Source organism: Ignavibacteriota bacterium (assembly GCA_016707525.1).
Taxonomy (GTDB): domain Bacteria; phylum Bacteroidota; class Ignavibacteria; order UBA10030; family UBA6906; genus JAGDMK01.
The window spans coordinates 1-57,671 of sequence record JADJHP010000002.1 but is presented as its reverse complement, the minus strand read 5'-3'; the positions used below and the strand labels follow the sequence as shown (position 1 = coordinate 57,671).

General features: G+C 60.4%; 41 protein-coding genes and 2 pseudogenes (1 of these 43 running past the window's edge). 20 read left to right on the top strand and 23 right to left on the bottom strand.

Features of this window, described 5'->3' with window-relative positions:
- From IPI01_03830 to IPI01_03810, 5 genes and pseudogenes are all read left to right on the top strand, one after another.
- Positions 1-340, top strand: the 3' portion of a protein-coding gene (locus tag IPI01_03830; protein MBK7256941.1) for an enoyl-CoA hydratase/isomerase family protein. The gene continues 293 nt to the left of window position 1, outside the view; the window shows 340 of its 633 coding nt (coding positions 294-633); its start codon lies off the left edge, out of view; its stop codon occupies positions 338-340.
- Positions 341-364: 24 nt separating this feature from the next.
- The gene (locus tag IPI01_03825; protein MBK7256940.1) at positions 365-1,495 is read left to right on the top strand and encodes an acyl-CoA dehydrogenase family protein; all 1,131 of its coding nucleotides are present in this window, start codon (positions 365-367) and stop codon (positions 1,493-1,495) included.
- A 233-nt stretch (positions 1,496-1,728) separates the two neighbouring features.
- Positions 1,729-3,145, top strand: a pseudogene (locus IPI01_03820) (acyl-CoA carboxylase subunit beta).
- 7 nt (positions 3,146-3,152) lie between these two features.
- Positions 3,153-4,514, top strand: a complete 1,362-nt coding sequence (locus IPI01_03815; GenBank protein MBK7256939.1) for a DUF1446 domain-containing protein — start codon at positions 3,153-3,155, stop codon at positions 4,512-4,514.
- Between the two features lie 13 nt (positions 4,515-4,527).
- Entirely contained in the window at positions 4,528-4,854 is a 327-nt protein-coding gene (locus IPI01_03810) for a hypothetical protein (protein MBK7256938.1), read from the top strand.
- A 59-nt stretch (positions 4,855-4,913) separates the two neighbouring features.
- Here the strand turns inward: IPI01_03810 and IPI01_03805 are convergent, their stop codons facing one another.
- The 4 genes from IPI01_03805 to IPI01_03790 all read right to left on the bottom strand — a co-directional run bounded on the left by IPI01_03805 (position 4,914) and on the right by IPI01_03790 (position 10,836).
- Complete coding sequence (locus IPI01_03805; GenBank protein ID MBK7256937.1) at positions 4,914-6,674, bottom strand: M6 family metalloprotease domain-containing protein; 1,761 nt, start codon at positions 6,672-6,674, stop codon at positions 4,914-4,916.
- A 7-nt stretch (positions 6,675-6,681) separates the two neighbouring features.
- Positions 6,682-7,083: a hypothetical protein gene (locus tag IPI01_03800; GenBank protein MBK7256936.1), complete on the bottom strand. Its 402-nt coding sequence runs from the start codon at positions 7,081-7,083 to the stop codon at positions 6,682-6,684.
- A 46-nt stretch (positions 7,084-7,129) separates the two neighbouring features.
- Positions 7,130-7,798 (bottom strand): hypothetical protein, encoded by a 669-nt coding sequence (locus IPI01_03795; GenBank protein MBK7256935.1) that lies wholly within the window; start codon positions 7,796-7,798, stop codon positions 7,130-7,132.
- 104 nt (positions 7,799-7,902) lie between these two features.
- Positions 7,903-10,836 (bottom strand): TonB-dependent receptor, encoded by a 2,934-nt coding sequence (locus IPI01_03790; protein MBK7256934.1) that lies wholly within the window; start codon positions 10,834-10,836, stop codon positions 7,903-7,905.
- Between the two features lie 273 nt (positions 10,837-11,109).
- Between IPI01_03790 and IPI01_03785 the strand changes: the two genes are divergently transcribed.
- Together IPI01_03785 and IPI01_03780 are read left to right on the top strand one after the other, a co-directional pair.
- On the top strand, positions 11,110-12,516 hold the full coding sequence (locus IPI01_03785; GenBank protein ID MBK7256933.1) for a hypothetical protein: 1,407 nt from the start codon (positions 11,110-11,112) through the stop codon (positions 12,514-12,516).
- Positions 12,517-12,627: 111 nt separating this feature from the next.
- Positions 12,628-15,624 (top strand): DUF4982 domain-containing protein, encoded by a 2,997-nt coding sequence (locus tag IPI01_03780; GenBank protein MBK7256932.1) that lies wholly within the window; start codon positions 12,628-12,630, stop codon positions 15,622-15,624.
- 96 nt (positions 15,625-15,720) lie between these two features.
- On the opposite strand, the gene IPI01_03775 is transcribed toward IPI01_03780, so the two are convergent.
- From IPI01_03775 to IPI01_03760, 4 genes are all read right to left on the bottom strand, one after another.
- Positions 15,721-15,939, bottom strand: coding sequence for a hypothetical protein (locus IPI01_03775; GenBank protein ID MBK7256931.1), 219 nt, complete (start codon positions 15,937-15,939; stop codon positions 15,721-15,723).
- The gene (locus IPI01_03770) at positions 15,881-16,171 is read right to left on the bottom strand and encodes a hypothetical protein (GenBank protein ID MBK7256930.1); all 291 of its coding nucleotides are present in this window, start codon (positions 16,169-16,171) and stop codon (positions 15,881-15,883) included. Before IPI01_03770 ends, IPI01_03775 begins: the two co-directional genes overlap by 59 nt.
- Positions 16,172-16,428: 257 nt before the next feature.
- Positions 16,429-17,859, bottom strand: coding sequence for a sigma-54-dependent Fis family transcriptional regulator (locus IPI01_03765; protein ID MBK7256929.1), 1,431 nt, complete (start codon positions 17,857-17,859; stop codon positions 16,429-16,431).
- On the bottom strand, positions 17,856-19,058 hold the full coding sequence (locus IPI01_03760; protein ID MBK7256928.1) for a PAS domain-containing protein: 1,203 nt from the start codon (positions 19,056-19,058) through the stop codon (positions 17,856-17,858). Before IPI01_03760 ends, IPI01_03765 begins: the two co-directional genes overlap by 4 nt.
- Positions 19,059-19,263: 205 nt before the next feature.
- Between IPI01_03760 and IPI01_03755 the strand changes: the two genes are divergently transcribed.
- Genes IPI01_03755 through IPI01_03740 form a run of 4 tightly spaced genes read left to right on the top strand, consistent with a single transcriptional unit; the run spans position 19,264 to position 22,572 of the window.
- Positions 19,264-19,584, top strand: coding sequence for a winged helix-turn-helix transcriptional regulator (locus IPI01_03755; protein MBK7256927.1), 321 nt, complete (start codon positions 19,264-19,266; stop codon positions 19,582-19,584).
- A gap of 57 nt (positions 19,585-19,641) precedes the next feature.
- Positions 19,642-20,460 carry an arsenite methyltransferase gene (locus tag IPI01_03750; GenBank protein ID MBK7256926.1) on the top strand — a complete coding sequence of 273 codons (819 nt, stop codon included), beginning with the start codon at positions 19,642-19,644 and terminating at the stop codon, positions 20,458-20,460.
- A 16-nt stretch (positions 20,461-20,476) separates the two neighbouring features.
- The gene (locus IPI01_03745; GenBank protein MBK7256925.1) at positions 20,477-20,917 is read left to right on the top strand and encodes an arsenate reductase ArsC; all 441 of its coding nucleotides are present in this window, start codon (positions 20,477-20,479) and stop codon (positions 20,915-20,917) included.
- A 26-nt stretch (positions 20,918-20,943) separates the two neighbouring features.
- The gene (locus IPI01_03740; GenBank protein MBK7256924.1) at positions 20,944-22,572 is read left to right on the top strand and encodes an alpha-L-fucosidase; all 1,629 of its coding nucleotides are present in this window, start codon (positions 20,944-20,946) and stop codon (positions 22,570-22,572) included.
- A gap of 20 nt (positions 22,573-22,592) precedes the next feature.
- On the opposite strand, the gene IPI01_03735 is transcribed toward IPI01_03740, so the two are convergent.
- Positions 22,593-23,459: a hypothetical protein gene (locus IPI01_03735; protein MBK7256923.1), complete on the bottom strand. Its 867-nt coding sequence runs from the start codon at positions 23,457-23,459 to the stop codon at positions 22,593-22,595.
- Between the two features lie 129 nt (positions 23,460-23,588).
- Here IPI01_03735 and IPI01_03730 point away from each other — a divergent pair, with 129 nt between their 5' ends.
- Positions 23,589-24,692, top strand: a complete 1,104-nt coding sequence (locus tag IPI01_03730; protein ID MBK7256922.1) for a D-alanine--D-alanine ligase — start codon at positions 23,589-23,591, stop codon at positions 24,690-24,692.
- Positions 24,693-24,776: 84 nt separating this feature from the next.
- On the opposite strand, the gene IPI01_03725 is transcribed toward IPI01_03730, so the two are convergent.
- From IPI01_03725 to IPI01_03705, 5 genes are all read right to left on the bottom strand, one after another.
- Positions 24,777-27,125, bottom strand: a complete 2,349-nt coding sequence (locus IPI01_03725) for a PocR ligand-binding domain-containing protein (protein ID MBK7256921.1) — start codon at positions 27,123-27,125, stop codon at positions 24,777-24,779.
- A 38-nt stretch (positions 27,126-27,163) separates the two neighbouring features.
- Positions 27,164-29,866 carry a TonB-dependent receptor gene (locus IPI01_03720; protein MBK7256920.1) on the bottom strand — a complete coding sequence of 901 codons (2,703 nt, stop codon included), beginning with the start codon at positions 29,864-29,866 and terminating at the stop codon, positions 27,164-27,166.
- Positions 29,796-30,140, bottom strand: coding sequence for a carboxypeptidase-like regulatory domain-containing protein (locus IPI01_03715; protein ID MBK7256919.1), 345 nt, complete (start codon positions 30,138-30,140; stop codon positions 29,796-29,798). Before IPI01_03715 ends, IPI01_03720 begins: the two co-directional genes overlap by 71 nt.
- Positions 30,141-30,195: 55 nt before the next feature.
- Positions 30,196-31,440 carry an SGNH/GDSL hydrolase family protein gene (locus IPI01_03710; GenBank protein ID MBK7256918.1) on the bottom strand — a complete coding sequence of 415 codons (1,245 nt, stop codon included), beginning with the start codon at positions 31,438-31,440 and terminating at the stop codon, positions 30,196-30,198.
- A 218-nt stretch (positions 31,441-31,658) separates the two neighbouring features.
- Positions 31,659-32,231, bottom strand: a complete 573-nt coding sequence (locus IPI01_03705) for a hypothetical protein (protein MBK7256917.1) — start codon at positions 32,229-32,231, stop codon at positions 31,659-31,661.
- Positions 32,232-32,604: 373 nt separating this feature from the next.
- Between IPI01_03705 and IPI01_03700 the strand changes: the two genes are divergently transcribed.
- Together IPI01_03700 and IPI01_03695 are read left to right on the top strand one after the other, a co-directional pair.
- Entirely contained in the window at positions 32,605-33,165 is a 561-nt protein-coding gene (locus IPI01_03700) for a sigma-70 family RNA polymerase sigma factor (protein ID MBK7256916.1), read from the top strand.
- Between the two features lie 2 nt (positions 33,166-33,167).
- Positions 33,168-35,687: a serine/threonine protein kinase gene (locus IPI01_03695; GenBank protein MBK7256915.1), complete on the top strand. Its 2,520-nt coding sequence runs from the start codon at positions 33,168-33,170 to the stop codon at positions 35,685-35,687.
- A 10-nt stretch (positions 35,688-35,697) separates the two neighbouring features.
- On the opposite strand, the gene IPI01_03690 is transcribed toward IPI01_03695, so the two are convergent.
- Positions 35,698-36,864, bottom strand: a complete 1,167-nt coding sequence (locus IPI01_03690; protein ID MBK7256914.1) for a DUF2961 domain-containing protein — start codon at positions 36,862-36,864, stop codon at positions 35,698-35,700.
- 278 nt (positions 36,865-37,142) lie between these two features.
- Here IPI01_03690 and IPI01_03685 point away from each other — a divergent pair, with 278 nt between their 5' ends.
- The 3 genes from IPI01_03685 to IPI01_03675 all read left to right on the top strand — a co-directional run bounded on the left by IPI01_03685 (position 37,143) and on the right by IPI01_03675 (position 45,562).
- Positions 37,143-41,618 (top strand): hypothetical protein, encoded by a 4,476-nt coding sequence (locus tag IPI01_03685; GenBank protein ID MBK7256913.1) that lies wholly within the window; start codon positions 37,143-37,145, stop codon positions 41,616-41,618.
- Positions 41,615-43,789, top strand: coding sequence for a hypothetical protein (locus IPI01_03680; protein MBK7256912.1), 2,175 nt, complete (start codon positions 41,615-41,617; stop codon positions 43,787-43,789). The genes IPI01_03685 and IPI01_03680 overlap by 4 nt, the downstream gene beginning before the upstream one ends.
- Positions 43,790-43,861: 72 nt before the next feature.
- Complete coding sequence (locus IPI01_03675) at positions 43,862-45,562, top strand: hypothetical protein (GenBank protein MBK7256911.1); 1,701 nt, start codon at positions 43,862-43,864, stop codon at positions 45,560-45,562.
- Between the two features lie 11 nt (positions 45,563-45,573).
- Here IPI01_03675 and IPI01_03670 read toward each other — a convergent pair whose 3' ends face one another.
- The 5 genes from IPI01_03670 to IPI01_03650 all read right to left on the bottom strand — a co-directional run bounded on the left by IPI01_03670 (position 45,574) and on the right by IPI01_03650 (position 52,598).
- Positions 45,574-47,127 (bottom strand): glycosyltransferase family 39 protein, encoded by a 1,554-nt coding sequence (locus IPI01_03670; GenBank protein MBK7256910.1) that lies wholly within the window; start codon positions 47,125-47,127, stop codon positions 45,574-45,576.
- Positions 47,128-47,247: 120 nt separating this feature from the next.
- A complete protein-coding gene (locus IPI01_03665) occupies positions 47,248-48,702 on the bottom strand; it encodes a T9SS type A sorting domain-containing protein (GenBank protein MBK7256909.1) in 1,455 nt (484 codons plus the stop codon).
- A gap of 24 nt (positions 48,703-48,726) precedes the next feature.
- Complete coding sequence (locus tag IPI01_03660) at positions 48,727-50,127, bottom strand: DUF3863 domain-containing protein (GenBank protein ID MBK7256908.1); 1,401 nt, start codon at positions 50,125-50,127, stop codon at positions 48,727-48,729.
- 41 nt (positions 50,128-50,168) lie between these two features.
- Positions 50,169-51,932, bottom strand: coding sequence for an alpha-L-fucosidase (locus tag IPI01_03655; protein ID MBK7256907.1), 1,764 nt, complete (start codon positions 51,930-51,932; stop codon positions 50,169-50,171).
- Positions 51,933-52,151: 219 nt separating this feature from the next.
- On the bottom strand, positions 52,152-52,598 hold the full coding sequence (locus tag IPI01_03650) for a hypothetical protein (protein ID MBK7256906.1): 447 nt from the start codon (positions 52,596-52,598) through the stop codon (positions 52,152-52,154).
- Between the two features lie 92 nt (positions 52,599-52,690).
- Here IPI01_03650 and IPI01_03645 point away from each other — a divergent pair, with 92 nt between their 5' ends.
- Positions 52,691-52,969, top strand: coding sequence for a hypothetical protein (locus IPI01_03645; protein MBK7256905.1), 279 nt, complete (start codon positions 52,691-52,693; stop codon positions 52,967-52,969).
- Positions 52,970-53,343: 374 nt separating this feature from the next.
- Here IPI01_03645 and IPI01_03640 read toward each other — a convergent pair whose 3' ends face one another.
- From IPI01_03640 to IPI01_03630, 3 genes and pseudogenes are all read right to left on the bottom strand, one after another.
- The gene (locus tag IPI01_03640) at positions 53,344-54,162 is read right to left on the bottom strand and encodes a hypothetical protein (protein ID MBK7256904.1); all 819 of its coding nucleotides are present in this window, start codon (positions 54,160-54,162) and stop codon (positions 53,344-53,346) included.
- A gap of 73 nt (positions 54,163-54,235) precedes the next feature.
- The gene (locus tag IPI01_03635; GenBank protein MBK7256903.1) at positions 54,236-55,342 is read right to left on the bottom strand and encodes a hypothetical protein; all 1,107 of its coding nucleotides are present in this window, start codon (positions 55,340-55,342) and stop codon (positions 54,236-54,238) included.
- Positions 55,343-55,685: 343 nt separating this feature from the next.
- Positions 55,686-56,380: pseudogene (locus IPI01_03630) on the bottom strand (VIT1/CCC1 transporter family protein).
- Between the two features lie 294 nt (positions 56,381-56,674).
- Here IPI01_03630 and IPI01_03625 point away from each other — a divergent pair.
- Positions 56,675-57,190, top strand: a complete 516-nt coding sequence (locus IPI01_03625; GenBank protein ID MBK7256902.1) for an MFS transporter — start codon at positions 56,675-56,677, stop codon at positions 57,188-57,190.
- Positions 57,165-57,671, top strand: a 507-nt coding sequence (locus IPI01_03620; protein ID MBK7256901.1) for an MFS transporter, incomplete at its 3' end; no start/stop codon positions are given. The genes IPI01_03625 and IPI01_03620, both read left to right, overlap by 26 nt.

Here is a 57,671-nt window from a genome sequence, read left to right as displayed (position 1 = left end):
TCTTTCCCTTCGCACTTCGAGGGCGGTCGCGTCACGGTGGCTCCTCACCGGGCGCCGATTCAACGGCCGCGAAGCCCTCGCAGACCACGCCGTAGACTTTGCGTGGGCGGACCATGCCTTCCCGTCCGCGTATGAAGATCTGCTGGCCTCCCTTCTGAGTAATGCCCCGCTCGCGCTCAGGCAGGCAAAGAAAGCGCTCCGCGGCTCCAGCACCACCGAACTGGATCGACGGTTCAAACACGAACGTTCCTGCTATAGGCCCCTGATACGGACCGAGGACCGCACGGAAGCGTTGCATGCGTTCCTCGAGAAGCGCTCCCCCCAATGGAGAGGGAGATAGACCGAAAAAGCAACGGAGGATGCGATGGAGGAAGGGAACCTGGAATTGCTCCGGGAGACTGCAAGGGAATTCGCACGTGGGACGATCGGTCCGTTGGTCATGAGATACGATGAGGCACATGAGTTCCATCATGAACTCATCCCACCGCTCGCGGAACTCGGCTTCCTCGGAGCAATGACCCCCGGCTCTTACGGGGGCGCCGGCCTTACACCACTGGAGTTCACGGTTCTTGTCGAAGAGATCTCCGCGGTCGACCCATCGGTAGGACTGACCCTCTGCGCCCACAACGGACTGTGCCTCGGCCACATCAACCGCTTTGCATCGGAAGAACAGAAACGGCGATTTCTCCCTGACCTCTGTTCAGGGAAGAAGCTTGGCGGATGGGGACTCACCGAGCCGGGTTCCGGCAGCGACTCGGCCGGCATGCGGACAACCGCAACGAGCGACGGATCGTCGTGGGTGCTGAACGGTTCCAAAGCCTTTATCACACATGCCTCCGTCGGCTCGACGTTCGTTGTCCTCGCCGTAACGGGACGGAGCAGCGGCAGAAGCCGGATATCCGCGTTCATCGTGGAAAGCACCATGCCGGGGTTCTCGCGCGGGAAGAGCGAGAACAAACTCGGCATGCGTTCCAGCGATACCGCGACGCTGAACTTCGAAAACGTCCGCGTCCCGGCGGAGAACCTCATCGGTGCCGAGGGCGAAGGGTTCGCCCAGGCGATGGAGGTTCTCGACGGGGGCAGGATCGGTATCGCTGCACTGGCGGTTGGACTCGCGCAGGGGGCGTTCGAGGCAAGCACCCGGTACGCCCGGGAACGGCAACAGTTCGGGAAACCGCTTGCAGCACATCAGGCGATCCAGTGGAAGCTCGCCGACATGGCGACGGGGATCGCCGCTGCGCGCCTCCTCACGCGTCATGCAGCAGACCTCCGCACCCGGGAAGAACCTGTGACGCTTGCCGCATCACAGGCAAAGCTCTTCTCCAGCGAAATGGCCAGCCGGACCGCTGACGAGGCCGTCCAGATCCATGGCGGGTACGGGTTCATCAAGGACTTCCCGGTGGAGAAGTTCTACCGGGACGTGAAACTCCTTACCATCGGCGAAGGGACATCGGAGGTCCAACGCATGATCATCGCCAAACACATCCTTCGCTAGGGAGGCAACGTGTCCCTCATCGGTTCTCCGGTCGGTAAAGATGCCGCCTTCCAGCGGAACGAGGCCGCGATGCGCGCACTCCTGAACGAACTCCCAGGAAAGGGCGGTGTGCGCAAAGGGGAGGAGATGGGGCCGCACGCCACGCAGAGAAGCTCACGGCCCGCGAACGCATCGAACACCTTGTCGATCCGGGAAGTCCGGTCGTCGAGATCGGACTCTTCGCTGCCTATGGCATGTATGAGGAATACGGGGGCGCGCCGTCGGCAGGAACGGTCGTGGTCGTCGGACAGATCGCGGGAAGGGAGGGTGATCGTGGCGAACGATGCCACGGTGAAGGCGGGAGCATGGTTCCCGATGACCTGCAAGAAGAACCTCCGGGCTCAGGAGATCGCCATGGAGAACCGGCTCCCGCTCGTTTATCTCGTGGATTCTGCAGGTGTCTTTCTCCCCCTGCAGGCAGAACTCTTCCCCGACAAGGAGCACTTCGGCCGGATCTTCCGGAACAATGCCATCATCTCTTCCATGGGCATCCCGCAGATCGCGGCCATCATGGGACCGTGTGTAGCAGGTGGCGCCTACCTTCCGATCATGAGCGATGAGGCGATCATCGTCGAAGGAACGGGGAGTGTCTTCCTCGCCGGATCGCATCTGGTGAAAGCGGCGATCGGGGAAGAGATCGACAACGAGTCCCTCGGTGGCGCGGCCGTACAGACGGACGTCAGCGGCGTGGCGGATTACCGGGTGAAGAACGACGATGAATGCCTCATGCTCATACGGAGCATGATCGCGAAGACGGGCCCACGTCCCCGGCTCCCGTTCGACAGGACGGAGGCGGTAGCACCGAACTATGATGCCGAAGAACTCTACGGGATCATCCCCGCCGACCGGGCGAAACCCTTCGATACCTACCAGATGCTTGCACGGATCATCGACGGGAGCGAACTGGATGAATACAAGGCGGGATATGGGAAGACGCTCATCACCGGGTATGCACGGATCGCCGGCTGGGCCGTCGGGATAGTCGCGAATCAACGTTCAGTCGTGCGGACCGCGAAGGGTGAGATGCAGGTTGGCGGGGTCATCTACAGCGACAGCGCCGACAAAGCGGCCCGGTTCATCATGAATTGCAATCAGAAACACATCCCGCTCGTCTTCTTCCAGGATGTGACGGGATTCATGGTCGGCAGCAGGGCCGAGCACGGCGGGATCATCAAGGACGGGGCAAAGATGGTGAACGCCGTTGCGAACTCGGTGGTGCCGAAATTCACTTTCATCACCGGGAACAGCTACGGCGCCGGCAACTATGCCATGTGCGGTAAGGCATATGACCCGCGCCTGATCATGGCGTGGCCCTCAGCGCAGATCGCGGTGATGGGCGGACGACAGGCCAGCGAGACCCTCCTTGCGATCAAACTCGGCGCCGCGCACCGCTCGGGAGGACAGATCTCCGCCGGAGAGCGTGAGGCCATGCTGGCTGAGGTCCGCCAGCGTTACGAAACAGAACTCGATCCGCTCTTCGCTGCTTCACGCCTCTGGATCGACGACATCATCGACCCCGTCGCCACACGAACGATCATCGACCGTGGGATCACTCTTGCTGCGCACAATCCGGACATACCGCAGTTCAATCCGGGTGTCATTCAGGTATGATCACCGTATGAAATCATCCATTCGCATCGCCAGCGGACAGGGATTCTGGGGGGACCTCCCGCGTGCACCGATCGACCAGGTCAGGAAGGGGCCGATCGACTATCTCGTGATGGACTACCTTGCCGAAGTGACCATGTCCATCCTTCAGAAACAGAAGCTGAAGGACCCGGCCCTCGGCTATGCCCGGGATCTCGTGCCGCTCATGGGCGAGATCCTTCCCGATATCATGACGCGCGGGATCCGTGTCATCACGAACGGCGGGGGTGTCAATCCGATAGCATGCCGTGACGCGATCTTCGCGTTGGCGCGACGGAAAGGCATCCACGGACTGCGCATCGCCGTCGTGCGGGGCGACGACATTCTTGCGGACATCGACGCACTGACAGCCTCCTCTGCTCCCCTGTCGAACATGGAAACCGGTGCATCGCTTGCCTTGATCCGGGAGAAACTTGTCAGCGCGAACGTCTACTTCGGTGCAGCCCCCATCGTCGAAGCACTCCGCCAGGGAGCACAGGTCGTGATCACCGGAAGGACCACCGATACCGGACTGACCCTTGCCCCGATGATCCACGAATTCGGGTGGGCGCTGGACGACTACAACCATCTCGCGGCGGGCACGGTTGCAGGGCACATCCTTGAATGCGGAGCCCAGGCAAGCGGAGGGAACTTCCTCGGCGACTGGAGATCCGTACCGGATCTGGCTCACGTGGGCTTCCCGATCGCCGAGGCATCGCCGGACGGCTCCTTTGTCATCACGAAGCATGCAGGAACCGGTGGCCTTGTCTCGGAAGCGACGGTGAAAGAACAACTCGTCTATGAGTTGGGGAATCCGGCATCATACATCACGCCGGATTGCGTCGCGGACTTCACGACGATCCGTCTTGAGAGTGCGGGTCCGGATCGTGTGCGCGTGTGGGGGATCGCGGGGTCACCTGCGACAGATTTCTACAAGGTTTCCATGGCGTACCATGATGGCTACACAGCCTTCGGGATGCTCACCTATGCCTGGCCCGATGCGATCGACAAGGCACGCGCGGCAGACCGGATCCTCCGGACCCGCCTTGCAGATCTCGGCCTCTCGTTCGAGGAGATCCGGAGCGAGCTGCTTGGATACGACTCGTCGTTCGGGCCCCGATCCACGGAGATCGTTGATCCGAATGAAGTCGTGCTCAGGATCGGCGTGCGGGGCAAAGACAGAGATGCGGTCGAACGGTTCGGCCGCGAGATCGCACCACTCGTCCTGACGGGCCCCCCGTCGGTCACCGGTTTCGCCGGTGGACGGCCCCGGCCGAGCGAGGTGATCGCCTACTGGCCCGCGCTGATCCGAAAAACACTCGTCACACCGATCGTCGAGACCGAGACCCTGTAAAAGGAAGAGAATGATGAAGATCCAACTGATACGCTATGCCCATGCCCGCTCGGGGGACAAGGGAGATACCGCGAACGTCGGTGTGATCGCCAGGAAGCCCGAGTACTATCCACTCCTCGTACAGGTCCTGACCGCGGAGAGGGTCGCAGAGCACTTCGCCGGGATCTGCCATGGGAAAGTAGAACGGTTCGAACTACCGAACATCGGGGCGCTGAACTTCCTCTTGCACCAAGCTCTGGGTGGCGGCGGGACAACGTCGCTGAAGAATGATGCTCAGGGTAAGGTGCTCAGTAGCGTGATGCTGCGGATGGAGCTGGACATCGAGACCATGCCAGAATGAAGAACAGAGAGCCGCTGATATCCTCACCGTGGACGTACCCGGCACGGGAACAGTTGTCCCTATTGAAGGAGCAACAACTTCTTCGTCGCCACGAATGATCCCGCTTGCATACGGCAGAAGTAGGCTCCCGTCGACAATCCGCGCGCATCGAACTGCACCGTATGATACCCCGCTTCCTGATGGCCATTGTACAACACCGCAACCTGTTGCCCCAGGGCGTTGAACACGACCAGCGTCACGAGGCCGCGCACGGGGATACCGTACGTGATCGTGGTGGAAGGGTTGAAGGGGTTGGGGGAATTCTGACCGAGCGAGTATGCTGCCGGGATACCGGCCCGTACCGCTGCGACCGAAACGACCTTCTCGAAATCCAATATCACCGTGAAGACCTTCGGGTCGATCCCGAATCGCGATGCGACCCGAACGCCGGGAGAATAGTATCCCGGGGTGATCAGCCGGGGGCGCACGGTGATCGTGACCTTCTGTGAATCTCCGGGCGCGAGAGCGAATGCGGAGGGACGCACGACGATGGCAGAATCGGCTTGCACTCCTCCCGGACTGACGGATGTGGCAATGGAGTCCATCCCGTAACCGGTGTTCCGCACCACAACCGATGTGTCGATGCTCTCGCGTTCGTCACCGATCGGATCGAAATAGATCGCCCGGGCGCTCAACGAAATGATCGGTACCCGGGGGAATTCCACCTTGAAGGTGATCGAGTCTCCGATGTATCCGACGTCCCTGAGGATCAACCCGCCCGGAGAACCGTCGGTAAGAAAGCTCGACGGCGTCGTGCTGTCCGAAAGCGCTGTCCGCCCCGCGTCCGCACTCATCCCCGCCATCGAGGGCGACCCCGTCGATCCCGGGGTTCCTCCCGGCCGGTACAGGTACAGCTCGTCCGGAGGTCCATCTGCATTCCCGGTCCTCTCCGTATTGACCCTGTACACGAGGAGCCCGGATCCCGGCAATGTCCGCTCAAACGCCCCTTCTGCTTTCCGGTACTCCACAACAAAGTATTCCTTCTTCGAATACAGCGAAGGGATCTTGTAGCAATTGCGGGTCGACAGGACGAGAGGCGACAGGCTGTACGTCCCGGGGACCGTGATCGTGGGAATGGAGCTGATCCACCCACCATACTTCCATTTCATATAGGCGCTCATGTGCGCGGGCGGGTTGCTGCCGTAGTTCATGATATCCCACGGGCCGACGGGGTCGGGTCCTGCCCCGCTATAGTGATACAGGTCCGGCGCTCCCAGCGAATGGAACAGCTCATGCGCGAGCACGTACACCAGATTCCCTGTCCCCAGCAGAGAACTTCTGAGCTGGAAATTGTAGTTGCCGACCACCTTCCCGTTGATCGCGATCTGCTCGATCGTGAGGGAGGTCATGTGCGGCCACAGAAGGTCCGCCCACCCTTCGGCCCCGCCGGACGCAATGAAGCAGACGTTGTCGACATAGCCATCGTTGTTGGCGTCAATGTCGAGGTCCGCCGGGATCTGCGCGCTGACCGCACGGAGCGCCTTCGCCAGCATGGTCTGTTCCCGCGACCAGGATCCTTCGCCCGCGGTGTATCCCGTCGGATTCGTCACCGCATTGTACTTCTTGTAATAGTTGCGCGGATGGTCGTCCACGAAGGAAATGATGCTTCCACTCGTGGCCGGGTAAAACGTGGATTGGACTAGCAACTGACCGTAGGTTGCTTCTCTATAGTATCGGAACAGCGAGTTCATCCCGGGAAGGCCGGAATTGAACAGGTCCTCGTATGTGCTCAACGCCTCGGGAAAGACCCCTGCCGGCTCGTCGGCGAAGCGGATGAACACAACAATGTTATTGAGCGTCCCGCTGATCCCCGAGGCCGTCGCACCAGATGCTGCCCTGGCAAGAACCCCTTTGCCTCCGCGACTCCATGACGGACGCAGGAACGGTAGCCCCGGGCACCAATCCCGCCGCCTCAGGGTCTGCCTTCCCCACGACAAAGACCGTCGGCAGCAGGACGCCCTTGCGCACGACGGCATACACAAAATCGCCGGTCGCGGGATCCTGCACGATGGTGTAGTTCCGGACGTCATGGAGCCAGTGGGTATACTCATCGCCACTCGCGTAGCAATGGACCACCGATCCATCAGGCTGCACCAGCGTCTGGGGGACATTCCGGAGAAACGCACTCCGGGCACTGAAGGAGGTGAGCAGAACGACAACGACGAGAGAGACCGAGCGCAGGCGCATCATGATCAGTATGCAGTGAGACAGGACATGGTAGGGATGGCTCTCCAGATCAGCTTCCCGGGACCGGGACAGGACCAGTGGCGCTGTGCGGTTCTTTCAGGATCCAATAGACGACAACGCTGATGATCGCCGCAAAGAAACACCACACCGACGTGAGGTACTGGAAGAACAGCACCGCCGTGACCAGGCACGACAGGAACATCAACACGCCAAGGAGGCGCGTCCTTCTGTTCTTCGCGATGAAGAGGGGCGTGATCACCGCGATGAAATAGACGATGAAGACCGGCACGGCCAACGATTCCGGGAAGTCGCTGATGTATTGAATATGATGCCCCGCAATATTCGGAACGACGTTGAGGAACGCAAGGCAGTAGGTATAGTACACGGACACCGAGAGGCCCATGCCGAGCAGTATGAACTGCAGTCGCCTGTTGCCTCCCCCCTCCTCCATGAGCACTACCGAGAGGGGGAGCATCGTTGGCCAGACGATCCGCGCCATGAGGAGGAACCCATAGGTGCCGGCCCGCTCAACGTGCGCATAGGCTGGATCCGTCAACGCCAGCCAGAGGAAACCCTCGGTGATCTGTTGCAGTCCGAAAAACAAGGGGATGCTTGCGAACGCGATCTGCGATGGCTTTCTGACCTCCTTCACCGTCGCCACGCCGATCGCCGAGATCACTGCTCCACCGATAAAGCTCGCCCCTGCCGAATAGCACATAGCAATTCACTTTCTGATGGATAGACACTGCCACAAACGTGTTCATGAGCACTCGCCCACCATGCTGTCCCGCACTGCCTGCCACAGGCCAACGCGGGCAGCCGTTACAGCCGGACGCGTACGCCGGCCATCGCGGACAGGCCATACTGGTCGATCGCCACCGGGAACGACCTGCTCGTGTTGTTCGTCACGTCGTGCTCGGCATTGAGATTGTTGACGTTCGCATAGACCTGCAACCCCACCCACGGCAGTTCCTGCTTCACCGAGACATCCCACCGTCCGTACCGGGCCGACATCGTCCGGAGCTGGGGCCAGAAATCAGGATTGCGGAAGATATTGTCCTGGAACAGGAACGACACGCGTGCCGAGAACCCCTCGTGGTCATACCCCAACATCAGATTCACGATGTCGTTGGGCTGATTGAGAAGTCGCGCCGTGTAGAATGTGTCCGCGATCATTCGTGTGGCATTGCCATCGTCATCGTATTGCCACTGCATGATCGCCTTCGGATACTTCGCTTCCGAGAAGATGTGCGTGTAGTTCACGTTCAGCGAAAGGCCCGAGAGGATCCCCGGAAGATACCAGAAGTTGGTCTGCCATTCGGTCTCGACTCCGTAGAGGTCCACGGGGATCGTGCTGTTGATGTATGTGTTGAGCTGATAGAGCGGACCCGTGTACTGCGGGAGGTCCGGGAACTCCTTCAGATTGCTGAGAAAACGGGACGAGAAGAACACGAGTCCGCTGATCGTCTTGCGGAACCCGTTCACCGACAACAGCCCGATCTCGTTATTGTGCAGCGCAACGACGACATCAATATTCTCGGAGGTCATCGGCTTGATGGCGTAGTTGTTGTAGGTGATCACCCCGGCGAGGGAGATCATATACCTGGGCGACAGGGTGCTGTAGTCCGAATACACGAGCGTGTTCGTGTATGCCACACGCATCTGCAGCCATTCGGTGGGCTGGTAGCGCACATGGACCATTGGCAGCCAGAGTCCATGCGGTACGGATACCGTGGTATCTTTCCCCTGGACTCCGCGGAACACTTCCATCCCCCGATACCCGGAGTAATTCGTGGTGAGGTTCTGATACCGCACCCCGGGAACGACCGAGATGTCATCTCCGAGCGAGAGGTTCGCCATGGCGTATCCGGCGCTCTTCGTTTCGAAGCCGTCGTAGTTGTTCAGCGTCGAAGACAATGCATCACGCGTGATCCCGCTCCCCCCCTCGGGTGCCAGCGTTCTGAGCAGATCGACGTTCACCGCATAGGGTGCGGGGAATGCACCATCCAGGAATTTTCCTACGGCATAGGAAGGATCGGTCAGGACCCTCGCGGAGAGGCTCCGGGGCACGGTGCCGTTGGCCGCCAGCGCTCTGAACAGAGCCTGAACATCGCCTGCACCCGTCCCCGTCATATACTCATAGCTGTGCTCGCGCCGCTGGATCATGCCGCCGATCTTGATCGATCCGCTTATGCCCTCGGTGATCGTGAACTCGCGCTGAAGATCGATGTACCCCGCCAGGAGCCGCTCCCGCGTTGCGGTCGACTTCATGGAGAGCCCGGAATATCCCGCCCGGGAAGGGTCCAGCGTGAGCGCACGCATGGTGACCTGCGGGTCGAGGTACAGATAGTCGGCCGGACGCACGAGCGCCTGGCGCTGCTGAAACGTGAAACTCAGGGCCCGCGGATCCAGATTCTCCGACCGTCCATAGGACAGTTTCAGGTCGGCGTGGAACCACGGAAGATCCTGCTTCACCGTGAGTACGTTGCTCAGCACATTGATGGTGTTCTCGCTGTAGCCGGCACCAGGATACGCCGTCGTGCTCGATCCGGGAAGTGAGATATTCCTGTTCACCGTGCGGGTCAATCCGGCGTTGTAGAAGCTGATAAGACCGAGCGCACCGGTCTCGTGCTGGTAATCCAGCACGGCCGTCACCCCTTTCCGCTCGCGCGTGCGGAAGTTATCGTTGACCACGATGCCGCTCACCACCGGAAGCCCGCTGTAGTCCGCGGCCTTGTTGTACAGGGCAAGCGAGGCGGTCATGGTATTGTCGCTCAGGTTGCGCCGTTCGATCGAACCCAGCAGAAAGATGCCAAGCGATTCGTCCAGGAACCTGTTCTCGAGCGATGCTGAGACCCGGTAATCGTTCCGCGTGTTCTTCAGGCCGTTGTACCCGCCTTCGGTCCGAAGCTCCAGCGAAGGGATCCACGATGTGTTGCGGGGCGTCATCGCAGTGGACCGTGCGGCCCGGCGCAGGGTGAAGTTGATCGTCCCACCGATCAGCGCTGCATCCATATCGGGTGTGATCGCCTTGACCACCTCGATCCCGCCGATCATGGTCGAGGAGATCATGCTCAGGTCCTCCGCCCGGTCGCCGAGGCGCGTGAGGGTGCCCGATGCCGCATCAACGCTGGTGATGTTGTTGCTCGATGGGATGTCGCTCGGAAGCTCAACCCCTTCGATCGTCACCTGGTTGTACTGCGGCGCCATCCCGCGGATGATCACCTGGCTCCCCTCGCCACCAACCCTGATCAGGGCAACACCCGGAAGCCGGCCCACGACATCGGCAACGGTCATGTCCGGCAATTCCAGGATCTTCGCCGCCGACACCACATTCATGACGGGAAGGGCCACCAACTGTTGAGCGATGGCGGCGTTCTGCCCGACGGCCTGTCCCGTCACGACAATGGTCTCGCCCTCAATAGTGATAGGAAGGAGCCGGAAGTCCCGGGTCAAGGAACCGGTCGCCCCGGCAGCCACGATGATCTTCGATTCGAGGGTCTGGTAGCCGACGAAACTGATCTTGACCGGATATTCTCCCGGAGCGATCCCACGGATGGTGTAGCGCCCGTTCGCATCGGTCGACGCTCCCATGCCGGTGCCGACAAGAAGGATGTTCGCCCCGGGGAGCGACTCACCCGAGTTCGCATCCTTGACGTTGCCGCTCAACGTCACCGAGGGTTCCGCGTGGGCGGTAAGGAAAGCACACCAAAGGAGGACAATGGGAACCACACGCAGAAACCGGAAAGCACTCATCGCAGACGATCCTTGTAACGTGATACTCCTCCTCACCTATGTCACGCTGCCACGGAGTCAGGAGGAACAACCGGGGACCCCCCACCATGAATACCACCACATGTGGGCTTTTCAAGAGGCAACAGAGTAATGTCCGGCATAATCATCACAAATACAACTGCTCGCTCGTTCCCTGTCTGCGGCCACCCCTTGCATCCGACCCGCCCTTTCGCTATCAATATCACAGGCTTGCTCCTCGCTGTCATCCGCTGTGCTTTCTGATCGGGGGTTCTCGTGCGGCACCATACCGGGCACTGGTTCACCAACCCCGCTCTCCTGCTGTTCCTCGGCATCGTCGGCACCATCGGCACTCTCTCTATCTTACGGTCCGACGGATTCTATCCTATCGATGAATGCGCGCACTATCTCTACAGCCGGTTCATCCTCGATGTGCTTCCCGTAACGGTGCAGACGTGGCACCGGCCCGGACTCCTCTGGCTTTTTGCACTCCCGGCGCAACTCGGCCATACAGCGACGATGTTCTTCGGGTTGGCGCTCTTTCTTGTACTTCTGCTGGTCACGTACAGGATCGCGGTGCTGAAGGGCATCCGGCATCCGGAGTGGGTCGTCCTTCTCACCGGACTCCAGCCCGTCCTCTTCGACATTTCGTATGCCTGTCTGGCGGAGGCCCCCGCCGCACTCCTGCTCGGCCTCTCGTATTGGTTCCACCTCAAACAGAGACCCGGATGGTGCCTGGCGATCGCGTCCACCGTGTTCCTGTTCCGGTTCGAGATGTATGCCTTTGCCGTCCTGATGTCCTCCATCTACCTGATGAGGCGACAGTGGAGGATCCTCCCCCTCCTTCTGCTGGGGCCGGTGATCTGGATCGGATCATCCACGATCATCTCCGGCGACGTGATGACGTTCTTCAGAGAATGGTCGCACTTCTCGGGACTGGGGAAATACGTCGACGGGATATCCCTGACCTTCTATCTCGAGAATCTGCATACGATCTTCGGCGTTGCCCAGGTGACGTTCTTTGCGATCGGCGTCGTCTTCCTTGCCCTGGGAAAAAAGATGGCGGAGTACGGACTGATCCTGTCCGTACCGGTGATCGGCATCATCGTGAACACTCTCGCCGGGGCGGAGATGTTCCATTGGTCGGGGAGCATTGGCGACCTGCGCTATGTCGCCGTGGCCGGGCCCTTCCTGGGGATCGTGTCTGCCTACGGACTCTCGGAGGCGCTCGAGAGACTTCCCCATTCCCGCCTCCGCATGGCACTGGCGCCACTGCTCGCGGGCGCGCTCGTCCTCAATTGTGTCATCGCCACCCATCCCCGGCAATGGTCCGGGGAAGAACGGATCGTGATCGCGTTGACCGGAGAACTCAGATCTGAATACCCGGACCAGGTGCTGCTCTGCAACAACTACATCGCCGCCTATGTCCTGGATGTTCCACCGTGGGGCGGCTCTCATTTTGCGAGGCTGGATTCCAGGTCGCTGGAAGAGCACCAGGAATGTGTCATGCTATGGGATCCGTTCCTGTCAAATCCTCGATTCTCCAGGACCGAACTCACCCGTGAACAGTTGTTGGAAGATCCGGCGAACGTCGTCCTGAAGAGGCAGATCTATCAGCATCAAGAGTTCCTTCTCCTGTCCAGGAACGTCCGGCCTTCATCGCCCCCCCACCCCCTGCCATGACCGGGATTGTCCTTTCGCAAAGTTTGTGATACATTACACCTGTCCAATGCTGTCCAACGTTGGTCATCCCACCACACCGCCACCGTTTCCTGTATTGAGAAAGGTTTGACCATGACGAGATCTATCGCAGCTCTCACCGCGATCCTCACGTTGCTGTTCCCTGGCCTGAATGCGGCCCACGCAGAAGGAGCCCGCCCCGGCGCCCGGATCGAGGCACAGGGAACACCCACATCACCGGTCCGGGAATGCCTCCTCTTTGACAGGGAATGGAAGTTCGCCCTCGGCAGCGCGGCATCAAAGGAGGATGACTTCGGCTACGGCTCCGGGGCGCCGTTCGCCAAGGCAGGCGATTCCTTCGGGCCGGCAGATCCCGGATTCGATGACACCGCGTGGCGCGTCCTCGACCTCCCGCACGACTGGGCAGTGGAACTGGAACCAGTGAACGTGAAGGACGAGAACCTCATGAGCCACGGCTACAAGCCGATCGGCCGCCAGTTCCCGCGCACATCGATCGGATGGTACCGTCGCACGTTCTCCGTGCCGGCATCCGATGAAGGGCGACGGATCGTCCTGAAGTTCGACGGCGTGTTCCGCGATTCCCGGGTGTGGGTGAATGGACATTACATTGGCTCGAACCTCAGTGGCTATGAAGAATTCAGTTTCGACATCACGGACTACCTGCGCTACGGACAGCGCAATGTGGTCACGGTCCGCGCGGATGCCACCGAAGGCGAAGGATGGTTCTATGAAGGCGCCGGCATCTACCGCCATGTCTGGATGCTCAAGTATGGCGCGGTCCATGTTCCGCAGTATGGCGTCTTCGTCACGACGGAGGTCGGGAAAGGCTCCGCGGACGTCGCAGTGGAAACAGCGCTCTACAACACCTCGGACGCAACAGCGGCGTGCGATCTCCTTACCACGGTCTTCGATGAGAATGGTAGGGCCGTTGCCACCACGGTCACAAAGAACGTGTCATTGTCCCCACTGCTGGAACAAAAGGTTGCCCAGGCGGTCCGGGTTGCGAACCCGCGACTCTGGTCACTCGAATCCCCTACCCTCTACACCGTGCGGTCCATCCTCAGCAGCGGGGGGAAGACGCTGGACAGCGTCGTGACGACGTTCGGCATTCGCACCATCTTGTTCGACAAGGACAAGGGGTTCTTCCTGAACGGCGTCCACGTCAAACTGAAGGGCGTGTGTTGCCACCAGGACCACGCCGGTGTCGGGTCGGCGCTCCCTGACCGGCTGCAGTATTACCGCATCGAACGCCTGAAGGAAATGGGATGCAACGCGTACCGCTCCAGCCACAACCCGCCCACACCCGAATTGCTCGAAGCATGCGACCGGCTCGGGATGCTGGTGATGGATGAGAACCGGTTGATGGGCAGTTCTCCCGAACTGATGGAGCAGTTCGAGAAGCTCGTGCTGCGCGACCGGAACCATCCCTCGATCATCATCTGGTCGATCGGGAATGAGGAGTATCGTATCCACAACACGGACGTCGGCAGGCGCATTGCACAGGCGCTGGCCGCACGCCTGAAGCAACTCGACCCTTCCCGGCTCTGGACGTACGCCGCAAACAACGGAAACAAGTTCGAGGGGATCAACAGCGTGGCCCCGGTGCGGGGCTTCAATTATATGAACATCAGCGACATCGACCTGTATCGCAAGGACCACCCGGATCAGATCCTCCTCGGCAGCGAGGAGGCAAGCACCGTGAGCACGCGGGGGATCTATGCGAACGATACTGTCCGTGGCTATGTGAGCGATTACGACAAGAACCGCGTCCCGTGGGGAGCGCTGGCGGAGTCCTGGTGGAAGTTCTTCGATGAACGCGAGTGGCTTGCCGGTGCGTTCGTATGGACCGGATTCGACTACCGTGGCGAGCCCACACCGTACACCTGGCCGAACATCAACTCGCACTTCGGCATCATGGATGTGTGCGGCTTCCCCAAGAACAATTTCTATTATTACCAGGCATGGTGGTCGGACAAGGACGTCCTGCATCTCTATCCCCATTGGAACTGGCGGGGACAGGAAGGGAAGGTCATTGATGTGTGGTGCCAGAGCAACTGCGACACCGTGGAGTTGTTCCTGAACGGGAAGAGCCTGGGCGTGAAGAAGATGGAGAAGAACTCCCATCTCGAATGGCAGGTGCCGTACTCCGCGGGCACGTTGGAGGCACGGGGTGTCCGGAATGGAAGAGCGATCACCACGAAGGTGGAAACGACCGGAGTACCCGCCCGCATCGTTCTGACGCCCGATCGTTCATCCCTTCACGCGGATGGTGAGGATGTGTGCATCGTGAACGTCACGGCAGTGGATGCACAGGGCCGCGAAGTGGCAGATGCGGGCGATCTCATCCGGTTCGATGTCTCCGGATCAGGCCGGATCATCGGTGTGGGGAACGGCGACCCGAGCAGCCACGAACCGGACAAGATGGTGACGGGAGCATATCAGCGCCGCTTGTTCAGCGGCAAATGCCAGGTGATCGTGCAAACCGGAACAACGGAAGGAACCCTGACGGTCCACGCCACGGCGGATGGCCTTCAACCCGCCGATGCAAGGGTCCGGCTTGAATCGGCGCCTCTCCGTCCATCGGTCCCCCCGTACACACCGGACGTCATCCAACACCACGGCGTCGGGAAGAAGATCGACTATGGCACACCGATCGACAGCCGGTTTCCCGGTCAGGGGCCTGAGGGATTGATCGATGGAAGGCTCGGGTCCAACGAATACAAAGATGGGATGTGGCAGGGGCGCGAGAGCACGGATCTCATCGCGACGATCGCTCTGGGGGAGAGGACGAAGATCACCAGCATCGGGTCACACTATCTGCAGGACATCGATCCGTGGATCTTCTTCCCGACGAAGGTCACGTATGAGCTCTCTATGGATGGCACGACGTTCACCACCGTTGCGACCGTTCTGCACGACGTGCCCGCGGGGAAAGAGGGTGCCATGACCCGGACGTTCTCGGCAAAGATCACCCCCAGGAATGCCCGCTACGTGCGCATTACCGCGACGAACATCGGCACATGTCCGCCAGGGCACAAAGCCGCGGGAGGGAAAGCATGGCTGTTCATTGACGAGATCATTGTGGAGTGACAAACCCATCACGCATGGCAAGGGCCCGGACGATAGCGTCCGGGCCCTGCACCTTCTGCTTCCCGTGGCACCCTCATCCCCTCAACGGCTGGCCATTCACTCGACGTTCGTCGCCAGAAGCTTCGCGGCCAGCTGCTCCGCGATGGTCTTGAACGCCTTCTCATGATCATTCGGATCGAAGGCCGACGGATCGTTGATCGGCGAACCATACCGGAGATAGATGCTTGCCAGCGTCGCCTTGTACGCTATTGCCGCATCAGGACTTGCCCGCTGCGGTCTTATCCAGCCAGCGAACGAAACGGGTGTACTCCGCATCCGGAAACACGCTCTTGCACTGGACAAGATTGTAGATCGTCGATTCCACGATCCCGGGGATATCCATGTGCGAATCGATATCCATGCTCTTCATCAGCCGGTTGAACTGTCCGGCGTAGCGCACTTCCGGTGACTGCGATCCGGCCGCGCCCTCCTGTGCCAGAGCGGCACTGCCGGCGAACACCACCATGATCACAAGAACACATCCACGAAGCATGCGCGTACTCATCATTCCCTCCCGATCTGAGCGATTGTTGAACTGTGCTTCTTCTTCATGTTCAACAATGATGCCAGAACGTGAAATGCTTCACAATGCGCGTGTTCGGCGTTCAGAGGCCGGACCGTGTGCGATCACCGGTCCCGGAGGGGTGCCACAGAACGTCACACCTGCACGTGCCCGGAAGCGTAACCGCCTCTCTTCGCTACGGTTGACGCCGGCGCACGCCCGTGGCATCGCGTAGAAATGTGGCAGGGAGAGTCCGGGTACCTTCAGTCCGGAGGCGCAGCCTTTCTTCGCAACCGATTATTCAATGCACGCCTGCTCATCCCCAGGAGCGTTGCGGCAATGGATTGATTGTTGTCCGCCCGTTTCAATGCCTCCTGTATGACGCGCTCCTCCGCCTCCCGTAGCGTCGGCAACCGCCCGGGGAATGCAACAAGGTGCTCGTCGCCCTCCGCATGCACGAACGCATCAACCGGTCCGGGGTCATGCACCGCCGGGTCGATCTGCTTGCGGATCGATTCGAGCGAAAGGATCCCGGACCCGTGGAGGCTTACCGCTTCCACGATCAAGCCCTGCAACTCTCTCACGTTGCCCGGGAAGTGGTAGGTGCCCAGCAACGTGTAGAGTTCTTTCGGAACGGTGGGCGGCTTTTTCTTGAGCTCACGCGACGCCGTGGCGACAAAGTGGTTCACCAGATACGGGATATCTCCCGCGCGCTCCCGCAGTGGCGGAATGGCGATGTGATGGGATTTCAGCCGGTAGTACAGGTCCCGCCGGAATCGCTCGCTTGCCTGCATCGTATGGATGTCGCGGTGCGTTGCGACCACGATCCGTGCATTGGAGAGCCGGGCCACATCGGAACCGAGCGGATAGTACTGGCCATCCTGGAGCAGCCGCAACAACTTCACCTGCGATTCGAGACTCAGGTCCCCGATCTCATCGAGGAAGAGTGTGCCATTCTCCGCCTGCTCGATCAATCCCTTCCGTTCGGTGTCGGCACCGGTGAATGCCCCTTTGCGGTGTCCGAAGAGCGTGTCCGAGAACATCGTGTCATCCACACCCGCGGCGTTCACCGTGACCAGCGCCCCCTGCCGGCCGCTCAGTGCATGCACGGCCTCCGCAAAGAGTTCCTTGCCTGTACCGGTCTCCCCGGTGATCAGGATGGGGAGGTTCGTCGCGGCGACCGCTTCGATATACTTGAAGAGATGCTGCACGCTGTGCGCATGGGTGATGATGCGGCGGAAGACCTCCGGACGCTGGATGTCGTCGCGGAGGAGCGACTGCTTCAGCATCTCGTTCTCGCTCCGGACCTGACCCACTTCGAGTCCATGACGGATCGCGGCCACCAACCTCGTATCGTCCGCCGGCTTGAGCACATAATCGTACGCACCCATCTTCATGCACCCGACCGCATTCTCCACATCATTGACCGCGGTGATGATGATGACCTGCGTCCCGGGATGTGTCTCCATGATCCGCGCCAGGAGTTCCCTCCCGGACACATGGGGCATATTGATATCGAGGACGACGAGAGAATATACCCGTGCGGCCAGGAGACCCAACACGTTCCGGCTATCGTTACATGTTTCGATGTTGGTGAGCCCGTTCGATGACATCGTCAGTTCAAGACTCAGGAGGAACTGCTCCTCGTCATCGACAAAGAGGATGGGGTCGGGGGGATACAGGGTGGTCTTCATCGGGCCACCTGCTCGCGTGCAGGCGCGGGTGGCGGCACGACCGGCAACGCGACCTTGGCCTTGGTCCCACGGTTGGGTTCGCTCGTGAGCACGAGCGATCCGCCATGACTTTTCACGATGTTGTACGAGACCGAGAGTCCCAACCCCGTCCCCCCTTTGTCACGCTTGGTGGTGAAGAATGGGTCCATGATATGCTTCAGGTCGGACTCCTTGATGCCGCTGCCGGAGTCTTTCACCACGACCCCCACTTCGCCCGTCTCCCGGGAGCTGTAGGTTTTGATCCTGATCTCGCCCGACGTATCGGCGAGCGACTGGCACGCGTTGGTGATCAGATTGATGACGACCTGTTCCAATTGCTGCGCGTTCCCGGTGGTCAAGGGAAGCGACGGCGCATAATCGATGCGAACGTTCGTTGTGGACCGTTGGATGAGCGGATCGGTCATGGTAACAGCCATCGCCACGATCTTGTTCATATCCACGGACTCGGTCCGCGAGCCTCCGTCGCGCCGGGCATACTCCGTCAGATTCCTCGTGATATTCTGGATACGCTCCGATCCCTGAACGATGTTGTGCAGCGATTGCACCAGCTTGTCGCGTGCGCCGCTGTAGGGCATACCAGCCACACTGAAGTCGCCGTTGTTCGCCTGGTATTCGTCGAGGATCGGCAACACGTCCGCCCAGACACGTGCGAAGAGCCGGGCGTTGAGCAGAATGAAGTTATTGGGATTGTTGATCTCGTGCGCGATGCCGGAGACCAGGATACCGAGCGAGACCATCTTGTCCGCCTGCACGAGTTGCTGCTGGCGGATGGCTTCTTCGGCTTCAGCCTTCTTCTTGCTTGTGATGTCATTGATGAGTCCGTCATAGGCCACCGGCATACCGGAGCCGTCCGTGGTCACGACGATCGTGTTGCGGATCCAGCGCGTGGATCCGTCCCGGTGAACAATGCGGTGCTCGAGCGGGTTGACACGCTCTCCTGCCAGAGCACACCGCGCCTGCTCGAGGACCTTCTCGCGGTCGGCGCGCGGCACCATCCGATACCAGAGGTTCGGATCGGCCTTGTAGTCTTCCGAGGTGTACCCTGTGATCGATACGCATCCCGGCCCGTGATAGGTGTCCACCACCACGCCGTCGCGTATCTTGACGGTATAGATATAATCTGTAAGAAAATCGATGAGCTTCGCGTAGCGTTCTTCCACGAACAGCGTTCTTTCTGCTGAATGAGCGATAAAAATGGCGTATCCCACCTATAGAACACGGAGGGAAGGGACAGGGTTCGGCACGGGGCTGCATGCCATGTCCATCCTTCAAGCGCGGACGCGGCGTAGTGGGAGGAACCATGCATGAGGAAAGATACTGCTTGCGTGCGTGCAACCTTTATCGTATCATTACGATATAAGAACTATGGGACTCTCCAAGACATCATCCTTCGGCGCCCGTGAGAACCGGATCGCCGATCTCGCCAAGGCACTGGCGCATCCCGCGAGGATCGCGATCCTGGAATTCCTTGCCCGGCAGGACGCATGTATCTGCGGCGACATCGTGGATCAGCTTCCCCTCTCCCAGTCGACCGTCTCCCAGCACCTCGCGGAGTTGAAACGTGTTGGCCTCGTGAAGGGCGAGACCGAGGGACCACGCGTCTGCTACTGCATCGACAAGGCTGCGTGGGATGAAGCCCGTCATCTGCTTGCAGAGTTCCTGACCAACATCCGGAAATGCTGCTGACTTTTTTTTGCCCTGACTCATCGCAATATACCGATAACATGCAGAAGGAGAAGCGTGATGGAATCGAACCAGGAGATCAAAGACATGGTGCGCCAGAAGTACGGCGCCATCGCCGGACAATCGAAGGAACAGAACCAGTCGTCGTGTTGCGGCAGCACGTGTGGCTGTTCCGCGCCGGTGGAATTCACCGTGATGGCCGAGGACTATTCGAAACTGGCCGGATATGCACCGGAGGCCGATCTGGCGCTGGGCTGTGGGCTGCCGACGGAATTCGCGCAGATCAAGAAAGGCGATACGGTCGTCGACCTGGGCTCCGGAGCAGGCAATGACTGCTTCATCGCCCGTTCCGTGACGGGGGCAGAGGGCCGTGTCATCGGGATCGACATGACCGATGAAATGATCGCCCGCGCCCGCGCGAACGCAACGAAACTGGGATACACCAACGTCGAGTTCCGACTCGGCGACATCGAGCAGATGCCGGTCGAGAACGATACCGCCGATGTCGTTGTCAGCAATTGCGTCATGAACCTCGTTCCCGACAAGGTCAAGGCATTCTCCGAGACCTACCGGATCCTCAAACCCGGCGGACATTTCAGCATCTCCGATATCGTCCTCAAGGGCGAACTCCCCGAGTCGGCACGCCATGATGCGGCGCTGTATGCAGGCTGCATCGCAGGAGCCGTGCAAAAGGAGGAGTATCTGCGGGTGATCGCAGATGCAGGGTTCGCACAGGTGACCATTCAGAAGGAACGCAAAATTGATGTTCCGGAAGAGATACTGAATAAGTATCTTACACCAGGACAACTGCAGGAACTCAGGGACAACACGATAGGCATCTTCAGCGTCACGGTGTTCGCAGAGAAGCCGGCACGATAAGCGAAGGAACCGACCCATGTACCGAGCGAGCGTACTCTTCGTGTGCATTCACAACAGCGCCCGGAGTCAGATGGCGGAGGCATATCTGAACCACTTCGGCGAGGAGAAGTTCCGCGGCGAGAGCGCAGGCCTCGAACCGGGTGTCCTCAACCCCCTCGTCGTTGAGGTGATGCGGGAGGATGGCATCGACATCTCCCGGAACATCCCCAAGGGTGTCTCGCAATTCCTGAGCAGCGGCAGACAGTTCACGTACGTCATCACGGTCTGCGACGAGACCGCGGCGGAGAAGTGCCCGGTATTTCCCGGCAAGGGAGAGCGCATCCACTGGGACTTTCCCGACCCCTCGTCCTTCACCGGCAGTCGCGAAGAACGCCTGGACCGCTCCCGCCAGGTCCGCGATCTGATCAAGGCTGCCGTGAAGCGATTCGTGGAAACAACCGTTGTCGAAAAGGAATAGGGTCTGCCCGGCCATGAAACGCAGAGATGTTCTCAGAACGCTTGCCGCCGGCGTCCCGGCTGCGCTCCTCAGCAGCCGCACATCAGCCGGGAGTCTGCCGGGGTTCACCCGCTTGCTCGATCCCACCGCGGGTCTGCACTTCGACCCGACATGGGCGGGAGTCGCTCAGGCAATTCGCGACCCCGGCATGGTATCAGGACGCAAAGTTCGGGATCTGGGCGCACTGGGGAGCCCAGTGCCAGCCCGGAGCTGGCGATTGGTACGCGCGCGGCATGTATGAAGAAGGGAGCCGTGTGTACAAGTATCACTGCGCACACTATGGACATCCGTCGAAGGTGGGGTTCAAGGACGTCATCCACCAATGGAAAGCGGAGCGCTGGGACCCGGACCACCTCGTCGGGATGTACAAGAACGCCGGTGCACGCTTCTTTGTGGCCATGGCGAACCATCACGACAATTTCGACAACTACAACAGTGCGCACCAACCCTGGAATTCCGTCAACCTCGGCCCGCGCAAGGACCTCATCGGCGGTTGGGCGAAGGCTGCACGGGCTCATGGCCTCCGGTTCGGCGTCAGCGTTCATGCCGCGCACGCCCATCTCTTCTACGAGCCTGCGCAGGGTTCCGACAACGAGGGGCCTCTCAAGGGGGTCCGGTACGATGGGACCCTGCGCAAGGAAGATGGCAAGGGAACGTGGTGGGAAGGATATGATCCGCAGGAACTCTACGCGCAAGACCATCCCCGGAGCACAGGGAATGATACCGGGAAAATGTGGGAGTGGGGCAATGGCGCGGCGGTCCCCGGGAAGGCCTACTGCGACAAGTTCTACAACCGGACCATCGATCTTATCGATCAGTACGAACCGGACCTCGTCTACTTCGACGACACGGCGCTGCCCCTGTGGCCGATAAGCGATGTGGGTCTGAGGATCGCGGCGCACCACTACAACCGCAGCATCGAGCGGCACGGACGCCTTGAAGCAGTGCTCAACGGAAAGGTCCTGAACGAGGAACAGCGGAAGTGCATGGTGTGGGATATCGAGCGCGGCCGCAGCAATCAGATCGAGCCGTTCGTGTGGCAGACTGATACCTGCATTGGCAGCTGGCACTACGACCAACGGCGCGTGGACGAGAACACGTACAAGTCGCCCGCAGAGGTCATCCATGGGCTGGCAGACATCGTCAGCAAGAACGGCGTTCTGCTTCTCAACATCCCGGTGCGCGGCGACGGAACGATCGACAGCAAGGAATCGGCGATCGTGGAAGCGGTCGGCGCGTGGATGAAGGTGAACGGTGAGGCGATCTACGGTACACGCCCATGGAACGTGTTCGGCGAGGGGCCAGCGATGGAGAAGGCGAAGCCCATCAAGGATCAGGGATTCAATGAAGGGGGAGAAGCGTTCGGCGCTCAGGACTTCCGCTTCACGACGAAGGGCGACGCGCTCTACGCTATTTGCCTGGCGAGACCGGACCGTGGCACCGTGTCCGTGAAGAGCCTGGGATCAGAATGTGCTCTCCGTCCTCAACAGATCCGTCGGGTAGAGGTGCTCGGGGGTGGCACACTGCATTTCGAACGGAGCACCGACGGACTGACGATCTCCCTCCCGGAGCGCGATGCGACCCGGCCGGAAGCGCTGGCATTCAAGATCGTGTAGTCCCAGCCCTGTGCCCGGCATCAGGCGCCGGGGTCCTCGTACACCGCCGAACTGCCGAACCGCCCGGCAGCCCAGAGGGTCAGAAGAGAAGTGATACCCGCTATGGCGCGCTTCTCGTCCTCCTCGTGGATCACAAGTCCGTATGTGTCGGCCACGAAGTGGAGGTCCTGCAGGACCTTCGCCGCCATGGGGCGATCGATCTCTCCGTGCCAGTAGTCAACCTGGTCCAGGATCATCTTGTCATGCCGACGGAAGAACTCGCCCAGAGAAATGACGTGCACACTCAGTGATGTGCGGGGCTTGGCGATCGCCATGAGATCAACGAGATATTGGTCCCACAGATGCGCGAGCGACCGGTGTTCCGGCCTGCGCAGGTAGCGTGCACGCGCGATCGAGAACCGTGCTTTGGTCTGTACCCGTTTGCGGGGGATCACCGGATGCAGGTCAAAGACCGGCTCACGGTGATCGCGGTCGTATTCATCCTTCAGGTGATACACCCACCTGTTTCTCAATTCGCCCCAGGACAGGATCATCAACACCGCTTTGACCTCACTGTCGAGCACGATGAACTGCCCGCGCTCCGCCTTCACGATCGCCACCCAGTGACTCCACTTGTACAGACAGAGGAGCGCCGGAATGCCGCGCCGGAGGTAGCCAAGGAGTTCGGTGCGCGCTTTCTCGGGCCGATGCCGCCGGATCATGGGCAACTCGCAGTGGTAGTGTCGCGCCGCCAGGGCGAGCTGCTTTTCGTCCGTGCCGTTGTCCACGCTGGTACCGGCGATCCGGGTGATCGTTGCCTCATCAGCGAAGATGCCGAGAGTGATGAGTGCGTGCTTCAGGGCGAATGGCCCGCACTGCCAGACGTTCGGCTGGGGAGTGATACCCATGAACAGAGTCACCGTATGTGATCGATGTTTATTCGGTGCAAGGTAGGTAATCTTCACACAGGACGCAACGGAAGGTGTTGTCTTTGCCCCCCGAACTCCCTTTATTATCTGGAGAAGGAGAACCCCGGCATGCCCTCCCGAAGACCACGACCCGATGTCCTGCTCCTGTTCAACCAGGTAGGAAGCGATGAATATGAAGCCCTGAAGAACGTTGATCCGGCCAGCCTGGGATTCACCCCCTCCTACCCCATCGCGGTGGCCACGGTTCAGGATGAGATCAGCGACATCGCCAAAGCCCTGGAGAACGAGGGGTTTCAGGTGCGCGTCGTCAATGTGAAGGACGATCTCCGTATCCTGCAGAACGCCCTTCGTCGGAACCCGGACGTGGTCTTCAACCTTGTCGAGTCCTTCCACGACAGGCAGGGCCTGGAAGGCTCTGTTGCGGGCCTGTACGACCTGTTTCAGATACCGTATACCGGTGCCGGCCCGTTCGCCCTGGCGCTCTGCAACCGCAAGGCCCTCGCCAAACAGGTCCTCCTGGCGCACGGTATCCCCACACCCAGATTCAGGCTCCTGCACAAGCCCGCCATCCCCCGCAGGCATGGCCTGCACTACCCCCTCATGATCAAGCCTGCGCGCGAGGACGCCAGCGCCGGGGTCAGCAAGGACTCGGTGGTCCATGATTACGGGTCATTGGTGGGACAGCTGGAGAGGATCTTCGCGGAGTTCTCCCCGCCGATCCTGGTCGAGGAGTACATCGAAGGCAAGGAACTGCATGTCGCCGTCATCGGCAACTCTCCCCCGCGCGTCCTTCCGATCATCGAATTCGATTTCTCGGAGTTGCCACCGGACAGTCCGCGCATCATCAGTTATGACGCAAAATGGAATCCCCTGCACGAGGAGTACCACCGCATCCACACCGTGTGTCCTGCGCGCCTCAGCCAGCGTGTCCTCCGGAGGGTCGAGGACATCGCCGTTCGTGCATTCCAGGTGACCGGCTGCCGCGATTATGCGCGGTTGGATATCCGTCTCGACAGGAAGAACCGGGTATCGGTCCTCGAGATCAACCCCAATCCGGACCTCACCGAAGGGGTCTCGTTCATGGAATCCGCGGAGAAGGCAGGCATGACCTTCGGTACGACGCTCCGGACCATCGTGGAGTATGCCCTGGCGCGCAAGATCCCACCGTCGCCCCCCACCGGACCCGCACCATGGAAAGCGGTGGGCACCTGAGTTCAGGCGATGGCCACCCGGAGAATGATCAACACGGCAATTCAGGGCGGAACAACCGGAAGAGGCCGGTGATCCGTTCGCGATTCATCCGGCGTCGCACTCCAGGATGAACGCCGTCCCGCCCTCCCGTTCGATGCGGAGCGTTCCCTCGATCTGCTGGGTGAGCATATCGACAAGTTTCAGGCCGAACCCGGGAGACGATTGCAGTTCGAACCCCGGGGGGATCCCGACACCATCGTCACGGACCTCGACCCGGGCCCGTTTCCCCTGCACGGTCGCCGCTATGCGGATCATCCCCCCCTCCCGCCCGGCGAACGCGTACTTCATCGCATTCGTCAGCAGTTCATTGACAATGAGCCCGACCGCCGAGAGCTGCCTCGTCTCCATCGGGAAGTCCTGAATGTCCACCTCCAGTTGCACCACATCCTTGTTCGGGAAACCCGCCAGGATATCCCTGATGAGGGCCTGAAGATACGCAGCGACAGGGAGATCCCGGAATCCTTCGGAACGGTACAGCTTCTCATACAGCAGCATCATACTCTGGATGCGACGCCGGGCATCACCGAGTGCCCCGGCGAGCGCAGGGTCATTCATGCTCCGCGCCTGCAGCGACAGCAGGCTCATGACCGTGTTCATATTGTTCTTGATGCGGTGATGTACTTCTTTGAGCAGCAACTCCTTTTCCTGAAGGAGATGGGTGATCCTGTCCTGCGCCCGTTCCTGCTCCGTGATCAACCTGGCCTGCTGGATATTCTGGTAGGCAGCACGGGACAACTGCCCTGCCATCGAAAAGAGCATCGTCGCGATCCGTTCGAACTGCGCGCGCGTCATGGCAGGGACCTGGCGAAACGCCTCGATGAACAGATCCTCGTCCGCGCCGATCTCGCGCGCATACGCGCACATCACTTCGTCCGATTGGGTCTCATCGCGCACCTGACCGATCAACCAATTCGCGATATGCCGGTTGCCGACCGTGATGCTCGCGCCCGCATCCCATAACCCACCGCTCAGGCATTGCTGCACCACGGGCCCCGCCGGATGATACCGGCCGATGGCCGCATCCGACCGGAAGCAGTTCACGCAGCCCCGCTCCGTCTTCCGGATGATATCACTGCACAGAGAGGTGAAATTGCTGGGCGCAGTCAGTGGCGTCCCATCGACATGCGTAATGATGGATGCGACCCCCGTGGCATCGGAGAACTCGTCCTGAATGCGCTGGATCTCCTCGCGGTCGAACAGGTCTTCGAACGTGACGTCGCCTTGCTCGCCGGGCTGGGTCAAAGCATGGATACGTCGTTCGATCACTTCCCTGCTCCGTTTGTTCTCCGTGATATCCCGTCCGTACACGCTGACCCACGAACAGTCCTTCACCGGGATCACCAGCAGAGAATACTGCCGCACATCGCTCAGCATCTCTCTCCGTGTGGAGGCGCGGCGCTGGACCGCAGCGGTGACAACCTCCTGCCATTCCAGCGGGATCCGCTGCACCCGCGTGCACTTCCAGGCAGCCAGGACCGGATCGCTGGCCCTGTTCGCATAGAAGATGGTTCCATCCTCCCAGATCCGCATGACCGGATCGGGGTGGTCGTCGGTCAGGTGCGAGAGCATCTGGACCTCTTCCTCGGCTCTCTTACGGGCGGTGATATCAAGATAGATCCCGAGGATCCCGATCACCTCTCCATCGCCCCGCCGCAAAGGGATCTTGCTGGTGAGCAGGGTCATGGTCGCCCCCTCAGGGGTGGTCTGGGGCTCTTCGATCAGAAGTTTCGGTTGACCGCTTTCGATCACATGGCGGTCGTCGGCCCGATAGAGCTCCGCCTGGTCGCGCCACCCCATGGCAAAATCATCCTTCCCGATGATCTCCCCGGGGGAAGTGAACCCGGCATCACGGGCAAAGACCGTATTGCAGCCCAGGTAGACAAGGTCCCTGCTCTTCCAGAACACCCGCGCCGGGATCGCGTTGATGATGTCCTCGGTGATCTGCTGCGAGGTGGAGAGCTCCGTCTGAACGCGCGTCCGTTCGGCGAGCTCGGTCGTGAGGCACTGATGGGCATGGAACAACTCGATCGCCATCTCGATCGATGACCGCAACACGAAATCCCCCGAATCCTTGATCACGTAGCCATACCGGGTGATCCCCCGGACCTTCGCCACCATATCCTCCTCCTGGTGGGAGGTCAGGAACACAATAGGCACATTCCTCTCCGCGAGGATCCGGGCCGCCGCATCCGGGCCGCTGATCCCCCTCCCCAGATCGATATCCATAAGGATCAGGTCGACCCGCGCATTCCCGAGCGCGACGCGGACCGCCTCTTCACCCGAGTGCACGACACGAACGGAGTACCCGAAACCCCGGAGTGCCGTTGCTTCCGTCAGTGCGATGATCGCCTCGTCCTCGACCAGCAGGATGGAACGTTCCTGGTTCACGCTCATGATACCTCGCGTCTGCAGATCAACATTCTGTACCCCCGTTACAGCCTGATCCTGATCCCGAGATCCCCCATCATGCCGTAGTACTGCACATTGCTGGGGAGTGCGGTCTTCTGATTGATGTCGGTGTCCATGATGCCGGTGAGATTGCTCAGCGACAGGAACATCTGGATCCCGTACCACGGAAGTTCCTGCTTCACGGCCAGGTCCCAGCGCGTGGCGCTCGCGGAATTCACCCTGTTCTGCATCCAGAAATCCGGCCGTTTGAAGATGTTATCCTGATACAGCATGGAGAGCCGCGCCGAGAACCCCATGTAATCGTACCCGAGAGAGAGATTCAGGATGTCGTTGGGCTGATTCAGGAGCCGTGTTGTGTAGGACGTGTCGCGCACCGTGACGGTCGAGTTGCCGTCATCATCATAGCTCACATTCACCTCACTCCGCGGATAACTCGCGTCCGAGAAGATATGCGTATAATTGATGAGGAACACCAGGCCGGAGAACGGCGGTGGCAGGTACCAGAAATTCGTCTGCCACTCCGCCTCGATCCCCTTCACATCGATCGGCAGCGGATTGTTGATGTAGGTGTTGAACTCGTAGAGATGATTGTTCGCCTGCGGCAGATCGGGATAGGCGCTGAGATCGCTGATGTACGTCCGGGAGAAGAAGATGAGCCCCGTGATGCGCTTCAGAAACCCGTTCACCGTAAGCAATCCCAGCTCATTCGAATGGAACGACAACACGAGGTCCAGATTCTCCGACCGTGCCGGCTCGATCCGGAAGTTGTTGTATTGAATGGCCGCATCACCGATATAATACCGTGGCGTGATGCTGCTGTAGTCCGGATAGTTCAAAGTATTGGTGTACGCGGCATGGATCGTGAACCATTCGAGGGGAGTATACCGGAGATGCACCATCGGCAGGAAATATCCGTGCGATTGTGTCACGGTCGTATCGCCACCCTGGATCCCCCCCGGCACCGCCGTGCCCCTCATGGCATGATAGGTCGTCGAGAGGTTCTGATACCGGACACCCGGGAGGATCTTGATATCCTCACCTATCCTGAGGGTGAACATGGCGAACGCCGCACTCTTGGTCTCATTCCCCCCATAGTCATTGAAGACCGATTCGAGCTTGTTCCCCTGATAGACATCAGGGTTCATATCCTCTTTGAAGAACGGCATGATGGTCCACATGGGACCGGTCTTGAGCGAATAGGGAAGCGGATACTCTCCCTTGAGGAATCTCCCCGCTGTGTAGCTCTCATCGAGGAACGGCAGCATGCTGATGCGGCCGTTGCTCCCGTAGGACGGATACTTCATGAGGGCATGGTCGATCGCTGCTCCGCCAAGCCAGTAGTTCCCTCCGTCGATGGCATTCAGATCGAACTCCCGCTTCCTATAGAGCACGGATCCTCCGAACTTCAGCGTCCCGGAAAGCATGTCCGTGATCCCCATACTCGTCTCCAGATCGATGGAGCCGTTCAGCGTCCGCTCGCTGGAAAGCACATCGGAGAGGCGGAACCGGGCAAGGATCGTCGCAGCGGGATCGGGGGTCGCCATCATGGCAAGGGCCCGGGGGTCGAGCTTCGAGAGATCACCCTTATTGGAGAATCCTGCATTGGCCATCTGCCAGAAGCTGAACAGAAGATCCTCGGGATTCAGGCTCTCTGAATATGTGTGCGATGCCTTGATCTTGACCCGGAACAGGGGGATCTCCTGCTTGATGCTCAGGATGTTGGTCACACTCGTGAGCTCGTTCCTGGTCTCCTCCGCGGAATAGTAGATCATGTTCCGTTGCCACGGGAGTTCCTCCCCCGTGCGCAGGCCATACGTCCTGCTCCGGTTCACGGAGTTCAGGAACCCGATCTCGCCCGTCTCATGCTGATAGTCCACGACGAAGACGCCGCCGATACGCTCACGCCTGCGCTGGATATCGTCAAGATTCATCTGCGAAAGATCCGGAACCCCCGCATCGCCATGGGTCTTGTCGGTCAGATTGAAACTTGCCGACAACGAGTGTGCGCTCAGGTTGCGGCGCTCCGCGGTGGCCTGCAGGAAGAACCCGAGACTCTCATCAAGGAACCGTTTCTCCATCGACCCGGTCAACCTGTAGTCGTTGTACGTCCGACGCAGGTCGTTGTACCCGCCCTGCACACTGATCTCCGCGCGCGGGAGCCACCACGGCCGGTCATCGGCCGCGGCCCCCTTCATGGCCTTGCGCATGTCGAAGTTCACCACACCACCGAGCACCGTTGCATCCATATCAGGTGTGATCGCCTTGATCACCTCGATCCCGCCCAGCATGCTGGAAGAGATCATGCTGAGATCCATGCCCCGGTCTCCCAGAAGTCCGATCGAGGATTCGCCCTGATTGGCATCAGCGGAAACGATATTATTACGCGACGTGACGTTGCTCGAGAGCTCGACGCCATCGATGGTGATCTGATTGTACTGCGGTGAAAGCCCGCGGATGACGACCTGAGCACCTTCTCCACCAGTCCTGATCAATGAAACCCCGGGAAGCCGGCCGACGGATTCCGCCGCGTTGACATCCGGCAATTCCTGAATACGGGCAGCGGAAACGACATTCATGATCGGCATGGCCGAGAGCTGCTGGTTGATGGCCTCTTTCTGGCCTGCCGCCTGTGCCGTAACGACCACCTCCTGCCCTTCAACGCCGACCGCGGACAACTTGAACTCCTGCCTGAGGGTCACATCTTCTTTCACCAGGATCGTCACCACTTTCTGAAGATATCCCACGTACGCCGCCCGGAGACTGTGGGAGCCCGGAGGGAACATTCCGGATGATGAACTTCCCATCCATGTCGGTCGACGCACCGAGACTGGTCTTCAGTATCATGACGTTCGCGCCAGGCAACGGGTCGCCGGTCTGTGCATCGCGGACGGTACCTTCGACCGTCCCGCTGGAGGCGGCAAGCGCCACCGGCTCGGCCAGCAGGACAATGAGTGTGAGACAGACGAAGGCGATGATCGGGCGGGCGTATACCTTGAACATGACGTCAGTCCTTCCGAAAAAGAATAAAGAGCAATGCACGACTGGTAACGATGATTCAATTCACAAGAATATGGACGATCCTGCATGCATGCCCCGTGCTCCGCGGATCCCGGTCGGCAGAGATCCTCAGACGGAGAACATGGCTGCCCTGAGGTAGGGCACGCTCAAGAACGTAGTACCACGGCAGGTGCAGCCCGGCACTCCACGGCGTGAAGAGGTTCTGTTTCCTGAATGCCCCGCCGTCAACCGCAAACTCGATGACGCCCGCATCTTTTCCCGCTGCCACACAGATCCCCACGGCGTTCCCGGCAAAAGGCACGGTCAGCTCCGCCCCGGGCTTCAGAGCCTCGAGCACCGGAACATCAACAAACCCCTTGCGCGTTTCCGTACCGTCCTGCGGCCTCCAACACTCCACGATGGACCACCCCTCTCCCCGGGAAGCGATGCGGATATCCGCATAGTCCCCATGGAAGTAACTGTCACGGTCCAACGGCTCCGGAAGCGGATACCCGGCAGGGGGAACGTGGAGATCGATACCGTGCCAGCACGCTTCGAGCAACCGCCGTATGGACCGATAGTACAGCTCCTGACCGAAGGGCGAAGGGTGGAGATCCTTGAAGTCCCCTTCCCATGTGAACTCGCCCCGATCGATCCGCGCCGTGACCTCCCTGGCAAGATCCAGCATCGGCACATCATAGTGCGCAGCGACAGAATCATGCATACGTATCTCGGCAGGCACGATCCCCTTCCGGTACGACGCCATTTTCTCTGGATCCACAAAGCACATCACCACGATGTCCATCGCGGGATTCGCAAGGCGGGCGTGACGAACGATGCCTTCCATACCCCGGATCTGTTCCTCGGGAGGGAAGCCATTCGTTGCATCGTTGACCGCCGCTTCTTCGAACAGCAGATCGACCTTCCCCTTACCGAGCACATCACGCTGCAAACGGAATGCGCCCGGTGTACTGCCGGTCGAAGCGATACCGGCAGCGATGAACTCGAAGGATGTTCCCGGAAACCGCTGGCGCAGGTAGGCCGAGACCGAATCCCGCCACCCCGGATTCTCGGTGATGGACCCTCCGAGGAAAGCGACTCTCCCCGCTTTCGTCCGGGTGAAGACACGCGCGCAGTTCGCAAGGCCTCCGCGGATCACATGATACGATATGTCGGTCGAGACTCCACGCCCGGGTTGCGCTGATGCAGGAATGCAAATCGTGGCCCAGGCAACGATGGCGATGCAGAAAAGCGGGATCCCGGATAGTTTCCATGCCCGAACACCCCGAGCTTGATGCATCATGGGAGACATCTGATCTTCCTGGGATTTCGAGAGGTGTCTACGGGTGTCGGTGACGCCCCGACGTGAGGACACAACAAGATAGGATTTTGAAAGAAGGAACACAAAGCCGGCGTGATCCTCGCCGGGCTCCGGCCCGCCATCGGCCGCCCGGGCATGACCTCTGCCCGGCGGCCGACGACCCGGATGGCCGAATCCCTTCTCAGGGACAGGAGGCCACCTTAGATCATCATCTTATATCCGGTTCGGAATCCGATGCTGTTCTTGCGGGAAATGTCGAAAAATCGCACCGATACATCAATGGCCCCACGAGTACCTGCCGGTATCTCCACGCCGATGGAAGGGGCGATCGTGAAATTCGCCTCCGACCCGGAGATCGAGCCAGCATATCCATGCGAGGTACCGCTGACCGAGACCGTACCGAACATCAAACCGAGTTCGAGATGACCATAGGCACGGATCCCATTGCCGGATTGTGATACGAACAGGTGAGGGTAGTATTTCGCGCCGACGAGAAACGGTACCCCGCTGTACGTCGCCGAGACGCCGGAGGGCAGGTCCTTTGCGCTCCAGGTAAGAAAGCCGATCTTCCCCGTGAGAGTTGTGTGCGGTCCCACAACGAGATCGAACTGAGCAGTCCCGCCGAACCCTGTCCCCCAATTGTCGCCGAACGAACCCACGGGCAGCATGAGATCCACACCGGCGCCGACCGCCATTGGAGCCTGTGCGAAGGCTCCGACAGAGATGAACAACAGGAGGGCTGCAGCGCTAAGCACGGATATGATCATCTTCATGACACGACTCCGGAAATGATGATTGAGAAGTGGATTGTAGGGTCCTGAACGCCTGCTAATTCAATATGACCACGAATACGATATCGGGTGGCGGAGAGCCTGCGAGCCCACCGGAGCCCCCCAGGGCTGGCAAAAACCTCACCCCACAGACCCTTGCCGGGATCCTCACATACATCATACAACCGATCTTCATGGACATGCCGGGATCCTGGAGACGACGGGGATGCTGTTTCTCAAGTCAATGAGCGTTTCAGTCCTTCACCTGTATCACGGATTCCCCGATAGAAAAGTGACATTGCAGGAGTTCATCCAATATCCTATCTTCTGAATGTGAGGGTCTCTCCGCGTTCTCACTTCTCTCAAAGCCGGTCTCATGGACCTGACGATACTCCTTGAAGAGGCACGATCGGGCAGCGATGATGCCCTGCAAACGCTTGTGCCTCTGGTGTACGACGAACTCCGCCGTGTCGCTTCGAACCACCTGCACACCGCCGGGCCCGGGCAGACGATGGTTACCACGGAACTCGTCCACGAGACATTCCTGAAGCTTGTCGGAAGCCGTCATCTCACCTGGGAGAACCGGGGCCATTTCTTCTGCATCGCCGCAACATCGATGCGCCAGATCGTGATCGACCATGCCCGGGCACGTCACGCCGACAAACGGGGTGGACAGAGCATCAGAGTCCCGTTTGACGATGCGTTCGCACTCGAAGGATCGACGTCCGGATCTCTTGAAGAACTTGACGACGCACTCAGTGCGCTCGGGAAGACCGATGCGCGATCGGCCCGCATTGTTGAATTCCGGTTCTTCGCAGGATTGACCAACGAGGAGATAGCCGAACTCCTGCACATTTCCGTCAGGACGGTGATCCGCGACTGGGAATTCGCCCGCGCCTGGCTCTTCCGCTTCATCAACGAAGCACACACCGACTGACCGTGGAAACCGAACGGCTCAAGGATCTTTTGGTGCAGGCGATCGCTCTTCCCCGCGAAGAGCACGATGCCATGGTCGACACACTGCACGCGATCGAACCGCACCTTGCCACCGAACTCGCGTCACTCATCACGGCACACCGTGAGGCAGGCACATTCCTCGAGCAACCAGCTCGCATCTCGATCATCGAACCGCTCCCTCCGGCGCCCTCCAGCATTGGACCATATCGCATCCTCCGGCTGCTTTCCACGGGCGGCATGGGGGAGGTCTACGAAGCAGAGGTGAGCGGAACGGTCCCTCCCCGTCGTGTGGCGATCAAAGTGATCCGCCGGGAGTTGACATCGCCGGAGGTGATCCGGCGATTCGGCGTTGAGCGGCACAGTCTGAGTCGACTGGATCACCCCAACATCGCGCACTTGCTCGACGGTGGAACCACCGAAGACGGAGCGCCGTATCTGGCCATGGAATTCGTCGAAGGAGAGCGGATCGACGAGTTCTGTGAACACCAACGCTGCTCGATCGATCAACGACTGAGGGTCTTCCTGCGCGTGTGCGAAGCGGTCCAATATGCGCACGGCCAGCTGATCGTCCACCGGGACCTCAAACCCGACAATATCCTGGTGACCCCGGATGGAACTCCCACGCTGTTGGATTTTGGTATCGCCAAACTCCTGGATCCGCTGCACTCTGCATCGTTGCCAGGCCAGACGCGACCGGGAGTGAACCTGTTCACTCCCGAGTACGCGAGCCCGGAGCAGACGGAAGGGCGCGAGGTAACGACGGCCAGCGACGTCTTTTCTCTGGGCGTACTTTTGTACGTCCTTCTCACAGGGCATCGCCCCTTCACCGGCGAAAGCACCTCCTCACCGGTCGGATCTCCCCGCGTCGCCTGGGAGCCCCCGGAACCCAGCAGGAGGGAGATACACATCGCAACCCCGGAAGGAGTGAGGCGAGCGAGGAGACGCCTGAGAGGAGACATCGATACCATCATTCTCAAGGCTCTCGAGCGGGATCCCCGGAGGAGGTACTTCTCCGTCGAGCAGTTTGCAGAGGACCTCCGCCGCCATCTCAACCACCTCCCCATTCAGGCACGGCCAGCTCCGGCCATGCGCCGCGTGTCCAAGTTCCTCCGCAGACATCGTGTTCTCGTCGGTACCGTGACCGTTGTCACGCTGGGACTCGTCGTGGGACTCATCGTCGCGGTGCACCAAATGCGTGAAGCGCAAAAGGAAAAGGCGCGCAACGAGAACGTCAATACCTTCCTTACCGATATGCTCGGCTATTCGAATCCCTTGCGCCCACTGAGCGGGTCTCCACGCACGGCCACGATCATGGAGGACGCTCTTGATGATGCAGCAAGGAGACTGGAGAGCGAAGAATTCTCCGATCAGCCAGAACTCCGCATACAACTTGAACGGATCCTCGGGGATGCTTTTGGCCACCAGGGACGATACGATCTGATGTACCAACACTATAGAAAGTACATCCAGCTCTCTTCAGAGCACCCAGGGATCACGGGAGTGGAGATGCTCGACACCCAGGCCCTCTGGGCAATGGAGCTCTTCGCGCAAGGAAGACTCCCGGAGTCAGAGGATCTGTTCCGCCGGACACTTCCGGCCATGCGCCTCGCTGCTGCCCGGGGAGATATCAAGCGCGATCTGTTCGCGGGGGCACTCAACAATTTCGGATGTCTTCGCAGGACGCAGGGTGACTCGAAGGAGGCGGAGGCCTCGTTTCGCGAGGTGCTTTCGATGGGGCCGGTGTTCAACCCGGATACGTACGTCATCGCCAGCGTGACCCGCGCAACCCTGGCATCGGTCCTTGCGGATCAGGGGAGATTTCAGGAAGCGCTCGCAACCGCACGGGAAGCAGTGGAAGAGAGCCACCGCGAAGGGATCGATTCCACTGCGGAGGCGGGTTTTGTGATGACGATCTATGGAGGGTTCCTGACCGAAGCCGGGAGGACAGCGGAAGCAGACACACTGCTCGGCGATGCCCGGAAGATCTTGTTCCGGCTCCTTGCCCCGTCAAATCTCTGGACGGCAGACAACACGCGCAATGAGGCAGCACTCTTCTACAGGCAACGCGACTACGCAAAGGCATTGGCCTTTGCCGACGAGGCTCTCCGCGTGTACCGGAAGAACTTTGGCACGCACTACGACACCTACCCGATAGCTCTCTCGATCAAAGGCTTGAGTCTGCACAAGCTCGGACGGGCGGCGGAGGCTGAGAAAGAACTGCGTCAAGCCGTTCGGCTCCGCACCACATCTCTCCCCCACGGGCATTTCTTCACAGCACTCGCTACCGGGGCGCTGGGCGAGTTCCTTTCGGACCACAGACGTTTCAGTGAGGCCGAGTCTCTCCTCGTCCCGAGCTACAGGGACCTTGTCACCTCGCAGGGCCCGGACAATCCGCGAACGATCCTCGCGCGGAGTCGCCTGTATGATCTGTACATGGCCTGGAACAGACCGCGGGAGGCCGCCGCCTATGGTGTCACCAGCGCGGGGTCTTTTCCGCTCTGACCGACGCCACTCACCGTGGCCACCGGTCCTTCACCGGCAGAAGTTTTGGGAAGGCACTGTGCGGTTCCACCTGGTACCAATACGCCACCGAAGCAACGTCATCGGCGAGCGGACGGTAGCCACCCGGGGTTCCGGTGTACCACCCGAGCGCCTGGATCGTCATGCGTAACTCTTTCTGAAACACGATGGGATCCATAACGTGCCAGCGGTACAGGCTCCACTTGCGCGGGCCGTTCTCACCGGCATTCCTGTTGTCCAGAACGTTCCCTGCATATGCCGTACTATAGAGTTCGGGGAACCCGTAGCTCCCACCGAAGTAATCCTCCGTGCCGGTCCCGCAGATCGTCGGGAACTTCCCATCACCGTCGATGAAGAATTTCACCTCGCCCTCACCGAACCACCCCGAGTGCAACTGCGTCCAGGCAAGGAACGTTCCAACGTACTTCCCCTTTCCTTTGACGCCATCCAGGATCGTATAGTCCGGATGCGAGGGATCGACAGTGGACTTCCGCCATTGCGCATGAAAGTAGCCGGTGTTCTTCGGCACGTCGCCTTTTGCATAGGTGATCTGATAGGTCAGCAGCGCAAGGTCCCTGTCACTCTCATTGGTGAATGTCACGCGTGCGCGTTTCCGGAACGGCATGGGCCAATAGCAATTGAGTGAGGACATCGGATTCACGACGACCACCGCTGAATTGACCTTCGCAAAGATGTCGTGTCCCACGGCAAAGAAATCGGTCATCGGCACTTCGACCGATGGCTCCTTTTCATCATCCCAATAGAACCGGAGGATGCATGCCCGTCCATTCCCTGCCCAGTTGGTTTCGGTTGCCATCCAGATATGCTGGATGGTCCCGGGCCCTTCCACGTCCATGATCGTGATCGTTTCCCCTGCCTTCGGCTTCACAAAGGGCCGCACCTTCCATCCCTGGCCCAGATGCGCTGCCGACTTCGAGAAGGGCAGGTCCGGATCCGACGGGTTGGGGACCGCCATCCCACCTTTCCCCCGTTCGCCAGTCGGATTCTCCGGGGAGACCAGGCGGGTTTCCGTCTCATTCATCAGCGGAAGGCTGCCAAGGCCGAAGTTCAGCACAGGATCACTCCCCGTAGCGGTCTGAGCAACGACCGCTGTACAGGGGAGGAGCGCGGCCACAAGAAGGATCGAGAGTGTTCTCATAATCATCTCTGCCAGAGTATGATGCACCACACGGGAAAAGGAGGGCAGGCTGTACGGGAGCGTTCAATAGGTGGCCTGCCACTCGTTCCGGTAAGGTAACAATCTGAAACTTGATTCTCTCGTTTTTTTTGTTTCTTTTCATCCGTTCCAACGCCCGCACACAATGCGGACTCTCCCACGCACCCATCCGTACCCACCGTGACCTGCACACGGTGCCGTTCCTTTCGATGAATCAGTCGGTCGCCTGTTCTGCCCACCTCTTGGGGAGGCCTAGACACATGCATTTCCATTTGCGCAACCGGTCTTTCGCCGTTGTGCTTGCGGCACTGATGGTCGCGTGGGTTCCCGCGCACACCCAGATCTCCGTCCTCTCCGCCATGCTCCAGATGAAGCCCGATTGCCCTGCCTACCCGGGCGATTGGCAGACCGACCCATCCATCGGGACTCTGACGATCATGAACTCGGTGATGGGGTATGCGCCGACCGTGGTCGTCGAGGTCCGCATCTACCGATATCCCTCACGCACCCAGATCGTCGCCGGAACGAGCGATCCGCTGGTCCTCAACCCCGGCCCCTCACCCACGGTGCTGAACAATACCCAGTTCCTGAGCCTGCGCAGCGTCAAGTACGAGCAGTCGCTGAGGGACCTCGCTGCAAAGACCGGACGGCTCCCCGAGGGACAATACGTTGCGTCGGTGATCATCACGGAGTACCCGGGGACCAGGATCGCGGTGACGGAAACGTTCTCGAACCCGTTCACGGTATCGTATCCGTCACCCCCCGTCCTCTGGAGCCCGGCCGACAAGGATACGGTCACAATGCCGATACCGATCCTGCAATGGGAGCCATCGTTTCCCCCTCCGGTTTCGCCCATGCACTATTCCCTGCGGATAGTCGAGGTGCTCAAAGGACAGACCCCTTCCACCGCCATGGCCTCGAATGCGGTCGCGCAGTATGAGAACGACAACCTCTTCGTGACCACGCTCCAGTATCCGATCGATGGCTATCCGCTGCACAAAGGATCGGTGTACGCCTGGCAGGTGCAAGCCCTCGATCAGAATAACTACCCGGTCTCATCGAACAATGGCTATTCGCAGATCTTCAGTTTCACGTACGCGAACAAGCCCGGGCCGGAACCACGGCCCCGCCCGAGTTCAGAATGTCTGACGCTGCGGGCCGTGTCGCCCGAACATGGCGGGAAATGGAAGACCCTCACGATCCCGACGTTCAGCGTGAAGACCACACCGGGGATCAACACCTCCGGACTGAAGACCCTTCACCTGCAGGTATGGGAGGCAAGCCGCTCTGCCAGCGGTGACTCCACCGGCACAGCCGCCGATCCCCTCGTCTCAACAGTGCTCGATACGAACGCAACAGCACTCACGATCACCCCTCAGGCGAACAGCACCCTCCTGAGCGTCAACCTGGACACGAGCCGGGCCGGCATGCACTTCGCACCCGCCCTGATGAAGAAGTACCGGTGGCAGATCGTCCTGTCCTATGACAAGCGCACGATACGTGAGGATGGACTCGAATGCGACAGGGACACGGTCACGAGCGGTTCGTACACGTTCCTCTATGACACGACCAACACCGAGCCAACCGCGGGTTCGTGCAAGGACGATTGTTCAACCCCGGAGCCGGCAGACAAGAAGCCATCCGGTGCGTCCTTCACCGTGGGAGATTCGATCCGCGCGGGCAAATTCACGATGTTCATCACCGAAGCACATGGCTCCGGCGGGGCGTTGTCCGGGAAAGGCTTCATCTCCATCCCGATGATCCGTGCGAAACTCGCCGTGGAGTTCAGCAACATCCAGGTGAACGCCGGGAAGGAACTGATCGACGGCGAGATCACCGGGATCCAGGATCCCGGATCGCACCTCTCCCGTGAGCAAGCGAACGGCCTGGGAACCGGTCTCAACCTGACCACAAAGGAGATCGAAGCTGCACATGCGATCGCCTCCGGCGCCTCACGGGCTCTGAACGGGTTGACCGGCGCCGAACCGCTCATGCTGCCGGTCGGGATCGACAATGAGATCGGCGGTGAGCGGTATGTCATCGGAGTCATCGGCGCGGTGTTCAAGCCGACCGCCGCGTACCTCAACGCGGCGATGTCCTACCCGATGCCGGACCTGGGCCCCGGCTTTGGCCTTGGCCTCGGCGCACGTGATATCTGTTTCTCTCCGGATGGATTTGGCGGGGACGGCAACGTGACGCTCTACCTCGCATCGGATATCGGCTACGAGTACAACGATACATGGAGCTTCGCGTTCCTGTCCCCGAAGGACGGAGACAAGGGGTGCGCCGTCACCTTCGATTGCAAGGGCTTCAAACAGTTCGAGGTGAGTGCCGAAGTGCAGTTCCCGCGGACGTGGCTGCGCCCCTTCCCGAACGACGACGGCACCTCCAGAGTGCGCGCGAGCTTCCGGACCCTCGTCGGCCGCGGCGGCAATTTCCTCGCTGCTGCATCCATGGACCGTTGCGAGATCGCCGGGGCACCGGGCTTCGTCCTCGAAGCACAGAACATCACGTTCGACAGATCCTCGGAAGAGAATCCGAAGGACATCGAATTCCCCTCAGGCTACAGGGGCGACACGGAGAAGACCTGGACCGGATTCTACATCGGACGGGGGAGCATTTCGCTTCCGCCCCAGCTCAGGACCTTCGACAGTACGGCACCGCCGCAGATCTCGGTGAACAACCTCATCATCAACCGGAGCGGCATCACGGGCAGCTTCCGCGCCGAGAATGTCTTCATGTATCCGAAGGGGAACTTCGGCGAGTGGGGTGGGAGCCTCGATACGCTCGGCATCGAGATCCTCAACAGCTCGTTGCAGCGTGGGTGGATGACGGGCAAGATCAAGATGCCGATCTCCGAGACCCCCTTGCGGTACATGGCGACCCTGGCCCGGCCCGCATCCGGCGACACCCTCCACACCCTCGCCTATCAGTTCGTTCTCAAGCCAGACTCCACGCTGTCCGCCGACATCTGGAAGGCGCGGATCACGCTGAGCCCCGCGTCATCGATCAGCATCAGCAACGACAATCCGTACCGGAAACTCGTTGCCTCCGCATCGCTCAGCGGCAGTATCACCGTGGCAGGCGACATCGCCGGCATCCCGAAGGTGGACCTCCCCGGTGTGCAGTTCCAGAACCTGCGACTGCAGTCGGTGAAGCCGTATTTCCAGAATGGTGTCTGGAGCTTCGCAAGCCCCGAGAAGAGCCTCGCGGGGTTCCCTCTGTCGATCTCCGGCATCTCGCTCGCGAGCACCGAGCGCGAAGGGAAAGAACTCACCGGCCTGAGCTTCAAGGCCAGCGTGAATCTCTCGCCAGGCACGAATGCCATCAGCGGCAGCACATCGATCACCCTCTGGGGTGAACTGGGCCGCGGCGGTGGTGCCCAGAAGTTCAGCTTCTATGGGGCTGAACTTGATTCGATCACGGTGAACGCAGACCTCGGGCCGGTGAGCGTGGCGGGGTCCGTCGGCATGTACCGGGAGGACGAGATCTATGGCACCGGATTCCGCGGTGTCGTCCGCGCGGAGGTCCTGAAGAAGATCACGGTCGTCTCGACCGTGCAGTTCGGCAAGGTACGCGACTTCCGCTACTTCTATGTCGATGCGAAGGGGCTCTTCAATCCGGGCATCGCGTTCGGCACCACGGGCGTCGGTTTCTACGGGATCGGCGGTGGGTTCTGGTGGAACATGAAACGGGATGGCGGCGCTGATCCCACCATCCCGACAGCATCAGGAGTGGCATCGGCAGCACCGGGAGCGACGGCCTCAGGTTTCCGATTCGTGCCGAGCGATGGCTCGTTCGGTTTCAAGGCCATGGTGGTCCTGGGCACGCATCCTTCACCTGTGGCATTCAATGCGGATGTCGCACTCGAGATGGAACTGCAGCGAACGACCACAGGCGTATCGATGGGCCGGATCACCCTGAACGGGAACGGCTTCATGATGGCGGAGATCACGGAGCGGGAGAAGGCGAAGGTCACCTGCACCGCGGACATCACCTACGACTTCCCCTCCTCGACACTCCACGGGGTCTTCGATGCGGTCATCAGCGCTACTCCCGTCACCGGTTCCGGCCGGATGGTCATGCATGTCACGCCGGACACGTGGTACATGAAGATCGGCGAGCCGTCCAACCGGATCAAGGTCCAGCTCGCGAGCTGGCTCACCACGGACGGCTATCTGATGATGGGGAAGGACCTCCCGGCACCGCCACCGCCACCCCAGCGTGTCCTTACGATACTGGGGATGCCCCCGGCAAAACGGGACGCGCGCATCGCTGCCGGCAACGGCCTCGCACTCGGGGCATCGATGTCCTTCACGACGGGCCGGCAGTACTACTTCATCTTCTATGGCGACGTCAGTGCTGGCGGAGGATTCGACATTGCTCTCTTGAAGCAGACGAAATGCGAAGGGATCAACGGATGGCAGGCGCAGGGGCAACTGTACGCCTATGTTGACGCGTCCGTCGGGCTTCATGTGGACATCGGCTTCTACGTGTACTACCCGTGCGGGCCGTGGTGGTGCGCCCGGCTGTGCCGCTGGTGCCGCAACGGGTACGTCGGCTACAAAGGCGATTTCGAGATCCTCGGCATCCATGCCGCAGCGCTGCTTGAGGTCGGCGGACCGAAACCCCTCTGGGTCACGGGCACCGTCAGAGGCCGCTACTCGATCCTCGGTGGCCTCGTGAAGGGCGATTGCTCATTCAAGTTCAGCAAGGGCACGGAGTGCAGACTATGACCACGATCATGCATCACGCGCTCTTCCGCCCCGTGCCCCTGCGTGCCGTTCGCGGCACCCTGATGGTCGCATCGCTGCTCCTGTTCGCGGTCGGCGGAGGAACAGCGCAATCGGTCCAGTCTCAGCCCTCCGCAAGCGCCGCACCGGATACCCTCCCGCCACACGATCCCGGCTTCACGAAGATCATGGTCGCCGCGCGGGTGGACAAAGATTCGGTCGTCCTCCGCTGGGCCCCGGGAACTCCCCACGGCTGGCGCGTGGCGAACCGCACGGGGTACGTGGTCGAGCGGCGTTCGGGCAATGGAGAGTTCATCCGGCTCACCCCGGACACCCTTCATCCGTGGCTTGCATTCAGGTTCATCGACTCCATGCGCGCGCAACCTGACCACAAGTACTTCGGCCTGGTGTTGAACGCGCTCTGGGCCGATTCGCTGCTTCTCGAACCCGATGGCGCGGATACGGTGGGAGACAACGCCGTCAGGAACACCAATCTCTTCGGTTACGCGCTCTTCGCTGCCGACAATGATGCTTCCATCGCCGATGCGATGGGGTTGCGGTTCGTGGACCGCACCGTAAAGCTCGGCGACCGCTACACGTACCGCATCCGGATGAATGAACCGCGCGACTACCGCATCGACCCCGGCGAGGTGGAGGTCGAGGTTCGCGCCGCACAGCCGACTCCACCACCAGTGAACCTGACAGCGCGCGGACTCGAACGCCGCATCGAACTGCGCTGGGAGCCCCAGCCATCGGGGGAATACACCGGATACATCATCGCGCGCTCTGCCGACGGGGGGAAGAAGTTCGTCCAGATGAACCCGACGCCGATCGTCATCGTTGATGCGGACGATCCGGCCGTGCGGCCCCGGGGCGGCTTCACGGACACAACGGCAGTCAACTACAAGGTCTATGTGTACCGGGTGCAAGGGATCACGGCATTCGGTGAGCGGAGCACACCGGCCGAGGTCCGCGCATTCGCACGCGATCTCACCCCGCCCCCGGCGCCCCTGGTGAAGAACCCGAAGCAAGTCGGGCGCACCACCGTTCAACTCGCATGGGATATGCCGGCCGGCGCTTCCGATCTCACCGGCTTCGTCGTACTCCGGAGTGCGTTCTCCGACAGCAATTATCATGAGCTGATGAAGAAACCCCTGCCGAAGGCCACCCGTCAATACACGGACAAAGCGGCGGATGAAGCCGAACCGTATTACATCGTCGCTTCTCTCGATACCGCCGGCAACCGGGCAGCATCGTTCCCCGTGCTCGGGGCGCTGATCGACACCCTTCCGCCTGCGGCCCCGACCGGTCTGAGCGGCACGATCGATACTGCAGGCGTCGTGCACCTCACCTGGCACAGGAACCGCGAACGCACGATCCTCGGCTACCGTGTCCTCCGGGCGAATGCGCCAGAACATGAGTTCACACAACTCACCGGGCAGGTGTGGCCCGACACGGCGTACACGGACACGGTGGCCATCCGCACCCTGACACGCAACGTCTATTATAAGATCGCTGCCGTGAATGCGCGCTACAATCATTCCCGCCCGACAGCGGTTCTCGCGCTCAGGAGATATGATGCGACCCCTCCCGAAGCGCCGGCATTCTACGATGTTCAGGCCAGCGATTCGGCCGTGGCCCTTCGCTGGGCTCCCAGTGGCAGCAACGACGTCCGGTCGCACATGCTTTCCCGCCGTTCTCTGCCATCAGAAGCATGGATCTCTCTCGTCACACTGCCGCACGATGCGGTGCATTACCTGGATCGGGCTGTCCAACACGGGACCATGTACGAATACCGCATCGAGGCGGTGGACAGCACAGGACTGCACTCCATGCCCGGCCTCACCGTACAGGCGAGGCCGTTCGATACCGGTGTACGCCCTGCACCCACGGAGCTGAAGGCCACGTTCGACCAGCACACGAATGCCATAACATTGACATGGGCATACGCCCCGACAATGAACGAGAGCGGGTACGTCGTCATCTATCGTTCCCGGAACGGGAATCCACTGCTGCGCTACAGGTCCGTGGAGGCCGATCAGCGAGCCTTCGTCGACAGTGAGATCAGCGGCCCCGGCGACTACACGTATGCCGTCAAGGTCATCACCCGCACCGGTGCTGAATCCGTATTGAGTGTAGCCGCGCATGTGCGCATTGAACCCCCGGGGAAATGAGCCGGGATCAGCGATCACGATGGGCACAGGCCCATCTCATGAGGTAGGCACCATCCGTCGAGGTTGGGCTTCATGACAGCGAGACCGATCCATTCGATGCTCGTGCTGGGGGCGGCAGTAGCCCTCTGCACCATGACGCTGCATGCCCAGGAGCGCGACACCGTCGCCAGCAGCCCGGGCGGTTCACGGTTCACTCCGTTCGCGCTCTCCGGCGAGATCGGAACCTACGGGGAATTGTATAGCATGTCCGGGCGGGATGGGCGGAGGCCATCATCGATCGGGCGACTGTTCTTTCGTCCCACCCTGACGCTGTTCGAGGCGGTCTCCTTTGATTTTGATGTGTTACTCTCAACGGAAGGAAGCCAGGCGCGGCAGGACATCAACCAGTTCGGCGTGAATCCGAACTGGAGCTGGGGACAGGCGCACGTCGGAGATTTCACCGACAACTATGCGCAGTATACCCTGAGTGGCATCCGCATCCGCGGCGGAGGCTTCTTCATCAATCCCGGCCTCTTCCGCCTGGGAGCGGTCGGCGGCGTCACACGCCGCGCGGTCGTGGGCACCGCGGAGAACGGCTCCTTTGACCGGTCCATCTATGGCGGGCGCATTGGCCTCGGCGCGGCGGAGGGAAGCTATGTGGATCTTGTGTTCCTCCGGGTGCGCGACAGGATATCATCGCTCGAGGACATGCGTACCCCCCCGACCTACGATTCCTCGAGCGGGATGTATTCCACTCCCCCCTTCGAGGTGACACCCCAGGAGAACGCGCTGATAGGAATGATGTCCCACATCACGTTCTTCGACAACCGTCTGACGTGGGATGTGGAAGCGACGGGAAGTATCTTCACACGCGACATGCGTGTGGACCAGAACAAGCAGCTCAATGTGCCGGACTGGGTGAACGACCTGTATCATGTGAACCTCACGTCGAGCGCGGGTGTTGCCGTACGGACCGACGTCGGCGTGAATATGGGAAGTGTCAGCGTGACGTCCGGCTACAGGTACGTGACCCCCGGATATACGTCGCTGGGCGTTGCTTCGCTGATGAACGACTGGCAGGAATTCTCTCTCGCACCTTCGGTTCGGGTCGGCCGCTGGATGGTCTCATGGAACACCATCCGTCAGAACGACAATCTCTTCGGCCAGAAGCTCAACACGCTCGTCCGGTGGCACTACGGCGGCACCGTGAGCTTCCAACCCACCGATCATTGGTCGGCCTCGGTCCTCGGCAACTACCTGACCATGGCGAACGATGCTGTGAATGACACATTCAAGGTATCGTACTCGAGCCTGACCCTGGGAACCAATCAGTTCCTGGTCTTCGGCGAAGGCGCGGCGGTCCAGTCCATCACGTTCGGCTATCTCTATCAGGAGTCGGGCAACGACTCCCGGCTGCGCGCCGACACCAGATTCTCCTCCCATTCCGCGAACCTCGGACTGTCGATCCCCCTGGCGGAGACCATCACGCTCATCCCCGGTGCTGGCATCGTGGTCTCGAAGGTGGCGCGTTTCGATGCCCAAACCACCCAGACATATTCGGCATCCGCGCAGCACCGGGCGTTCGACAACCTCCTGGTCAACGTTCTGACTGGGGTCCTCTCGCTCGGACAGGGATCCTCCTCGTTCCGTTCGATGTTCACCTCGACATACCGCCTCACGCGGTCGGCATCGATCGGCCTGACATTGTCGATGATGAATTTCAGAACGAATTCAGCGTACGGCAGCAAATTCAACGAGTACTCTGCCTCGCTGTACGTGACGCAGCGGTTCTGATCCCCCACCGGTCAACTGTAGATCCTGAATCCCGTCCACGCCTTGCTCATGAGAAAGCGCGGGCGGCGGGCGACATAGATCGGAATGCGCTGCTGGGGGCGCGTGCAGAATGCACAGGTCTGTACCCCGGCTTCCTCGACATTCTCGAAGAGCCGTTCGAGGTCACGCTTGCCCACCATCACCGCGATGAACGTGCGGATGGAATCCGGCGGTGGGCCCCACGCGTGATAACTGTTATGCGTCGCATAGACACGTGGCAATCCGTATCGCGGACCATAGAGTTCCAGCGCACCGGCTTCACCGTAGTTGTTACTCACGATCACCGTGGTTCGTTGCTCTTCAGGCGGCAGGTTCCGGTAGACCTTCCCCACTTCCCTTGCAAGTTCCTCCCATCCCAGACGATCGCCCAACCACTGAGGAAGCGGGTCCTGTGTCTTCCCCGATTCGATGCTCAACGATACACCGAGCGAGGTGAGGAGACTGTTCGTCCGTTCCGGAGAAAGAAGCGGAGAGAACACGGGAGCGGCGAGCCCGAATCCGGCGAGCAAGAGCACGATCACTCCACCGGCAATGACGCGGCGCGGAAGCCGCCCCACGACCGATCCGATCATCACCGCTCCGGCGGCGAAGAGCATGGGGTAGAACGCGGCGATGCGATCGGGGCGACTGGACTGGCTCACGACCATGACGGCGAAAAGAACAAGGTAGGCCAGTCCCAGGCTCCGGTACTTTCGCCCCGCCGGTCCGAAGAGCAGAAAACCGAGTCCGCCAAGCCATACCGGAATTGAAAAGGGATTCACGAAGATCGTCTGATCGATCAGGATGCCGGCGGGGCTCCTCGGAATATTCTTGTTCACCATCGCATTCCTGTAGAACTCCAGCGAAGGGAACCCGTTCATTGCCTGCCAGAGCAGATTCGGGAGGATGAGGACCGCGGCACAGGCTCCTCCGTACAGTACCCATCGGTTCCACAGGAGCTTTCGGTCCGGTCCCATCAGTATCCCCAGAGCAAGCGCCGCGGCATACACGCCCATCGTATGCTTGAGTTCGAGGCCCAACCCCATGAGGACACCGATCAGCACCCAGTATCGTGGTTCGTGTTCATCAAGCATGCGCACAACAACGTGGAGGATCGCCGCCACGACAAGAATCTCAAGAGCATTCATCGAATAGAAGCTGCCCATCACGAGGAAAACAGGCATCGCCGCCACACCCAGACACGCGATCACGACGGCCAGGGTGGAGCCTCCGAGACGCCGCGTGATCAGTCCGGTCGACACCACAGTAGCTCCCAGAGCGATCGAGGGAACGAGCCGGACCGCCGTCAGGCCGTCCCCGAAGATGGCCCGGACCCCGGCAAGCAGCACGATAGAGAGCGGTGGATGGTCCACATATCCGAAGGCAAGGTGCTTCGTACATGCAAGGTAGTAGAACTCATCGATGAAGAAACCGTATCCGGGGAGCATGCTCAGCACGAGGTGGTAGACGGCCACGGCGATGCCGATGGACATCGCAACGGCGGTGCTCAACCTGTGGGAATTGGTGGAACGTGAGAAGGTGTTCACGAGAGGGCCATCTCCATGCGCGTGATTGCGGAAGGTGTTCTCTGTATCATCTGCCAGGGTCTGGCGGGCCGCGTCTCCCACATCATGAGGGGGCCCACCAGAGAGCGTCGGAGAGTGCTCCTAACGAACGAGCACGAGCTTCTTCGTCAGGACCGTGCCGCCCGCGTGCAAGCGGTAGAGGTACATCCCGCTGGCAAGACGCGAGGCGTCGAATGACACGCGGTGCGTCCCCGGCATTCTCTTCTCATCTACGAGGGTCATGACCTCGCGGCCGAGCATATCGCACACCGTGAGACGGACGCGGCTCACTCCCTCCCCACCCACCGTGAATCCGATCACAGTACTGGCATTGAACGGATTCGGGAAATTCTGAAGAAGTGCGAACGCCGCAGGCGTCCCCGCCTCCCCACCATCGACGGCGGTGCCGGTCCCCGTCGTGAATTTCCAGATCTTTCCTATCGTCGTCCCGACCGCATTCTTCTCATCGATCCGCCAGTGATACAGCGTGTTGGGCAGGAGTGCCCCTGGATCGAATGTGGTATCAGCCTGTTCGCCCACTTTCTCGAGCACACCACCGGAGCCGAGGTAGATCGCATGAGCTGTCGCCGCGGGATCGCCTTTCCAGCGCAGCTGCGCGGTGATGCCTATCCCCGTCGCGTTGTCTGCAGGGAACGGCTCCGCTGCCTGGGTCGGACCGACGACCAGCGCTCTGAAGATCGCATCCGTATACGCCTTGCTGTTGTTCGCAGCATACACCATGATCCCTGCTTTCGGGGGCACCGTGGGTTGCCAGGCGGCGGCACCGGTGGCATGAGCAAGGTCAAAGTAGTCGTTCAACATACCGACCATGGTCTTGGATGCACCGATGGAATCCGCCCACTGCCGGAAGCGGAAGCCGAAATCGGAATTAAAATACGCCATATCCATGATGAAGTTCATGTACGACGTGATGTCCTTCGATTTGCCTACCGCCGGGCCGGGTGCACCACCGGAGTAGATGGCCGCGATGTACATCTGGGTGGCACTGTTCGCAGAGCGGGGCCCGAAATACTTTCCTACCTCCTTCAGGAGCGTGATGTATTCGGTATTGGCGGTTGCCTTGTGTTCGATGTCGAGGGAGATGCCATCGAAACCAACGGAATCGATAGCACAGGTCTTGATGAAGGCCGCGAACTCCTGGATGCTCAACTTCTTGCCGTCGTACGTCGTGAACGGCGTCGCGGTGCTCCACGACGCGGCGTCATCCACGTTCATGAGGACCTTGACCCCACGTGCCTGCAACGCCCGGATATCACGCAGGACCTCGGCGTGCGAGTGATAGTTCACGTTCCGCATCCATGGCGTTGCGTAATGCGTGGAATCCGCCAGCTCCCAGAGCGTCCCTTCGAACACGATGACGATATTGGCTTCATCCGAGAACGATGTCATCGGATAGTGATCGGGCCCACCCGAATCGAAGACATAGTATGCCACCTTATTGTAACCCGGTGCGGGGAATCCTTTGCCACCGGCGTGAACATCGTGGAGCAAACCCGCTGTCAGGAGCATGAAACAACTCAGAGTAAGGATGCGCATTGTCGTCGTGTGTCCTTTGGGATACTACTTGTTCTTGAATTCCGGATAACGTGCTTCGACCCGGCTCCGGTCGCCGGCAGAAAGGTCATGGAACGGCCGTGGGGCATCCTGCGGCCTGGTCTGTTTTTGATTCACCTCGCCCATGAGGCTCCACCGCCTGGTCATGTCGCGCGGTTCGCTCGCCGGGATGTCGTACCGTGTCAGGTCGATCACGTGTTCCGTGCCGGACGTCAGATCCTTCAAGAGTGCGAGCCTGAAATCCCTGTTCATGTACCACCTGATCTCTTTGTCCTTGTCCGAGCCGCCGATCCCCGTCCCCCGCTGAACGAACCTGTAATTCAAGGAGTCATTATTCCTGTATGTCGCCCGCCAGAGCAGGCCGAATTCACCCTGCGTGATGCAGCGGGCATCCGGCCACCGCGTGCGGATCGCGGTGAGCCATGCCGTCAGCGATGCGAGATGCCCGATCTGCGTGACAAGGCATTGCTCCCAACAATTGGTCACCCAGGCGAACCCATTCATCGCAAAACCCTGGTCGAAATGCACGGCGGTTGTGGCGTTCATCTGGCGGAGCCCGGCCTCCGGACCGAGATTGCCAATGGTCTCGATGGGCCCCACACCCATCCGGCTGTTGAACCCCTCTTTGAAACCCTCCCGCCGCGCGGCAAGGAAGTCGCACGTCCATCCGTCCAGGTTCACGCAATCGATCAGATCATCCTTCGACCGGGCGGGCTTGCAGAAGTGTTCCTTCGAGGGATAGTACGGATAACAGAGCGAGCCGTCGCCGTCCTGGTTGTCGATGGCGTACTGGCTCCAGATGTTCCCCTGACAGACATGGATGTCCTCTGCTTCCGCGAGATACTGGAGGTTCGCGGCGGAAAGGAATCCTGCCACAACGCTCCTGGGACGAAACCCGTTTTCCATGAACTCCGTGACCCGCGCCAACGCCTCATGCAGGTCCTTGTTCACCTGTGCCCGTGTATTGTAGGCATTGGCGAAATACCCACCCGGAATGAATGTCACATCATCGCCGTAACGCTCGTGACACTCTTTTGCATAGGCCCGGATCCGGACATAGTTCTCTGCGCGTGAAAAGAGCGCCTGCCAGCTGAATGCCCACGTGATCTTTGCCCCGGGCCAACCGTCTGCGATCGCTTTCCGAAAACTCTGAGCGTTCGCCAGCGTATGGATCGCGGATTCATCCTCTCCCTCATTCCTGTCACGGGAGACTTCGATCTGATTGACCCGCACGACCGTCGTGAGCGTGAGAAACCGGCCGCCCATGACACCAGCATGAATGGCTGGCGTATGGTCATCCTGCCCGGTCGCAACGGAGACGCAGAGGAACCAGAGCGATGCACCGATGAGGACGCGAACACCAGAGCCTGATCGCCTGCCGGGACCCGGCACTGTGCGTGTGACCAAGCGGAGCATCTGTCGAGCGTTGAACATATTCACTGGTCCTGCTAGTACCTGATGGGATGGATCGTCACCTTGCCCGTGGCCCCTGGCCGGCCGCCTCTGACCTTCACACGGAATACTGTCGGATACTGATCGAGCGTCTGTTGCGACCGCGTGATACGGAAGGCCGATCCCGGCGGAAACGCCTCGACACCATCCTTGATGCTCGCGCCGTACATCTCGATCTCCGCGTCGTTGAATTCCAGGTCGGTCCCCTTCTTCCCTGTCGCCGGAACGAACGTGATCACGTATTGCCCGATGCGGGAAACATACTTCGTAAGATCGACGCTGAACTCCCTCCATGCGGCACCGGACGATCCCATCCACACGCCCACAGAATCAGCGGCTTCGTCTGCCGTGGCCGAGGCCTGGCGGGATGCCACGCCATCGTAGAACATGCTCCGGTCATTCCGCACATCGGGGGAGGGCTTCGCTCCGTGAACGTGATACAACGCAAGGGATGCGATGCGTGGCTCTGCCTTGACGTTCGTGAATGTCACCCGCACTTTCTTGACCGCAGCGCAGGGGAACCAGCAGATGCGCTTCGAACCGATCGAGGTGCCGGCGTACAGTTCTTTCCAGCGACCCTGTGCATCCGATCCCTGGATCGTGAAGCTGAGCACGCGCTGTCCCTGCGCAACATCCTCCTGCAGCACAACATGATCGACCTCTTCCTGCGACGGAAGCGTGATCACGATCTGGCGCCCCGCCCCGCGCGTCGTGGCCAGTGGCGTTGCGAACCGCCTGCGTATCTCATCACCGAAGGCGCGGTAGGCTGCGGCGTGCGATACCGGGATCACGCCGGTGGTATCCGGAGTGGAGTTGAGCAGGAACACGGATCCCCGCCCTACGGACTTGTAGTACATGTCCATCAACTGATCGGTGGTCAGGATCAGATGGTCCGTATGCGGAGCCCAGAACCACTTATGTCCCTTGTTCTTCAACAGCGGGACATCGATCTCCACCGGTGCATACGCATCACCGAACGGATCAGATTGGGCGGATGTGGCAACCCCGCTTCGCAGGTCCTTGCTGCTCAGCGTATACCAGTTCGAGAACGGCGCGAACCCATCTTCATTCCCTACCCACCGGAGGCTTGCCTGTGGCCCCTGGAAGATCACCGCGTCCGGCGCGTACTGCTGCAGGATATCGGCAACATCGATCCGGCAACTGCCGTCAAACCACACCTCGCGTATCGTCCCGTACCTGCTCAGCACCTCCGTCATTTGCTGCCGGAATACCTTCGTGTATCCTTCCTGCTTCGCCGGATCGGACGTGATGCCGCCACTTCCCGGCCCGGCACCCCAGGCAGGATCACCGGGGTAAATGTAGATCCCGAGATCGAGGCCGTATTTCCTGCACGAACGCGAAAGTTCCTCGAGGACGTCCCCCTTCCCACCCTTCCAGGGGGTATTGCGGATGCCGTAGTCCGACGTGGTGGTCTGCCAGAAGCAGAACCCACCCACATGCTTGGCGACGAAGATGATCATCTTCGCACCCCAACTCCCGGCGACCTCACACCACTGATCGGTGTTCAACTGCTTCGGATCGATCCGGTCCAGAGAGATCGAATGGTCGTCCCACTCATTCTCCAGACCCCGGTGTATCTGCCAGGTATTGGCCGAGAAGTGCACGAACATGATGCGCTCGTTGCTGTGCCAGCGCACCTGTGCGGGCGACGGAAGCGGCAAGGAGGCAACGGGTTTCTGACCCTGCGCGAACGCGATGGTCTGGAAGGCCAGCACCACTACCAGAAAAAGGGATCTCATGGATCTGCCCGGAGAAAGGTCGAGGATCTGTTGGCATACTCAGCGTGTTGCGCAAGCCTCCTGATGATGCGTCCTGTTCATCGGGTGGCGCCAGACACAAGATACGACAGGAGGTTCACAAAAGCCCGTGCGGCGACGGGATCCGTGACCCCGGAATTCAATTCGAGCTCGGACGCGATGATCGTCCCGTTCCGCTTGATCTCCGCAAGTGGCACCCCATCATTTCTTCGGCTCTTCCTCCGGCGACGATATGTATACATGCGGACGGAGGTATGTGCAGAGTGGCGTGACGTCTTCGGTCTTTTTGAAACGGTACGATCTCCGGCACACGATGGGCAACGCTCTCCCCTCCTGCTGCCACCACGCCAGATCGAATGGATCGACCTGATCGAAGGCAGGATGCTCGGGGATCCTCATGTTAACGATGCGGCCCCTGTTCTCATAGGTCTGATCCACATGCCACCAGAGGAGCCACTGGAGGTGCTTGCCGGGATGCATGAGCAACACCGGGATGCCATGCGCCGGCATGTTCTGGACGTCTTCCCAATTGTACGGCACTTCTTCCCCTGCGTCGAGATTTGCGACGACAAGAACATCCATCGGCGTCAGCCGTATCTCCGTCAGGTCTCTCAGGTGAACATACGGGATGCCCAGCGCTTCGAACAAGGCCCTGCGTCTTTCCGGTCAGGTCGAACAGCCCGATCCGTTTCCCCCGCGTCGATGCAGGCATCGTCACCCAGGGGCGTGAGCACAGCAGGATGTCGTACGCATTCGTTGCGATCGTCGTGTCACCACGACGCAGACCGATCCTCAGCGTGCATGAGGCCTTTTCTTCCGGCAGTCGATCCGGAAAAGCGATCATCACGGAGTCCATGGGCGTGCTGTCATGGGGGACCGCGGGCAGCGCATACGATCCCGATGCAAGCACACTGTCGCGATACTCGACCTGCCATGCGAGGACCGTGGGCGCGAGCGGCGCACCGTCCACGGCATTGTTCACGACCGAGATCCGGGGACGGATGCTCGTGCCCGCATAGAAATGCCTGCCGAAGAGTTCCAGGGACGGCAGGACCGGCTGATAGGCAAGTTTCACGGCGTCGTACACGGGATACGGGGAGATGCGGCTCGCGCGGTGGACGTCCCTGAACCAGCAGACGTTCGCAAAGAGGAGCAGCCCCGCGGCCTCGGGCGAGGTCCGCCGGATCGCCTCCGCCAGCTCTTTCGTCATGAATGCATGTCGTTTCAGTCCGGGCAGCGGATCATGGTCCTCCCAGGCCCAGTCGCCATAGAATGCCTGGGGCACGTAGTGGCGGAAAAGGTACTTCCTGCAGAAATGCCCGTCATCATTGTTGGGATACCCGGTGGAAACCTTTTGCTCGAAATAGGGTTGGTTGGTGTTTGTTTTTGGGGATTAGTAGATTTGTTTGTCGAACTCACCGTTGAAGATCTGGAAGAAGTCGTTGTTGTACCAGTTGAAGTACACATGGCGGTCATCGGTGTCACCGTCATCGATACCGTGCGGACGAAGGATGGCCTCGTAGTCGCCGGGCAACCTGTTGTAGCCGGAATCGCCGCTGATCGGGGCCCCGGGATGGAGCCGGCGGATCTCTTTGATCACATCAGAGATGACCGTCCAGTTCTTCAGGCGCTGGTCCTGCGCGCTTTCATGGTGGAACATCGTGAACGACATCTCATTGTTGACGGTCCAGACGAACAGCGACGGATGATTGCGGAACCGCTTCACCAGTCCGAGAAACTCGTTCCGCCAGATCGATACCAGCCGGTCATCCGGTGAACCGGTGATCATGAGCCACGGCCACGTGCCCTCATAACTCACGGCAACGCCCTGCCTGTCGGCCGCATCCATCCACGTTTCCGTGAACGGGCACCCATGCGATCGGGTCGCCATCTGGTTCCCGTCGTGCATCAACTGCATGAACCGGTTGGCAAGGAGTGTATCGTTCGGGGCGATACCGCAGGGTGGATGATTGGCTCCGCGCAGCCAGTACGGATTTCCGTTCAGAAAGAACCGGCCCGCGCGGACCTCAAAGGTCCGGAATCCGATGAACACCGAGCGCTCATCGTCGGTCTCTTCAGTACCGGTAGGCCCTTGCCTCACCAGCCGTATACGGAGCTTATACAAATGAGGGGTCTCGGGACTCCAGAGTTCAGGGGAGAGGCCTGAGAGACGGTAGGTGAACGTTGCGGAATCACGCGCGGGGATCTCCACCCCATCCCGGCGGCCGATGCATACAGGGGTCGCCCTGAGCCGTCCTTCGTGATCTCCAGCCGTATGATCCTCTTCACGGATGCGCGGGAAGGTTCACGCAGGTAACATGCATGTCTCCCCCGTCGGTGCGGACCTGCGCGAACACGTCGTCGATGTGAACAGGGTTGGTGATCGTGAGCGTGACGGGTTGCCATATGCCCCCCTCCGTTCCCCCGAACATTCCGTGCGGCAGCGAGTGGAGCATCGCGTTGGTGATGTCGACGCTCACGGCACGTGCGACCTGGCGCCGCGCTTCAGCGCTCCCATCGGGCTCAACGGCCATGACATGAACGGCGAGCAGGTTTTTTCCCGGCCGCACGTGCTCCGTCAGATCGACATCGAAAGAGCCGAACATGCCAACATTCCCCCGCACGCACGCCATTGACCGACACCTCTGCGGCCATCGCAACAGCGTCAAAGTGACTACCAGACGTTTGCCGGCGGTCTCCTGCGGCAGCACGATCCAGTGCCGGTACCAGGCATCCGTGGTACGCCGGTGATCGAACGTGGAGCTGTCGCAACGTTGTTCTTCCTGTTCACGGTAGTTGTCCGACACCCCGCTACCGCCATGGGGCAATCCCGATTCCTGAAGATGGAGCCAGTTCCTGACGGGGTTCCAGAAATGCGGCACATCCATGACGTGCCAACCCGCATCGGACCGGTGCGGGTCCGCAGGATCCTCGCCACGCTGCACTTCATAGCCCGGCCTGAAAAGCCATCGGCCATTCAGAGAGAGATCCGTGCGACCGTCAGCGAACCGGCCAACGAGCACCGGCGCGTACGCTGCGCGCTGGTGCACTCTGCGCTTCTCCCTGTGTTTCGGAGACAGCGACACGACCTGTTGCACGGTATCCTTCAGGTACCGCTCCTGTTCCCGGCGGCTCAGCGAACGCACCGCAACGCCGCTGTACTCCGTCGGGATCCAACCACCACCCAGAAGAGCCGACCCCTTCAGGCGATAGTGCGGATCCCGCACGACGATGCGGGGAGAGTCTTCTTTATCGAGATAGACACGTATCGCACCACGGATGCATGCGATCGTGAACCCATACCTTACCGGCGGTGATCCCGGATCCCAGGGAGACCAGCGCAAGCATTTCATCGTTGCCGCCCGGCTCATAGCGGCAGAGATAGAGATCATTGTTGTTCCCGCCGCGCAATCCGAGTGCATACCGCGCATCCCTATCGTGGAACCCGAACCCGGACCAGATCTGGACTTCCTCGCCGAGTGACCGGGCTGTGAACGTCATCAGAAAAGCATCGGGCAATGTGTCCCGCGCATGGATGAAGCAATCGTCCACGGATACGCGGTTTTCCCGGAATGACACCGTCCCCCTTCCCACGGTCTGCCACCCGGACGGGGATAGTGGCTGTGCACATGCCATCACAGCACCCAGCATAGTGAGTACGCCGGCAGTGCCCATGACCGTGAGCCTCATGCGGGTGGAGGTGTGTGTGCGTGTCTGCGACCGTCCATTCATCGGTCACCCCACCAATCGCGCAATGCCGAAGGCAGCCGCTGCCGCGACGCCTCCGATGAGTGTTGTCTGCATGGCGCTGCGCACCGGGCGTGCACCTGTGAAGCCACCTTTGATGTAGCCAAAGATCATCAGGGCAAGCAGTGTGAATCCTATCGACCAGACCAGTCCGGATGATGCTTCCGCGACGAGCATGTAGGGGATGAGGGGGATGAACCCACCAACGGCATACGCTCCACCGATCGTGAGCCCGCTCGCCATAGCGCGTTTCCGGTCGCGTTCTTCCAACCGAGTTCGAACTTCATCATGAAATCGACCCACTGCTTCGGCCGGCGGCTCAAGGCATCCACGATCGGCATCGCCTCTTCGGATGTCAACCCGTACGATGTCAGGATCTCCGTCACTTCCAGCCGCTCGACATCGGTCTTCTCCACGATCTCCTGTTGCTCGCGGCGGTACTCGCTGGCGTAGTGCTCCGCGTCGCTGCGGGCGGCAAGGTACCCTCCCAGCCCCATCGCGATCGATCCCGCAGCCATCTCTGCGAGACCGGCGGTGACCACGATGCCCGACGACACAACAGCTCCCGACAGTCCGGCAGCCAGCGCAAAGGGAACCGTAAGGCCATCAGACATGCCGATGACGACATCGCGCACGGCCTCACTGGCGGTGAAATGAGATTCAACATGCGGGGTTGCAGGCATTCGTTCTTTCCATCAGATGATAGTATTCAGGGGTCTACCAGAGACCGCGGGAACGGTCCCGTGACTCTCGGTGGCGGCATTGACCGTGCGCATCACGGTGGCGCGGCGCGAAATATATCAAAAGGTACTCCGAAATCGGGGAATATCCAACCCGTCTCCACGCTGATCCGATCGATCCTGGCATCGTACGTTCGATTGCGAAATCCAGAAGAACAGCGTATCTTGAACCCCGAACCGCGTCACCCGCCATTTCCACAGGAACGATCTCTTGCGTATCCGTAGAGGGACAGACCCATGAGCACATCGCCATCCCAGGCACACCCCATGGCGCGCGTCCTGGCCCTGCGGGACTTCCGACTGTTGTTCGCGGGCACGGCCACATCCCTTCTTGGCGATCAGCTTGCGCTCATCGCCACACCGTGGCTCGTCCTCACGCTCACCGGCGATCCCCTCGCACTCGGGTTCGTTCTCGCACTCGGAGGGATCCCGCGGGCGGTCTTCATGCTGCTCGGTGGAGCCGCAACGGACCGCCTGTCTCCGAGGCGCATCATGCTCATCGCAGATATCGTCCGGCTCGTGCTCACCGCCGCCATGGCGGCCGTGGTTCTCAGCGGCCTTGTGGATGTGTGGATGTTGTACGCCTTCGGGCTAAGCTTCGGGCTTGTCGCCGGCTTTGCCATTCCTGCCGAGAACAGTATTGTCCCGATGATCGTCGGAAAGGGCGACCTCCAGGCGGGCAATTCACTGATGATGGGGATAGGCCAGTTGGTCGGATTCATCGGGGATCGCCAGCTACACCGATTCCGCTGACGGGATAGGTCTTGCCTTCGTCCTTGACGCGTTCAGCTTCGCCGTCTCCGGGGTCTGCCTCTGGCTCATGCACACCGGCAGTTCCGCAAACGAAGGGCACGAGGAAGGGATCCTTGCGTCCATCGCCTCGGGCATGAAGCATGTCTGGAACGACCTGCCCATCCGGCTGATGATCATCGCACTGACCGCAGTGAACTTCCTGCTGATGGGACCCCTCCTTGTCGGCATTCCGGTCCTCGCGAACCAGCGCCTCCCGGAAGGGGCTGTAGCCTACGGCCTGCTCATGTCGGCATTCGCGGGAGGGAACCTGGCAGGCTTCCTTATGGCCGGCTCGCTCCCCCGCCCCGGTGGCGTCTTCATGCGCTGGTTCATCGTCGGGTTCCTCGTGTCCTTCGGAGCTGTGGTAGGGATGCTCGGCTTCATCCATTCCATGGGGGGACTTCGGGCTGCTCCTTATGCTCGGTCTGGGCAATGGCTACGT

Bases quoted from the DNA above. Each gene is read 5' to 3' on its own strand.
- IPI01_03825 (MBK7256940.1), top strand. From the start codon at position 365: ATGGAGGAAGGGAACCTGGAATTGCTCCGGGAGACTGCAAGGGAATTC.
- IPI01_03815 (MBK7256939.1), top strand. From the start codon at position 3,153: ATGAAATCATCCATTCGCATCGCCAGCGGACAGGGATTCTGGGGGGAC.
- IPI01_03810 (MBK7256938.1), top strand. From the start codon at position 4,528: ATGAAGATCCAACTGATACGCTATGCCCATGCCCGCTCGGGGGACAAG.
- IPI01_03800 (MBK7256936.1), bottom strand. From the start codon at position 7,083: ATGATGCGCCTGCGCTCGGTCTCTCTCGTCGTTGTCGTTCTGCTCACC.
- IPI01_03795 (MBK7256935.1), bottom strand. From the start codon at position 7,798: ATGTGCTATTCGGCAGGGGCGAGCTTTATCGGTGGAGCAGTGATCTCG.
- IPI01_03790 (MBK7256934.1), bottom strand. From the start codon at position 10,836: ATGAGTGCTTTCCGGTTTCTGCGTGTGGTTCCCATTGTCCTCCTTTGG.
- IPI01_03780 (MBK7256932.1), top strand. From the start codon at position 12,628: ATGACGAGATCTATCGCAGCTCTCACCGCGATCCTCACGTTGCTGTTC.
- IPI01_03775 (MBK7256931.1), bottom strand. From the start codon at position 15,939: ATGCGGAGTACACCCGTTTCGTTCGCTGGCTGGATAAGACCGCAGCGG.
- IPI01_03770 (MBK7256930.1), bottom strand. From the start codon at position 16,171: ATGATGAGTACGCGCATGCTTCGTGGATGTGTTCTTGTGATCATGGTG.
- IPI01_03765 (MBK7256929.1), bottom strand. From the start codon at position 17,859: ATGAAGACCACCCTGTATCCCCCCGACCCCATCCTCTTTGTCGATGAC.
- IPI01_03755 (MBK7256927.1), top strand. From the start codon at position 19,264: ATGGGACTCTCCAAGACATCATCCTTCGGCGCCCGTGAGAACCGGATC.
- IPI01_03750 (MBK7256926.1), top strand. From the start codon at position 19,642: ATGGAATCGAACCAGGAGATCAAAGACATGGTGCGCCAGAAGTACGGC.
- IPI01_03745 (MBK7256925.1), top strand. From the start codon at position 20,477: ATGTACCGAGCGAGCGTACTCTTCGTGTGCATTCACAACAGCGCCCGG.
- IPI01_03740 (MBK7256924.1), top strand. From the start codon at position 20,944: ATGTTCTCAGAACGCTTGCCGCCGGCGTCCCGGCTGCGCTCCTCAGCA.
- IPI01_03735 (MBK7256923.1), bottom strand. From the start codon at position 23,459: ATGGGTATCACTCCCCAGCCGAACGTCTGGCAGTGCGGGCCATTCGCC.
- IPI01_03730 (MBK7256922.1), top strand. From the start codon at position 23,589: ATGCCCTCCCGAAGACCACGACCCGATGTCCTGCTCCTGTTCAACCAG.
- IPI01_03725 (MBK7256921.1), bottom strand. From the start codon at position 27,125: ATGAGCGTGAACCAGGAACGTTCCATCCTGCTGGTCGAGGACGAGGCG.
- IPI01_03715 (MBK7256919.1), bottom strand. From the start codon at position 30,140: ATGTTCAAGGTATACGCCCGCCCGATCATCGCCTTCGTCTGTCTCACA.
- IPI01_03710 (MBK7256918.1), bottom strand. From the start codon at position 31,440: ATGATGCATCAAGCTCGGGGTGTTCGGGCATGGAAACTATCCGGGATC.
- IPI01_03705 (MBK7256917.1), bottom strand. From the start codon at position 32,231: ATGAAGATGATCATATCCGTGCTTAGCGCTGCAGCCCTCCTGTTGTTC.
- IPI01_03700 (MBK7256916.1), top strand. From the start codon at position 32,605: ATGGACCTGACGATACTCCTTGAAGAGGCACGATCGGGCAGCGATGAT.
- IPI01_03690 (MBK7256914.1), bottom strand. From the start codon at position 36,864: ATGAGAACACTCTCGATCCTTCTTGTGGCCGCGCTCCTCCCCTGTACA.
- IPI01_03685 (MBK7256913.1), top strand. From the start codon at position 37,143: ATGCATTTCCATTTGCGCAACCGGTCTTTCGCCGTTGTGCTTGCGGCA.
- IPI01_03680 (MBK7256912.1), top strand. From the start codon at position 41,615: ATGACCACGATCATGCATCACGCGCTCTTCCGCCCCGTGCCCCTGCGT.
- IPI01_03675 (MBK7256911.1), top strand. From the start codon at position 43,862: ATGACAGCGAGACCGATCCATTCGATGCTCGTGCTGGGGGCGGCAGTA.
- IPI01_03665 (MBK7256909.1), bottom strand. From the start codon at position 48,702: ATGCGCATCCTTACTCTGAGTTGTTTCATGCTCCTGACAGCGGGTTTG.
- IPI01_03655 (MBK7256907.1), bottom strand. From the start codon at position 51,932: ATGAGATCCCTTTTTCTGGTAGTGGTGCTGGCCTTCCAGACCATCGCG.
- IPI01_03645 (MBK7256905.1), top strand. From the start codon at position 52,691: ATGTCGTACGCATTCGTTGCGATCGTCGTGTCACCACGACGCAGACCG.
- IPI01_03635 (MBK7256903.1), bottom strand. From the start codon at position 55,342: ATGATCTCTATCTCTGCCGCTATGAGCCGGGCGGCAACGATGAAATGC.
- IPI01_03625 (MBK7256902.1), top strand. From the start codon at position 56,675: ATGAGCACATCGCCATCCCAGGCACACCCCATGGCGCGCGTCCTGGCC.